Below are 44,989 nucleotides of genomic sequence, written 5' to 3'. Positions count from 1 at the left end.
AATACTTGCTAAAATAATTACTCAAAAGAGAAAAATAGACCAAGGGAAAGCCTGTGAATATCTACTTTAACAAAGAAGATGCCATTCAAATTAGCGTGGGTGCTTTTGCACTAGGTGTGCCTGTGGCCTTTTCTGAAGAGGCGTGGCAAAGCGCAATCACCCTACCAACGCTAAATCTTTTTTTGATTGTTGGGCTTTCTTTGGTGTTTTTAGGGCTTTATGCCTATCAGGGGATTTTCCAACACCGTGTACAAACACGGCTTATGGCATTTTTCCTGCGAATTTTCATTGCCTATGGGCTCACCTTGGTGATTGTGGCATTAATCTTGATAAGCCTAGATAAATTTCCACTTTTTGCAGAAACCGCGTTAGCCCTAAAGCGCATGCTCATTGTTGCTATGCCCGCCTCCATCGGCGCTATCGTGGTCGATGGGTTTGACAAGGAAGACTAAAGTGAAAGTAACAAACCTTGAAAAATATATACATGTAGCCACTTTTGAGCTCAAAACAAAAGAAGTTGTAACCATACTGGCAAAAAACTACCCCTTACATGTAAAGACACTGCAGAGCAAAAAAGATTGGGCTACAAAAACACCTACTGCTCTGGCATAAGTGAAACTTCTTTAGGGGAAAGCTTGGGACAAGGGGGTGAGAAATAATACCCCTGAAAAAGAGTGATACCAAGAGATTTTGATTTTTCAAAGACAGCTTGCGAGTGTACAAACTCCGCTATGACACAAATATTTAGCTCGCGTGCAAGGGTAATGATAGCCTTAACCAAAGCTTCGCATGAGGTATCTTTGTCGATGTTTTTAATGAGCGAGCCATCAATCTTGATAAAATTGGGTTTCAGCAGTGCAATATGACTGAAATTTGAAAACCCTGATCCAAAATCATCAATAGCAAATTTCACACCAAGAGGCCTAAAAGCCTCCATAAAATGTTTGATGGTAGTGTAATTTTTAATCTCTTCTGTCTCGGTGATTTCAAAGGTGACTCTAGGGCCAATACCCATCGTCTTTATAGCTGCAAGTAGCTCTTCTTCTAAGGCTGTGTTGATGATGTCTTGGTAGCATAAATTAATGCTCACGTCAGTCCCAAGATTTTTTGCAATTTCAAAACTTTTCAGAATGGTCATTTTTGAAAGGACATGGTAGGATTTTATTTTATGGGAAAGTTCAAGAAAATAAAAAGGTGGGACATACTCAACCAAGCCCTCATCAGTAAAGGTTTTTAAACGCATCAGTGCTTCGTATTTAACAGGATATCCACCTACATCCACAATGGGTTGAAACACGGGCTCAAAGGCATTGCTCTTGATGCCTTTTTGAATTTGACCTATCCAGTAGCGATTTTCCTCTAGTATCCTTGAACTATCTTTTTCTTCGTCGTAAACAGCATAGACTAGCTGGTCTGCCTTGGCGCGATGCATCGCCATGTCGGCTTTTCCCAGGGGGTTTTTCGTGTGCCCGCTAATACCACAACTCATTGAAAGTTTAAGGGATTCTCCAATACATTCGATTATAAAAGGGTGTTCTTTAATATCCTCCAAAAGTGGAACAATAGTAGCAGTAAAAGACTCAAGGGTAAACCCATTTTGGCAATGATAAAAAACAAACTCATCCCCGGAAGTGCGGTAAAGTTTGAGCTGGTGATCTTTGGCAAAATTGCGCAAATAATAGGAAAGTTGCAGCAATACTTCGTTGCCCGCCTCTGTGCCGTAAAGTTCGTTAATGGCTCTAAATCCATCCACATTCGTAATGGCAAACAGTGGCACGGCGCACTGACTGCTCTCTTCAAACAAGGCAAAACGGTTAGGTAGTTTGGTGAGTGGATCGATTTTAAGTTGATGTTCAAGGCGTTTAAAAAGCCCAATGAGTTGCCTAAGGATAAGCACAGTTAACACAATAAAAACAATGAAAGAGAGTGAAGCAATGACGATTTCAAGACGCAAGTACCGAGCCCTTGTTTCTTTGTTTTTAAGACCAAGAAGTATTTTTTCTTTTTTAGCCTCTTCAAGAAGTGTTTCCACTACCTCATAAAGTGTGTCAAACTTAAGGTAGATATCTCTATTGATCGAGTGGATCTGAGCAGCCACATCGGTGAGTTTGGCAATAGGGTTTTTCAGTAACGCATTGCGCTCGCCTACGGCCTCAGAAAGGGTCTTAAAAAGGTCTTCTGCTTCTAAAATCAAAGGGGGCAACTCATCTAAAAACTGCGTTGTTTGTGGGATATCTTCAAGGCATTTTGCCAAAGAAAGTGTCGTATGGAGGGTAAAAATAGCATCCGTAAGTGCTTCAATCTCTTCAAGTTTTTTTTGACGCAACTGAGCAGTTTGTCCCGTGTATACAATGGTATGAATCTTGATTTGAAAACGTTGAGCAAGAGAATACACAGCATTAATTTGCTCTATGCGCCGTTCAAACTCCACTTCAGTTTTGTTGATATCACTCTCCAAAGACCGCACATATCCTTGCAATGAAAAAATTGTCAAAAAAAATAAAACGAAAGTAGTGCACAGCAAAAGGAGGTAACGAACAACCAACTTGTTAGCCAAATACTGCATAGGCTCTCTTTGAAGGAAAAGGTTAAATATTCTACATAAATTTTACTTAATGGACCAACAGATGAACATCTGAGGCAAAAACAGCAAACGACTGGTGTGTTAAGCGCATTTATTTTGCAGAGGTATTCAAAATAGTCTTGAGGCGTTTTATCAAAAAATTCCTTACATGTAAAGAAAGATTTTCACACACTCTGTGCTACACTTTACTAAAAAATTTTGTCGCCCAATCACCAAACAGTAACGCAAGGAGGTCTCCCGTGTCCCAAACACTAACCCGAAAAATAGCCTTTTCTTGTGTAATTATCTTTCTATCTGCCTTTGCGTTTGCACCTCAGCTTGAGCGCATGAGCTACACGCACCACGACAAAGCGTTTGAGCGGGCATTGACCACGTTTGCTGTAGCCAGAGCACTCAACGGTGTCATTTCGATGCTCCAAGGAACCCAGATAGAAGGCTCCGTGGTCTTTGCAAGCGCCACCTTTTCAGTGGGAGAGATTTTAGACCCTATCAATGACCTCATAGAGCGTTTTTCATGGGTGATGCTAGTCGCCACCGTAGCCCTTGGCATAGAAAAAATACTTATTGAAATGGGCGGTGTCTTGGCCCTAAAAATCGCATTAGCCTGCATGGGGACCTTGGGCTTAGTGTTCCTGTGGATGCCGCGCCTAGAAACCCTGAGTGCATGGGTGTTGCGCGGGTTTACAATACTGGTGATTTTACGTTTTTTGATGCCTACACTAGAGTGGACAAACGCGACACTTTATGCCCATTTTACAGAGCCTGTGTACGTGCAAGCCACCCAAACCCTCCATCAAACTTCCCAGGAACTCGAAGCACTCAACCCCATAGAAAAAAAAGAGTTGTCGTTTTTTCAAAAACTTGGAGAGCGGGTTGAAAAAACAGCACAAGACGTGATTGCTATAATGGCTGTTTTTGTGCTCCATACCTTGCTTTTGCCACTGCTGTTTTTGTGGGGTGGTCTGCGTGGTGTTTTGGCATGCTTGGGAAGATGGGGTTAAAAACTACGCTTTTAAAAGAGCCTTTCCCAATAAAAACGCCATAGGAATACACCCAAGGGCAATGATGTTGCAGACGATGTACGTTACATGTAAACCCCAAATATCCCCCGCTAAACCAACGCCAAAGACAACAAAAGAGCTTACCCCAAAGTTGATAGACATGTACATGCTGTTGAGAAAAGTGGGCATGTTGGAGTTTGTGTCTTGCACGCTTGCCATGAGTACAGGGCCAGTTGAAAGCAAAAAAAGCCCCAACAGCGCCAAAAAAACCATATGCCCCGAAAAGATAAAAAGCGCCATGGCGACAACCGAACCACTGCTTGCAACGAGAAGGGTGTTTTGCCTGCCAATTTTGTCGGAAATATGCCCTGAAAACATCGCGCCCAAAACGCCAAAACCCTGTAAAACAGAAAGGGAAATCCCCGCATACCACAGGCTTTGCCCTTGGGCGATGAGGTACACGGGGAGGTAGAGTGTCAAAGCACGCTTCATGGCTGATTGAAACAAGATAAACCCCGCCAAAGCGCTTAAAAATGGTGTGAATGTTTTTAGCACTCGCTTGGTGTCGCCTTTTTCTTTTGGTTTTTGCACGGGCCTGTTGGTGTCAAAGTCTTTAAGCTTAATGTAGAGAATGATGGAGGCGATGAGGCCAAGGGGCATGAGTTTGTACATCCCTTCTAGCCCCCACAGGGAAATTCCCGCGGTCACAAGCAAGGGCCCAAGCGTCCTAGCAAGCTCACCACCGACCATGAAAAAGCTCATCCCTGTGCCCACTTTTTCGCCGCTTGATTCTTTGACCATCGTAGGCGAAGGCACATGAAAAAGTGCGGCCGAAATACCTGCCACAAACAAAAGGATAAAAACCACACTATACGAAGTTGCAAGGCCAATGAGGCTCATGCTCATAGCCGTAATAGCGGGGGTTAAAATTACAAAATATTTAATCCCCGTTTTCTCGGCAATGAGGCCAAAAAAAGGATTTAATAGCGCAGGAACACTTCGCGCGATGTCTAAAAAAGCGCTCATAAAAAGGCTAATCCCAAGCTTGTCTATCAAAAGAGGTAAAATGGGCGCCAAAAAGGCCGAGTAGGTATCGTGCGCCAAGTGGGCAAAAGAGAGGGTAAAGACCTTGTCTTTTTGAAACGTCTTGTGTTGCAAAATAGCTTTTCCTTGATTATCAAACCCTTGTGTTGCTTCCATTTCTAAAGGTAGCCCCACATGCAAATGGTATTTTTGCCTGATTCTTTGGCTTTGTACATGGCAGTATCGGCGTGTTTTAGAATATCGTCCTCGCTCTCCTTTGCCGCATCAAAAACAACAATCCCAATACTCGCTGTACAGTGGTGCTCTACTCGTTGGTCTTGTGCGTTTAATATATACGTGGTGCAAAGGCTTTTACTTATCTTTTGCGCCACATTTTCCGCATAACGCTCAGCAATCTCTTTTTCTTCGTGCAATCCACCCAAAAGCACAACAAACTCATCGCCGCCAAACCGTGCGACCGTGTCAACCTCTCGTACGCATTGTTTTAATCTCTCAGCCACTTGACATAGCAACAAATCCCCCACGCTATGGCCGTGGGTGTCGTTGAGGGATTTGAAATTGTCCAAATCAAGAAACATCACCGCACTGTAGCAAGATTCTCGCTTATTGTTTAGATGAACCTGATGCAGGCGCTCGGTAAGCAAAAGACGATTGGGTAGCTGTGTCAACGCATCGTAAAAGGCTAGATTTCTAATCTGTTCTTGCAAAAGCTTTTGCTCGGTCATTTCGCGAGTGATGCCGTGGTAGCCAATGATTTCCCCTTTTTCATTGCGCTCGGGCTTGGAGAGGATTTCACCCCAAATCAAACTCCCGTCTTTGCACACATGCTGGACTTGAAAACGGGCAAAATCTATCGGAGAACCTTTTGCCTCTGCCTCTGCTCTTTTTCGCATCTGCACTTTAAGGATTTCAACACCCTCAGGCGTAAACATCTCAAAAACATGCGTGCCCAATACCTCTTCGGCCTTAAACCCCCGTAGCCGTTCATCCGAAGGGCTAATGTACGTAACCCGCAACTCTCCGTCTGTTCGCCAAATGACATCCAACACGTCTTCTGCCAAATGACGGTAATGCTTTTCCATCGCTTTTCGGTGTTGTATCTCACGGCGTAACCTGTAGTACATCACCCCAAAAACCAATGCCAAAAGCCCCACAAAAGCGCCGTAAAGCATGAGGGTTTGCGCTTTAACTCCTTGCTGGATACGCATGCCAATCCAGCGATTGTAGATGGCATTGCGCTCTTCTTCGGTAATGGAAGCCATCCCTTTATTGATAATGGAAGCCACATGCGGACTATGTTTTGAAAAGGCAAAACGGTGCTCGCTTGCAAACTCGGTTTGCCCTGAAAAACGAAGTCCTTGTAATCCCTCCGCCCACATCGCATAATCAATGGCGCTCATATCGCCCACGTACGCATCGGCCTTACCTTCTAAAACATAACGCAGGGCTTGGGCGGTGCTACCCACCAACACAAGCTCGATTTGAGGGTAATGGGTCGTGAGCATTTCTTGCGTAAAGTACCCCTTTTCGATGGCTACTCTTTTGGACGCAAGGTGCTTTAAATCTCCAATAAAATGGCCTTGGCCGTTGTCGACTATCATTGTTCTGGTGTTGCGATAAGGAGGCGAAAAGGTAAAGTGCTTTAAACGTTCAGGGGTTTGTACGATACTGGTGAGAAGATCGATTTCGCCTCTTTTGGTCATCTCAATGGCTTCATCCCAAGATTTGCCTTTGATAATCTCAAAACGCACGCCTAGCTTTTGCTCCATTAAGTGCAGGTAATCCACCGCCATCCCCACAAAATGCCCGTCCGCACCAAGCCACTCATAAGGCGCATAATCCGAGTCCATCCCTACGCGAATGGTTGGATTTTCTGCAAGCCACGCTCGCTCGCTTTGGGTCAAAGAAGCTAGGGGCGCATTGGCCAAAAGTGTGGGCGCATGGAAGAAAAAAAGAGTTAAAAGAAAAAGGTGGATAACCTTCATGGTTCACTTTCCTACTGAGCGAAAAGAGTTTTTATAAAAATTGTTTGATTATACTTTGTGCTTAATTGAAGAGGACTTAAGTTGTCAGGGGCCAGAGTGCTAACTTACATGTAAAGCAACAATGGGGCTTACTGCTTGCCCAAAAACAAAAATGCCCCACCCTTTACTCTACCTCAAAGCCCTACTCCAACTCCGCTAGTTTCGCTTCAAACTCTGCCATCAGCGCGTCGAGTTTGGTTTGGGCGGTTTCGAGTTTGGCAAAGGCGCTTTCTACGGCGAGTTCTTCGTGGGAAACTTGTTTGGAGAGCTCCCTGATGCGCACGCTATCGCCCGTGCTTGAGGCGGTGGCGAGCTCTTGGGTGAGGGTTTTGAGCTTTTCTTCGCGCGTCATGATGTCTGCTTCTAGGGTTTCTACTTGGGTTCTTAACGGGTTAGCCTTAGCACTACGCTCTTTGATGATGGTAGTGCGCAGTTTTTTAAGTTGGTATTTGTCAAACTTGGGAACTTTTTTAGGCTTAGCTTCGCCCGCCTCTTCTTCCCAGCCGATTTTTTCTAAAAACGCATCGTAGCCATCTTCAAAATACTCCGCGCCTTTGGAGGTAAAGACGATGAGCCTGTCCGCCACGCGGCGCAACAGCTCTTCGGAGTGGGTGACAAGCACAATGGAACCTTCAAACCGCTCCATGGCTTCCGTGAGGGCTTCGATGGACTCCATGTCAAGGTGGTTGGTAGGCTCATCCAAAAAGAGTAGATTTACGTTGCGCGCCAAAATCTGCCCGAGCATGACGCGGCTTTTTTCACCACCGCTTAAGAGTGAGACTTTCTTTTTCGCGTCATCCCCGCTAAACATCATCCCGCCGCAAATGGCGCGCACTGAGGAAAACGCGAGCTTGGGGTTGCCCACGTAAATCTCATCGATGATGGTATTTTCAGCATTGAGGCGGTTGATATTTGTCTGTCCAAAGTGACCCATCACGGTCGCAGGATGCGAAGTAATCGCCCCTGTGTTTTGCTTCAATTCGCCTGCTAGAACGTTAAGAAGGGTGGATTTTCCCTTGCCGTTTTTGCCGATGATGCCGAGGCATTCGCCCTTGGCTAAGGAAAAGGAAATCTTTTCAAACAGCAGGTTGTCTGGCGTGTACCCAAAGCTTAAATCCTTGGCTTCTGTGATGATTTTGGCGGGGGTTTCTTGGTAGTTAAAATCAAACCGGAGCTTGCTTTCACTCTCAAGCTCTTCCATCACGTCCATTTTTTCAAGCAATTTTACCTTTGACTGAGCTAAGGCTGCGGTCGAAGCGCGCGCTTTGTTTCGGGCGATAAACTCCTCCAACTCTTTGCGTTTTTTCTCTTGTCCTTGGCGCTCTTTTTCGTAGAGTTCATCGTTGGAGGCTAGTTGGGCGTAAAACTTGTGAGAATTGCCTTGAATCTGAAACAGATTGCGCCGCACGATGCCCATAGTGTGCGTGGTCACACTGTCCATGAAGTCGCGGTCGTGGGTGATGAGCAACACTTCACCATCAAAGGTTTTGAGAAAGGTTTTAAGCCACCGAAGCGAGAGGATGTCCAGGTAGTTGGTAGGCTCATCCAGTAGTAGCAAATTGGGTTGGGCGATGAGCAGCTTGGCAAGGTTGAGGCGGATTTGGTAGCCGCCTGAAAAGGCACTGGGGGATTTTTCGAGGTCTTCCCCAGTAAATCCAAGACCAAAGAGCATCTTTTCCACACGGTAAATCTCGTATTTTTCATCTTCACTAAGCGCCAAGGCGACCTCATCGACGATGGTTTTTTCACTAAAATGCAAATGCTGGCGCAAGGCTCCGATTTTGTAGTTTTTGGGGATGCCAATCTCTCCGCCATCCAAGGCTTCTTCGCCTAAAATCATCTTAAAAAGAGTGGATTTACCGCTGCCATTGCGCCCGACCAAGCCCACACGTTGCTTGGGGCCGAGTTGAAAATTGACATTAGAAAATAGTTCGCGCGTGGCAAAACGCTTGGTAACATTGGTGAGTTGTATCATGAGACTTCTTTGAAAAATGGGGTTAAAAACGGGGATTATACCATGTTTGAAAAATCCTTACATGTAAAGGTCGCATCCAAGACAAAAAGGGAATCAAAAATACCCTAGAAGCAAGCTTACATGTAAACATAAAAGGCTTTACATGTAAGGGTTTTTTTATTTGGACAAGCAATCGCTAAAGATTCTCTAACGAAGAGGTTGGATTAGGGTTTTGCATCTAACTCTTCGGCGTCAATGATTCTGTTTTTGCCAGATGTTTTGGCTTTATAGAGTGCCTTGTCCGCACGGGTAAAGATTAAATCTAGTGTGTCGTTTTGTCTAAATTGCGCTATTCCATAGCTTAATGTTTGTGGCTTTAGCTCTTTAAAGCTACAAGAGTTTATGGCGTTTTGTATCTTTTTTGCTACTGTTGTGGCACCTTTTGAGTCGGTTTCCTTGCATAAGAGCAAAAATTCTTCACCGCCCCATCGTCCCAAAACATCGCTATCTCTTTTATTTTCACTGATGATTTTGGCTATTCTTTGCAAAACCTTATCTCCTGCTTTGTGGCCTAGCGTGTCGTTGGTTATTTTAAAATCATCAACATCCATTAGGATAATCGAATAATCTCGTCCGTATCTGTTAAAATAGTTCCATTCATACGAGAGAATCTCATCTAGCTTTAGGCGATTGTAAATGCCGGTAAGTGCATCAGTTGTTGATAAAATTTCAAGTTTTTTATTGTATTTTTTAAGCTCTCTTTGTCTAATAAGAAAGTAGATAAGCACCAAAGCCGCTACTCCTAAAACTTGAAAAAGCAGAGTATTGTCGGTCTCTTTTTCATGGTGGACTGCAATCCATTTATTTAAAATCTGTTGGTGGATTTCTGGGTCTATAGATGCTATAGCCTTTTCAAAAGCTGTAAAAAGATGCAGAGCATCATTTCTAACGCCAACTCCCAATTCCCAAAATTCATCAAATTTTCCGGTGATTTTGAGTTGTCCTGTAAAATCTTTTTGAATCGCATATCCGATTGTTGCAAGAGTGCCTATAAAACCAAAGAGCTGTTTTCTGTGAACCCTGTTTAATCCATCTTGAACATTTTCAACTTCAACAAATTGCATTTGGGGGTATTTTACTCGTAAGATTTCGCCGTAAGCGTAGCCTTTTACGATTCCAATCGGCAGGTCTCTGATCAGGGAAATATCAGAAAAGAAAAGTTCATCAGGACCAGTAGCAAGAACCAAAGGAACCCTTAAATAGGGTTGTGTAAACTCCATATACAGTCGTCTTTCTGGCGTTGGCATAGCCAAAGAGTATATATCACACTCTCTTGCTTTTGCTTTTTCGATTGACTCAAGCCATGTTTTTGTGGGCACCATTTCTATTGGAATACCAAGCTTTTCTTCTATGAGATTCATGTAGTCTTTAGACATTCCAATATGCTGCCCCTCTTTGTTTGCTTCAAGCGGCATCCAGTCAGGATCAATACACATCATAACTTTTTCTTTAGCGTTGAGGTATTGTCTCTCTTGGGGCGTTAATTCTACCGTAGCTGGAGGTGTGCTGAGAAGATACTGGGACCACTTTTGATGAAGAGCGTATTTTTCCTCTTCGGTAATTGAGGCGATAGCTTTATTAAAAATTTTAACCCATTCTTTAGCATGCTGTGCAAATTCTATTCTTAAGGTATCATCACTTGATCTGTCGCATTTTGATCGGTTAATTGTGTGTAAGTTTCCTAACATATGGCGACTTGTGATGTAATTGGCGACATAAAAATCTTCGATACTCGCATCCGCCAAACCAAATGCAACAGCTTCAAGCGCATCTTTTGAATTTTTATAGGTGTTGATGTTGATTTGAGGATAATATTTTTTTACAAATTCCATTCTTTGCCAATTATCAGTAACGGCTAAGATTTTTCCTTGCATGTCTTCTAATGTTTTAATCGAATTTTCTGTTTTTCTTGTTATAAAGGAGAAGTTGACGGGAATAACCGCATCGGTTAGGAATTCATAATTATCAACTTTTCCAGTAAGAACTGGCATCATGGCATCTAGGTGCCCATTTTCAAATTGTGATTTTAATGTAGCCTGTTCGGCAGTTATAAACTCTATTTGTATGCCAATTTTCGAGCCTAAAACTTTAACATAGTCCACCATGAAACCATGTGCTAGATCGTTTGAAAAAAAGCTATAGGGATGGTAGTTTATGTGGTTCGAAAATCTTAAAGGGGGAGATTTGCTTACAAATTCTCTTTCTTTAATAGTTAAAATATCGTTTTGCCCCAAGGCAAAAATTGGCGACAAAATAAAACAGGCAAAAACGATAATCAAACGCATTAAATGCCTTTGTAAAATTAATTTTACTTTTTAAAAATTATCTCATTTTTTCCTTAGTTTTATATTAAGTAAATTTGAAGAATGAGTCCAATGCCTATGCTTTTTGAGTGAATGGGGAATGATACGAGTTTCCACCTTTTTCTCTTTTACACTCTAACAACCTTTACATGTAAAGGGTTTGGCTGTTGACTTGTTTTAGATAGAATTACGCATGAAAAAAATTTTACTTGCCCTATTTTTACTTACCCTGCACTTTGCCAAGGCCGATACGATTCTTTTTTTAGGAGACTCGTTGACCGAGGGGCTTGGTGTCAGTAAAGAGGAAGCCTTTCCAAGTCTGGTTGCGTCTTTAATCCAAAGCGAACTTAATAAAAATGTTACCGTTATCAATGGCGGCGTCAGCGGCTCTACCACAAGCGATGGGCTTGCTAGGCTTCAGTGGTATTTGAAAAAGAACCCCTCGATAGTCTTCATCGCACTTGGCGCCAACGATGGGTTAAGGGGGCTAAACCTTGAACAAAGTCAAAAAAACCTTGAAGAAATCATCAATCACGCACAAGAAAAACAAGCAAAAGTTTTACTAGCAGGAATGTTAATGCCGCCCAATTATGGCCCCCAGTACACCGAGCGCTTTAAGGCAATGTACCAAGAACTCGCAGAAAAATACGCCCTAAAAAGCATGCCTTTTTTACTAGAAGGGGTTGCTGGCAAAAAAGAGTTTAACCAAGAAGATGGCATCCATCCTAACGCAAAAGGCCATGAATACATCGCAAAGAGCGTTTTTGAATTTATAAAGGAAGCGTTGTAGTGCTAGTATTAAAATCATTAAAAAAATCATACAATCAAGGTGCGCAGAAAATTGAGATATTTGAAAATCTAAATTTTCACGTCGAAAAAGGCGAAAGAGTCGCCATCATGGGCAAATCAGGCAGTGGCAAATCAACCTTGCTCTCGCTTATCTCTGGAATCATAAAGCCAGACAGCGGCGACATCACCCTCAATGCCGTCTCTTACAAAACCTTACAGGAGAGCCAACTGAATGATTTTAGAGCCACCCACATAGGCTTTGTCTTTCAAAATTTTCATTTGGTTTCGTACCTAAACGCCCTTGAAAACGTGATGCTTCCTGCAAAAGTCTGCGCCATCCCCAACCCCAAAGAAAAAGCCATAGCGCTTTTAGAAAGCGTAGGGTTAGCCCACAGACTAGCACACCTTCCCTCTGAGCTTAGCGGGGGCGAAAAGCAACGTGTTGCCATAGCGCGCGCCCTTATCCATAACCCCAAAATAATTTTAGCGGATGAACCCAGTGGCAACTTGGATGAAGAGACTGGCAATGCCGTTATGGACATGCTTTTTGAGCTTATAAAAACCAACGGTACTACTTTGATTCTTGTGACCCACTCAAAAGATATCGCCAAGCGTTGTGAAAAAACCTACGAATTGTCACAAGGAAACTTAACGTAATGTTGGTCTTAGAACTTGTTCTCAAAGCACTGTTGCGTTCAAAATTTTTTAGCTTAATCTTTATACTAAATTTCTGCTTGGCCATTGTGGCGCTTGTCTTTTTACAATTTTTTAAAGGAAGCATAGACGCATCCTTGGAATCAGAAGCAAAAAGACTGCTTGGGGCAGATATTGTGATCACCTCTCGGTTTCCCATAAGCGACCAGCAAAAAGAGTCTATTAAAAATCAACTGCCTGAAGTGAAGCGTTTTGATGAGGGTATTTCAACAGTGAGTATGGTAGCCTCAAAAACAAGGTCTAGGCTCATGGAACTTGTCAAGATAAACGAAGGATACCCCTACTATGGCGGGTTGGTTTTTAAAGACAAATCTACCTACCCCGATGCAAACCTCTTACCAAAACAAAACGAGATTTGGGTTTATCAAGAGGTTTTAGACCTACTGGGCTCGACCCTCGGGGAAACACTGCAAATCGGTAAAGAAAGTTTTGTAATAGCAAAAATCATAGAAAAAGATTCCCTAAAAAGCGTGAGCTTTAGCGGTTTCATACCTAAAATTTATATAAGCGAAACGGGATTAGAAAAAACAGAACTGCTGCAGTTTGGCTCGACAGCAAGGTATAAACTAAGCTACCTTTTCCATGAAGAATTCGACAACGACGCCTTGGAAAAAATTGAAAATACTTTAGAAGAGAACGTCGACCAAAACCTGAATGTTCTCTCGCCAAATGATGGAAAAGACCGTTTGCTGCGTGTTTTAAATGTTATTACAGACTTTTTGTCTTTGGTCTCGCTTGTTTCTTTTTTCTTGGGTCTTGTGGGGGTTATTTACCTCTATTCTGGGTATCTTCGGAACCATCAAAAAGACATTACCGTTTTAAGCGACTTGGGCCTTAGTAAACAAAAGTTGGTACTAACCACTTTGTTGCATCTGTTTGCACTGATTGCAATCTCAAGCATTCTTGTGTTTTTGCTTGTTGTGCTCTCTGCTCAGTTTATAGGGCCCTTGGTTGCAAAGATTGTTGATTTTGACTTTGATTTTTCACTGGAGTACGCCTTTTTCTTAAAAGCTTCATTGGCACTTTTGCTTTTAAGTTTAACCGTAGGGCTCCCTTTGATTTTGCCGCTCCTTCAAAGCCAAAAGCAGCACTTCTTTAGAACCGTTTTGAGTTTTACTCCTTTTCTTGGGCTCTTGTTGCTTTTGGCCCACGGGGTAACGCCTAGTAAAAATGTCGGGTTCTTTTTTGCTGTGGCTTTGCTCCTTGTCATCCTTGTGCTGTTTGGTGTTGGCTCTTTTATGTTGAAAAAAATGGATTTTTCTGGACACTTGAAAAACCTCTCTTTTTCTTTGGCTATTAAAAATATTATCAGGCAAAAGAAAACATCGCTGAGCCTGTTTGTCGCCATTTTTTTGTGCACAACACTCTTTAGCCTCATTCCTCAAGTTGGCGCATCCTTATCCACAGCACTCACACAAAGTGTTGATGAGCGGCCTAGGTTTTTTGTGCTTGATGCAAAAGAAGAGCAAATCAAAGACCTAGCCGCTCACGTGCGCGACATGGGAGGGCGCTTGGAGAATGTTTCGCCGATGATACGTGGACGCATCGTCAAAGTGAACGATGTGGATTTTGCGGAACACACACAAGCACACGGGGACAAAAAAAACAAAGCAGAAAAAAACGAGCTGAGAAATAGAGCAGTAAACCTCTCTTACAGATCAACATTAAAAGAGAGCGAAAAGATTGTCAAAGGACGCGCATTTAGTGGCATTTACACCTCAGAAGATTTTTCTAAACCCATCGAAGTTAGCGTTGAGCAAGGGTATGCAAACCAAAGAGGAATCGCCTTGGGCGACCGTCTGGTGTTTGATGTCTTGGGTCTTGAGCTGGAAGCCAATGTAGTAAATATTAGAAGCGTTGAGTGGGCTGAATTTGTACCAAATTTCTTTTTAATTTTACAAGAAGGCGCCCTTGAAGATGCCCCCAAAACAATACTAGCGACCATCTCAAGAGGAGATTATGACGCACAGCAAATGGTAATAAAACTGTCTGAACTTTTTCCCTCTTTGACTCTCATCGATGTAAAAAATTTATTTGAATCTTTTGCAAACCTTGTCAAAAATGCTACAACCATAACCGATAAAATGAGTCTCTACTCCATCATTGTCGGGCTTCTTATGAGTTTTATTATCATCCAGTATCAAATGAATTTACAAAAAAATAATATGCTAAGACTTAAAATGATTGGCGTTAAAAACAACACCATCAGAAATTCTTTTTTAATGGAGTTTGGGCTAATCTCCCTGAGTGCTAGTGTTTTGGGGATTATTTTAGGGAGTGTTAGCTCTTATTTTATCAGCATGTTTCTCTTTGAATCCCATTGGGATTTTAGGCCTGATGTGCTCTTGCTCTACTTTTTCTTCATCCCCGTCTTAACACTTTTGATTGTCAGCTTTTTTACCTCAAAAATGATTCACCAAAAAGAGAATGTTCTTTTTGGTGAATAACCTTGCAAGGCATTAAGAACCTTTTTATCTTTTTTGCTCTAACATATGAACGTTAATTCATATGTTCATCTATAAACCAAGGAAATTTTATGCCTGAGCTTACATGTAAATGCACCATCATCCACGAAGATGTCATCCAAACGGTCAAAGCCAAACTCCCTAAAGATGAGGATTTGTACGACTTAGCGGAGCTTTTTAAAGTCTTTGGCGACACCACTCGCATCAAAATCATCGGCGCATTACTGGAAAATGAAATGTGTGTGTGCGACATCGCCGAACTTTTTAGCATGACCCATTCGGCCATCTCCCACCAACTGCGCGTCTTGCGCAACGCCCGCCTTGTCAAACCCCGCAAAGAGGGCAAAGTGGTTTACTATTCCCTTGACGATGCGCACATCAAACTGCTTTTTGACACCGGGTTTGCCCACGTCACGGAAAAGGCTTAAGCCATGTCGCACACCCGAAAATACCGCATCGAAGGCCTAAGCTGCGCCCATTGCGCCGCCAAAGTTGAAACCAAACTCAATAGCCTCAGTGGCATCGAACATGCGCGCATCGACTTTGCCCAAGGCATCTTCACCCTCCAAACCCCAAGCCCGCTCACGCCCGCGTTTTGGGGAGAAGTCGAGCACCTCGTGCACACGCAAGAGCCCAGCGTCTCTTTCAAACCCCTTGACACGCCCGTGACCCCACTCCAAGAATCCCCGTGGAAAGAGCACGTAGTAACACCGCGTTTTTTGCTTTATGTGTTGGGCGTTTTCCTCTTTAGCGGGGCCTTTTTTACGCCCGCACCCTTTGATTTTTGGCTCTTTTTGGCCGCTTATGGACTCATCGGCGGGGAGATTGTCGCCAAGGCCGTGCGCAACCTCACCAAAGGCCACGTGTTTGATGAAAACTTCCTCATGAGTATCGCCACCATCGGTGCCTTTAGCATCGGCGAATACCCCGAAGGCGTAGCGGTCATGCTCTTTTACCGCGTGGGTGAGTTTTTCCAAGACCTCGCCGTGGGGCGTTCGCGCCGTTCTATCAGCACACTCATGGACATCCGCCCCGACACCGCTACGCTCCTTCTTGATGGGGTCACAAAAAGCGTGTCGCCCCAAGAGGTGTTGATAGGCTCCAAGATTCTCGTGCGCGTGGGTGAAAAAATCCCCCTTGATGGGGTTCTTTTAGAGGGAACTTCCACCCTAGACACTTCCGCACTCACGGGCGAATCCTTACCGCGCGACGTGGGCAAAGGCGACACAGTACTCTCAGGAAGCATCAACCAAACTGGCCTCCTCACCCTCCAAACCACCACGCTTTTTGCCGACTCCACCGTCGCTAAAATCCTCGACCTCGTGCAAAACGCGGGGGCGAAAAAAGCCAAAACTGAACAATTTATCACCTCTTTTGCCAAGATTTACACGCCTGTGGTTGTGGGCGCGGCCGTTTTGTTAGCCCTCTTGCCACCCCTACTGCTAGAAGGCGCGACCTTTAGCGAGTGGTTTGGGCGGGCGTTGGTTTTCCTTGTTGTTTCGTGTCCGTGCGCCCTTGTGGTTTCTATCCCTCTAAGCTTTTTTGGGGGCATCGGCGGGGCGTCCAAGCGGGGCATCTTGGTCAAAGGGGGCAACTTTCTCGAAGCCCTTAAAAACGTAGAAACCATTGTTTTTGACAAAACAGGCACTTTGACCGAGGGCGTTTTTCGCCTCCAAAGCCTCCACCCCGCCAACGGGTTTGACGAAGCTTCCTTGCTTGGTACCGCCGCCCAAGCCGAACGCCACTCGACCCATCCCATCGCCCGCTCCATCGTGCAGGCATTTGGCGCGGACGTGGGCCAAGAAAAAGGTGAGGTCGAAGAGTTGGCAGGGTTTGGGGTCAAAGCGCGGTTTGAGGGCAAAGAAGTACTGGTGGGCAACTACGCCCTTTTGGAAAAAGAGGGCATCACCGCTTCGCCCCAAGAGAGCGAACAAAGCGTGGTATACGTGGCGGTTAATGGCGTGTACGCGGGTGCGCTGTGCATCGCCGACACGCTCAAACGTGAGAGCATTGAAGCCATCCAAGCCTTGAAAGAGTTGGGCATCACGCGCCTTGTCATGCTCACAGGCGACCGCGAAGAAGTGGCGCGCGTCCAAGCCCAAAAGCTTGGCATCACGGAAGTCTACGCGGGACTCTTACCCCACCAAAAAGTAGAAAAACTCGAATCCCTCCTAGGCCAAGGCAAAGTGGCTTTTGTGGGGGATGGCATCAACGATGCGCCAGTTCTTGCGCGCGCGGATGTGGGCATCGCCATGGGCGGCGTGGGTTCGGACGCGGCCATCGAAGCCTCAGACGTGGTCATCATGGACGATAACCTCGGCAAAATCCCCATCGCCATCGCCCTAGCGCGCAAAACCCACCGCATCGTCTGGCAAAACATCGTCTTCGCCCTTGGGGTCAAAGGGGTCATCTTAGTGCTTGGCGCCTTTGGGATTGCTGGCATGTGGGAAGCAGTTTTTGGAGACGTGGGCGTCGCGCTCATCGCTATCTTGAACGCATCGAGGGTGTTGCGGTAAGTGGGCTTACATGTAAAGACTCAATTTACAAAAAAAAGGGGGCTTTTTGGTGGACAACACCCATACCTTTGAAATTGGCGGAAAAAACAAAGACTTTTCCCAGATAAAAGATGTGCAAAAAACTGCCTCTCTCTTGATGACATAGAGGCAAAACACGGCGCGAAAATACCTCTTTGGTTGTTTGGGTTTTTGTACTAGTAAAAAGTAAATACCATGCTTTACCCCTTCTCTATCGGAGACTTAGGGTAAACAAGGAAAATAGGAGCATACTTTTTCATCCTTACATGTAAGGGGTTTGGCGAAAAAATAACCTCACCGCTTTTTTTAACTTTCAAAAGGAAATAACGATGTATACGCCCATCTCATCTGAATTTTACGACCAGCTTATGGTTGCTATTCAAAGAAAGATACCCTCTACAATTGTCTACACAGAGGGCGAGCAGGAGAAGACTATCAAAGGCATCGTCACTACGCTAAGCATTATAGATGACAAAGAATTTTTGATTTTAAATGGCAAACAAAAGATACCTCTTCATTCGATTTTCTCTTTTAATGGTAAAAAACACAAAGAAATTTGATGCGCAATGTGTTTACATGTAAGCCAAAAAACCCACCTCCAAGCCTTCCTTTGAATTTCTTTAGCCTAAAAATAAGCCCATTTCCTTAACGCACTTTTTTATCTTCCTCCTCTACAATGGCTTTACATGTAACACCAAGGATAACACCATGCACATCGCTTTTTCCAACACGTACGCCACTTTGCCTGAGCGATTTTTTACCTTACAACATCCCCAAAAAGTGGCGGTGCCAAAGCTGTTTTGTTTCAACGACGACCTCGCGCACACCCTAGCAATTCCCCACGCAAGCACAGAAAAGCTGGCGGAGTATTTTAGTGGCAACACCCTTTTTGAAGGCTCTTTTTCCCTCGCCATGGCCTATGCAGGCCACCAGTTTGGGCACTTTACCATGCTTGGAGACGGACGAGCCGTGCTCTTGGGAGAAGTGCTAGACCTAGCAGGAAAACGCCACGACATCCAACTCAAAGCCTCAGGCGTAACGCCCTACTCCCGCGGGGGCGATGGCAGGGGCACCCTTGGCGCAATGCTTAGAGAATACCTCATCAGCGAAGCCATGCATTACCTAGGCATCCCAACAACCCGCTCCCTAGCAGTCGTCGAAACGGGCGAAGAGGTCGTGAGAGAGAAATCCCACAAAGGCGCCGTGCTCACGAGGGTCGCAAGCAGTCACCTTCGCGTCGGCACCTTTGAGTACGCAAGGCAGTATGGCGGACAAAAGAACTTAAAAGCACTCCTAGAATACACCATCGCCCGCCTCTACCCGCACCTCGAAGCCCATCCTAACAAAGCCTTAGCCTTTTTGCAAGCGGTCATGGAAGCCCAAGTAGCCCTCATCGTGGAGTGGATGCGCGTAGGGTTCATCCATGGGGTCATGAACACCGACAACATGAGCATCAGCGGCGAAACCATCGACTACGGGCCGTGTGCTTTCATGAACGCCTATAACCCCAAAACGGTCTTTAGTTCCATCGACCGAATGGGACGGTACCGCTTTGAAAACCAGCCCGTCATCGGAGGGTGGAACCTTTCGGTTTTAGCGGGTGCGCTCTTACCGCTCATCGACAGCGACGAGGACAAAGCGGTGGAAAAAGCTACTGCGGCGCTAGAAGAGTTCGTGCCTCTCTATGAACAAAAATATGATGCCATGCTCTGCAAAAAGTTAGGGCTTGAAAGGGTGGATAAAGAAGGCAAAGCCCTCGCTAACGCACTGCTTGGCATCATGCAACAAAAAGGGCTTGATTACACCAACACCTTTGCCTCCCTTGGTTTTGCGGACAAAGAGCACTTTGTTTCCTTGGACGACGCCTTGAAAGCATGGCACGCACAATGGGAACACACCGTAGGTGACACCGCCAGTGCCAAAGCATGCATGCGCTCTTGCAATCCCTTGGTCATCCCTAGAAACCACTTGGTCGAAGAAGCCTTAGTGGAAGCAGAGGCGGGAAATAAAAAGCCTTTTTTCACCCTCCTTCACGCACTCAAAACACCCTACGAAGGGTACGAAAATGCGCAATTGCAAACCATCCCTTACGGCGTGGATGTGGGGTACAAGACTTTTTGCGGCACGTGAGGGTTGCAAGGTCTTGTTTAAGTCTTTCCTTATGCCCTTTTAACCCATTTTACTAAAATGTGTTTTTCTATTTTGTGCTATAATCACTAAAAGCATTTAAGGAAATAGATGAAACTTGACTATTTTATACGAAAGCAAGAACTTCTTTTTGCTAAGACTGACACTTCTTACATAAGAACAAAGTACTTCAATGTCTTAAAAAACAGCGAGAGGCTTATTGGGCTAATAGGCCCCAGAGGGGTTGGAAAAACAACGCTTTTGCTTCAATATCTCAAAAGCCTTCCGCAAAAAGTTTTATACATGAGTGGGGACGATATAGAGTTCACCAATAGCCGTATCTATACTATAGTCGATGAATTTTATGCTCTAGGCGGGCGCTTCATAGCTATCGATGAAGTCCACCAATACAAAAATTGGGCAATGGAGATTAAAAATATCTATGACAGTTTTCCTGATCTTACCATCAGGCTTAGTGGCTCATCGATGCTCAATATTCTCTATGAAAAATATGACCTTAGCAGAAGACTCGTGCTGCACAAAATGGACATACTCTCCTTTAAAGAGTATTTGGAGCTTGAGAAGGGGACTCCTTTTTCTAGCTACAGCCTTGAAGAGATTTTAAGTAATGCATCTTCCATTAGCAAGGAGTTGGTCTTTGGCCATGAGGATTTATTTGCGCATTTTAAAGAATACTTGAAACATGGCGCATACCCGTTTTACCTAGAAGGCAAAGAGTATTTTGAACAAAAACTTTTTAATGCTATGGATAAAATTATTCATGAAGACATCCCTTCGTTGAACAAAATAGACTACACCCATGTGTCTGTATTTCAAAAACTTATCTTTTTAGTTGTGAGTGCAAAGAAACCTTTTAGCGTTAACATGGCTTCGTTGAGTAGGGATATGGGCATAAGTGAGCCGACTCTCTACACGTATATGGAAATACTGGATAAGACAGGGATTTTTAAATCCATGAAAAAAGAGGCTAAAAAAACCACCAAGAAGCCACAAAAACTCCTTTTTGCCAATACAAACATCCTTTATAGTTACAGCAATAAATTTGCAACCGAAGCAGAGATAGGAACCGTGCGAGAAACATTTTTTGTAAACTGCTTTGAAACTATTTTTTACAGTGATGTTGGAGATTTTGTAGTAGATGGCAATATTTTTGAAGTTGGGGGACGAAGCAAAGATTTTTCACAAATAAAAGATACGCCAAAGAGCTATTTGGCCCTTGATATTGATTTTACAACCAATGATAAAAAAATACCGCTGTGGTTGTTTGGGTTTTATGGACATTAGTCGGGACTGTTCAAAACCCTCTTACATGTAAACCCAAAACCCTGTATAATACCCCCACTTTAACACAAGGCTTTCCCATTCTTCCTTTTCATACGCCCCTAACAGAGCAATTTCGTCTATTTTGCCACCACAACGCTATCACCGACCCCGCTACAGCCCTTGAACTTTTTGCTATTTTTGGCGGACTCGACGATGTCATCGACCCAAATAAACCCCTTGAAACGCTCATCGAGGAGCATATCTTGGTGCCTTACAAACAACTCCATTCGCTCATCACCCACTTCACAGGAAGCAACCCTTTGTACCACAAAGTCCTCACGGGCGTCGCCCAAGGGGATGGACGCACCGCCTTTAAACGGGCTAATGTGAGTCTGGCTGAAGGCATTCGCGCCGTAGAAGCCATGAGTGAGGCGGGATTTTTACGTACTGAAGCATGTTTTAAAAACCCAGACCAAGAGCGTCTGAGCTTCACCTTGCCCTTTTTTCGGTTTTGGTTTGCCTTTGTGTCGCCCCTGTTTAAAGGCATTTCCCAAGGGGATTATGCAGAATTTTCCCAGCGTTTTGCCCAGCAAAAAAGCGAATTTTCCCAGCGCACCTTTGAGCAACTCGCCCAACTGTTCCTCCTTGAAAGCCTCCCCGAAGCCATGAGCGTGCGCGCCTTTTGGAATAGCTCCCTTTACGTCCCTCTTGTCATTACATGTAAAGACAAATCCACCCTTGTAGGCACCTTCAAGCACAGTGCGCAAAAAATGAAAAAAAGCGACCTTTCCGCGCTCCAAGCCCTTGCCAAAAACGCCAACATCACCGCTGATGGCTACGTCCTTGTGGCAAAAGGTGGCTTTTCCAGTGAACTCAAAAACCACCCCAACGTCCACCTCTTCACCCTAAAGCACCTCAAGCTTTTGATGGCGTAAGATAAGCCCACGCTGCTTCAAGCTGGTTTTCGCTAAACACGGCGATGCCAGCTTTTCTTAGGGCGCTCGCACATACGCCCTCTCCTGCGACTTTCACACCTCCAAAGGTGCCATCATAAATACGTGAACTTCCACATGAGGGACTGCCTTCTTTCAAGATAGCCATCCGCGCGCCGTGGCGTTTTGCTAAAGCTACGACTTCGTGTGCGCCTTTAACAAACGCTTCGCTCACCTCCTCGCCTCGCGCGTCCATCACCCGCGCTTTGCCCTCTAGCACCTGCGCACCACTTCCTCCACAGGTAATCTCCGCAGGCGGGCGCGGCGTGGGCAGTCCTCCAAGCCTCTCAGGACACACCGCCACCACACGCCCTTCTTTTACCCACTGCTGTAGATACGGATGCGCGCACCTGTTTTCACCCCCATCATACCGCACCTTTTCTCCCAAAAGACACGCGCTCACTAGAATCATTTAATCTTCCTTTTTTCAAGGCTAAGTGCTTTACATGTAAGGCGCGTTTGGTACACCAAAGCTTCCACGCCTGCTTCGCGGGCTTCTTCAAAGGCCTTGGCGTACGCAGGGTCGATTTCGTGCGCTAAACGAAAAGGCAGCGCCTCGCTCCGCCCGATGACATACACCATCACCGCCCGATGTCCCGCACGCTTCATGGCGGCAAGTTCGTGCAAATGCTTCGTCCCGCGCGCACTTATTGCATCAGGAAAGGCAAAGGTATCGCCAAGGTGCAAGGTCACGCTTTTGACTTCCACGTAGCACTTTTCCTCACCCCGTTGAAGCAAAATATCAATGCGCGAATGTTCCCCATAACGCTGTTCAGGCATGAGGCTCTCGTACCCTTGAAGCTCCTCAATCACGCCGTTTTGGATGCCTTCAATAGTAAGCTTATTGGCCCAGCCTGTGTTCACACAAATCAATCCACTGCCCATATCGCTGAGTTCCAAGGTGTAAGCCAGTTTGCGCTTGGGGTTTTCGTGGTAGCTCACCCACACGGGACATCCTTGGGCGATAGTCGAAGTCATCGCGCCAGAGTTTGGCACATGGGCGGTGATGGTCTGCCCATTTTCTAGCACCACATCGGCCAAAAACCGTTTGTAGCGTTTAATAAGTGTGCCTTGAAACAAAGGAGGAAGTTGCATGCCAACACCCTTTACATGTAAAGAATAAATAGCATTTTAGCGTATACGCGTCAAACCTTTGGGGCGCATTTCATACACCCCATCTACCACCGAGTCGATGAATTCTTGATGGTGAGAGACGATGATAATGCTCTTGTCGATTCCTCTCAAAATCTCCACCAAGCGTTGTTGCATGAGCGCGTCTAGTCCATTGGTCGGCTCATCCAACAAAAGCAACTTGGGTTCAGTAATCAAAACACCCGCTAACGCGACCAGTTTTTTCTCCCCGCCTGAGAGGTGGTACACGACCTTTTTAGCCAAGTGCGAAATGCCCAAGTCTTCGAGCATCATCCGTGTTTTTAGGCGCGCTTCTTCCACACTAACGCCATTGACTAACAAGCCAAACGCCACGTCATCTTCCACGATGGGCGAGAGAAATTGGTTGTCCGAATCTTGAAACAAATACCCCACCACAAACCGTAAAGGCTCGTAGTCTTTCTCGCAGGTCATGGGTTGATGAAACAGTTCCAACGTTCCCCCTTGAGGCAAACGAAGTCCTACAAGGGTTTCTAGCAAGGTGGTCTTACCACACCCGTTTGGCCCAATGATGGCGATTTTCTCTTTGTGGGAAACGTCCAAGTTTATTCCCTCGCACAAGCAAACCCCATCACGCCTCAGCGTCAGAGCACGAAGCGTCACCGAACAACTCATAACCACCCTCCTGCGTATAAGACCAAAGAAATACCACTTACCCCAAGCAATCCCCATTCACCCAGTCTTGGGCACGGGGTGGCTTCAAGGGTGTAGATGCGCCCTTGAAACTGGCGCACTTTCATGGTGTACTGTAACTGCCTTGCACGTTCAAAGGCTTTGATGATGAGCATCCCCACAAATCCCGCTACCGTACGGTACGTGAGCAGGGTTGTTTTGGGGACAAATCCCCGCACCTTGGCGGTGTTTTTAAACTGCACACATTCTCGCCGCAACAGTTCAATGAACTTGGCCGTGAAAAACACCATACTCACAAGCACATCTGGCAAACGCAACTGTTGCATCCCGCACGCCAGTGCATTGGCGTCTTTTTGGTCAAAACACAACAGCACAAAGGCCACCATGCAATTCGAACGCACCGCCACCAAAAGCGCCATGTCATGGGCGCCTTGGAGGACAAGAGCGATGACCAAAACCGCCACTAACACGTTCACTAACACCAAGGTTTTTAGCACACGTCCTAGGGCATGGCGTTGGTACACCCCAAGCCACATAAGGGGCAAGACCATCGCTAAAGAGAGGCTTTGCATGAGTGCTACACCACCACCATAAACCACCACCAACACCAAAGCAACAGCAGGATTCATTTGGGGCGCTTCATAAACCACAAGAGGGCAAAAAACACCCCAATGCCAAGCAAGGAAAGCAAGAACGGCAACACCGTGCCCTCCTCAGGCACAGGATTTTCTAGCACAAGCTCTTGTTGGTGCCCCATGCCGCCCTCCACCACCACCCGCGACGCTCCCGAGGGAAGGGTTAGCCACACTTTGCCCTCGTCGTTGGTTTGGGTTTGCAAAAGCATTTTATCTGAGGCGTTTTGCACAGACACTTGACACCCCTTGCAAGGGGCCGATTTACTAAAATACGCCCGCAGCTCCACCTTACCTGCCTCTTCCTTGGCAAACACAGAAAGTTTGTGGGCGCACAAAGGCAAGGCCAAACACCACAACACCACCACCAACCTTTTCACGAAGCGCGCTCCAAAAGGCGAGGGGAGACTTTTTGAACAAAAGCGAGGGCAAACAACGTGATGACACCCTCCACAACCATAAGGGGAAAATGGGCCGCAAAAATCACTTTAGCTACCCCCACAAACGCCTCACCATTAAGGGCAAGTGCGAGAGAGAGCAACGAGGCCGAAACACTCAAAGGCACAAACCCGACTAAAAACCACCACAGGGATTTGAACTTTTCCCTCTTTTTTGAAGCCTCAAAAAGCCCATAACCCAGCAAAGCGGGTGTGGCGATGTTAAAGACATTCACCCCAAGGGTGCTCACACCCCCATAACCAAACAGCAACCCTTGGAGCAACAAGCCCACAAAGACCGCCACAAACACGCGCATCCCCAAAAACGCCCCCACGATTCCCCCAAGCACCAAGTGCATGGAAGCGGGACCAACGGGAACGTGAATAAACGAAGCGATAAAAAACAACGCACACAACACAGCCGTTTTGGGAATCTCTTCGTGGCGCAAGGTTTTAAAGGCCCAGCCTACTAATACCGTCGAAACTGCCGCGCCTGCTAGCAAGATTTCGGGGCGCAACACTCCTTCGCTGATGTGCATCTAGCGCATCTCTTCCGTTTTGAGCCACAACACCGCGCCAAGTTCTATAGGGTACTCTACCCCTTGATACGCAAGGGTTTCATCATCTTCCAAAAGGGCGGCAAAGCCCCACCATCCTGCTTTTGGCAAGGCCACATGAAAGATACCATTGGCGTCTGCTTTGGTGACTTGGGTCACATACATACCATTGGGTGCTTTGAGGCCTTTAGTATTGTAAAACTCGATTTCGATTTCCGCAAAAGGCACAGGTTCACCTTGGTAGAACACTTGGCCGCTAAAGAGATTGCCCGCGTACAACGAATAAGGGCGCGAGAGGGGGATGATTTCTGCTTTAAACCCTACAGGTTCATCCCAGCCTTCACCTGCGCCAAACGCGTCCACGATGGTTTTAGTTTGATGGCGGATGAATTTTTCCTCCGCGGGCTCAAAATAGGGCACAGGGTCTACATAAAACTGGTACACCGCGGGTTCTTCGATGGTGTAACTCGCCTCCCAGTACTGCATCCCTTCTTTTTTCTTCGCTACCATTTTTTCCGCCAAAGAGTGGCGCGCACCCTCCACAAAAACACCCACGTCTTGGGGTTTTTCCATCTGCATAAGGCTTTGCTCAAAAGGGTGTGTAAACTCGTATTTAAGAGCTACTTTTGGGCTATCGCCTTGTTCTAAAACGCTTTTGTCCACGAGGACGGTTTGAAAATGCGCCAACAATGATGACACACAGGCTAGGACTAACACTGCGAATTTCATACGAACTCCTTGTATAAATATTATTCTTATTGATTCAGTGTTATTGTGACCACATGGAAGTAAAAAGGGGCTTAAAAATCGTCATTTTTAAAAGCAACTCTTTTACATGTAACGCTCTTGGATAAAATTCAAAGGGCATAAGAGGTATAATGCCTTTTAAATCCCCCAAAGGAATACCATGCCATTTCAATCGCTGGGAATTGACCCACGTTTGTGCACAACTCTTGCCACGCTTGGCTACAATGTGCCCACGCCCGTCCAAGAAAAAGTCATCCCACTTATCCTCCAAGGGCGCGACCTTATGGCCACAGCCCAAACAGGCACAGGCAAAACTGCCGCATACGTGTTGCCCCTGCTTCACAACCTCATCAACAGCCCCGCCTCCCCTGCCCTTCGCGGACTCATCCTTGTGCCTACCCGCGAACTGGCCACGCAAGTGGAGCGCAGTGTGCGAACTTACGCGCAACACACAGGATTGACAAGTTGTGCTGTGTACGGGGGTGCAAAACTTTCCACTCAAACCAAAAAACTCGAAAGCGGTGTGCAGATTCTAATCGCCACGCCTGGGCGTTTGTTAGAGCATTTGAAGCTAGGCAATGTGAGTCTAGAGAGCTTGCGTTTAGTGGTGTTTGATGAGGCAGACCGCATCTTAGACATGGGCTTTTGGGCAGATGTGCAAACCCTTGTCGCGCTCTTTCCGAAAAAACGCCAAACCTTGCTTTTTTCCGTCAACCTCAACAAATCTATCAAGCGGTTTTCAGAGATTTGCCTCAAAAAACCCCTCACCATCGCCCTCACACCCACGGTGCCAGACACCTCGCACATTGCTCAAATCTTTTACGGGTGTGACAAAGAGCAAAAAAACGAGCTCCTTTCTTACCTCATTGGGTCGCGTAATTTTTCCCAAGCGTTGGTCTTTACTAGAACCAAAGGCAGTGCTGACGTTCTAGGCGCGCACTTGAAAGAAAGCGGCCTAAAAACGGCTATTTTTCACGGCGACATCCCCTACGCCCACCGCGCCAAAGCGCTCAATGCTTTTAAAGCAGGGGTGATTCAAGTGCTCGTCGCCACTGACATCGCTTCGCGCGGGCTGGACATTGAAAAATTGCCTGTGATTATCAACTTTGACCTGCCCCCTGATGCAGAAGATTACATCCACCGCATCGGACGTACAGGCCGCGCAGGAGAGAGCGGTGAAGCCTTTACGCTCGTCACACCTGAGGATAAAAGCAAACTCAAAGAGATTGAAGCCCTTGCTAAACGCACCTTTAAAATCGACTTTTTAGAAGGCTTTGAAGCCAAACGTTGGCATATTCCTAAGCCCAAAAAACAAGGCAAAAGGCCTACCCAAAAAGGTAAAAAACCTGACACTAAACTAGGTAAAAAAACAAACGCAAAAACCGCCACCAAACCCACTCAAAAACACCCCACCAAAAAGGCCAAACGATGAGCATCCCTTTAGAAAAACTCGACCACTTTAAGCGCTTCATTCAAGAAGAAACCAGCCCCCTTGGCACAAGCCCTTATGTACTGATTTTGGTCGTTGAAGCGTATTATGAATTTGTCGCCGAAGCCCTTGTACCCAACTCCTCGCGCAGTGTCACTCAGTTTAAACTCCTCGAAGAGCTTTTGTCCCTAGGACTCATCGACAAGCAAGCTTACACCATCATGAACGAAACCCGAAAACTCAAAAATGAACTGACCCATCGGTTGGATTATCGCGCTGGTGTGGCGTATTTGCATGATTTTTACAACAATTGCGCCCTGCCTAACAAAAATGTCCCCAAAGACAAAAACGACCAAGAAGCCATCGATGCGGCGCTAAGCGAAGCATTGCGCAAAGGGTACAGTGTCGTAGAAGCACTCCTAGACGAAGCGGCGGTAAAAGAGTTAAGCGCACCCGCTGTGTAAAAACCTAGAGCAGTGTGTGAGCGGGTTTTCGAGGCTGTTAAACGCTCAGGATAAGCGTTGGCTGAGAACCCCCGGAGGTTTGTCAGGACGACAAACCGAGAATGAGCGAGAACATTGCTCTAGTGTTTTAAAATCCCCTGTGCGGCGCGGATGCCGCACGCCCATGCCGCGGTAATCCCACGACTCGTCCCTGCGGCGTCACCGATGATGTACACATGGGGGCGCACCGCAAAGTCTCTATTGATGAACGTGGGCTTGTTAGAGTAAGTTTTAATCTCAGGATAATATAAAATAGTCGAAGGGTGCAACACGCCTGGGATGATGGTATCTAGCATCTTTAAGGACTTCCAAATATCCCGCAAGATTTTTGCAGGCATACTCAAAGACAAATCCGCCGCCACCGCGTTTTTGAGCGTAGGTTCAAAGTCATACAAGTCGCTGTTAAAGGTCTCTTTTTTACTGCGCGAACCCAAGCGAAAATCTCCCACCCGTTGCATGATGACCGAACCGCCGCTGAGTTGCATGACCATTTCCCCCAAAATCTTTCCAAACTGCTGTCCGCTCACCACAGGTTCGGTGAGGCGAATGGTTTTAAGCATGGCAAAATTTACCAAGCCATTGGACGCATGGTCGCGCGAAAGGGAGTGGCCGTTAACAGAATAATACCCTTTGTAGCTTTCCCGCACGATGTGAGCGCATCCTGAGTTAGTACAAAAAGTGCGCACTTTGCCTGGAAACAAAATCTTTGGGTCATAATAATCCCGCACAATGGGGTAGTTTTCTTCCTTGGTCTCCACGCGAATCCCAATGTCCACGATGTTGTCACTGTAAGGCACATTCATGGCTTCCATTTGCCGTTGCAACCAGTCGTAATCCCCCCGCCCAGGGGCTAACACCACATCCCCAAACCCGACCCGCTCGCCAGAGCCAAGCTCCACCTCTTTAGTTTCTGCATGTACATGTACCGCTTCGGTCTCCAAAGCCACGTCCACGCCTAGGGCTTTGAGCTTTGCGATGAGCCCTTTAATGAGCGCGGCAGATTTGTCCGTGCCCACATGGGCTTGGTCAATGCTCAAAATCTCCACACCGATTTTTCGAGCACGGGCTTGGTATTTTTCAATGTGTTGCTTGGTTTCAAGAGCAGGATTTAGGTGGGTTTTAACCTCTTCAAGTAAGTCGTGTGCCTCTTCTTTGCTCCAATGCTCCAAGGGAAACCCCACAGGAAAAGTGTAGTTTTGCTTGCAGTCATTACGCAAGCCCCCTGAACTGATTTTTTTCTTTTCCAAGAGCAACACCGAATGGGTTGACTTTTCCGCTAGCTTAAAGGCCGCGCCCAATCCCGCAGGGCCAGACCCCACGATGATGACATCATAATAGGATTTCATGCACGCTCTTTAAGTTTTCCTGAAACCAAAGCTTTCATGCTTTCTAAATCCTTACATGCATTAAGTTCTTCTGCACTAATCCAAGGTTTTACGCCCTGCTCCTCTTTAAATAAAATAGCGGGCAAAGCAAGGTCTTTGATTCCATATGTCGCTTCAAGCTCGTCTGCGTGTAAAAACTCTTTCTCTACATGTAAGCTTTCCAAGTACTCTTTCCACTCTTTGCGCATGCCTAAGGGCGTGTGGGTAACGCCACACAAATTACACGCGTAGGTACTCGGAGAAAAGACCTTATGGGCAATGTCACCCAAGGTGTTAAACAACCCACTGTTAGCATTGTAAACAAAAACGATTGCCATAAAAACTCCTTACATGTAAAGACGGCGCATAAGCGCTTTTTCGGCCTCCACTATACCAAAAATTACCATACCAATTCCCAATGAAATAAACCAATGCTTCCACGCAAGGGCGCTTGAGGCAAACAAAAACTGCATAAATGGCATGTACACAAATACCAATTGCAAAACCAACAATATCCCCACACACACCCATGCAACGGGATTGGAAAACAGTTTTTCTTTCCTGAGGCTTGAAGTGCGCAAAAACCGCGCATTAAAGAGGTAAAAAATCTCCCCAAACACAAGGGTATTGACCGCGATGGTTCGCGCCACTTCCAAGCCCACCCCTTCGTGTATTTCATAAAAAAAGACGCCCATGGTCGCCCCGCCAATCAACACAGAGACAAACCCGATGCGCCACACCAACACCCCATCCAAGATGCGCTCCCCACTCTTGCGCGGAGGACGGCGCATGATGTCGGGTTCCGAGGGTTCAAAAGAAAGGGCAAGGGCCAAGGTTACAGCCGTAACCATATTGACCCACAAAATTTGCAAAGGGGTCAACGGAAGAGCCAAACCAAAAAGCACCGCTGTAAGGATTACCAACCCCTCCGCGCCGTTGGTGGGCAAAATAAACACGATGGCTTTTTTGAGGTTATCGTAAATGGTACGCCCCTCTTTGACTGCCGCGGCAATGGAGCTAAAATTATCATCCGCAAGCACAATCTTCGCCGCCTCTTTGGTCGCTTCCGTGCCTTTGATGCCCATGGCTATGCCCACATCTGCCCGCTTAAGCGCAGGGGCGTCATTGACCCCATCGCCCGTCATGGCCACGACTGCGCCACCCGCTTGAAAGGCTTTGACAAGACGGAGTTTGTGTTCGGGACTGGTTCTGGCAAAAACGTTACATGTAAGGACTTTTTCGCGCAAAGATACCTCATCTGCCTTCTCAATCTCTTCGCCCGTGATGACCCTTTCACTTGTAATGCCCATCTCTCTAGCAATGGCCATAGCCGTACCGCCGTGGTCTCCGGTAATCATCACCACCCTGATACCCGCGCTATGGCACGCTTTGATGGCTTCTATAGCTTCGGGTCGCGGTGGGTCTACAATGCCCGCCAATCCTAAAAACACCATCCCTTCTTGCACGTCTTCCATGCCCAATATCTCTTGGTCTGCCGCCGCCTCTTTTGCGCACGCTGCTAACACCCGCAACCCTTGGAAGCTTAAGGCCTCAATCTGCCCTTCCCAAAAAGCCTTATCCAAAGGCTCTAACCCCGAAGCACCCCATTGAAATGCGGCGCGTTCTAAAAGCCTATCGGGTGCACCTTTAAGGAAAATCTCCCGTTTTTCACCCTCCACCAGCGTCGCCATAAACTTATTTTCTGATTCAAAGGGAATGACCCCTAGGCGTTTGGCCTTTGGCGTCACGCCCAGTTTCATCCCAAATGCCCGTAGCGCCCCTTCGGTGGGTTCACCCACTAGCTCCCATTTCTCCTCTTTTTGCACAATGTCCGCATCATTACACAGGGCCATAGCACGGGCAAAATGCCCTAGCACGGGGTGGTCTTCAAGAACCACCGCCTCCCCTTCAAACTGCACTTCTCCCACGGGGGCATACCCTGTGCCGCTCACCCCGTACATTCCCTTTGGCGTTACCACGTGGCGCACGGTCATTTCGTTACATGTAAGGGTGCCTGTTTTGTCTGAACAAATCACACTCACCGAACCCAATGTCTCCACGGCGGTCAGCTTTCGGGTGATAGCATTGCGTCTGGCCATGCGCTCCACCCCAAGAGCCAAGGTGATGGTCATGATGGCGGGTAACCCTTCTGGAATCGTTGCCACCGCAAATCCAATGGCCGCTAAAAAAATCTCCTCAAGTCCATAACCGTGCAACCACCACCCCAACAATCCAAAACAAACCGCAATGCCTATAATGGCAAGCGAGAGTATCTTTCCAAAAGCTTCCATCTGAAGCGTTAAAGGCGTTTGCAGTGTTTCCACTTCTAGCATCATCGTTCCAATGCGCCCAATCTCACTGCGGGGGCCCGTGGCGGTAATAACCCCCACACCACGCCCTGCCACCACAAGTGTGCTCGAATGGGCCATGCAGGAGCGATCCCCCACGCCCGCTTCTTCGCGCACAGGCTTGGTCTCTTTAAACACAGGCACAGACTCTCCTGTGAGCGCTGCTTCTTCGATGCGCAAACCCGTCACTTCCAAAAGACGCATGTCCGCACTCACGCGGTCTCCTGAGCGCAACCGCACCACGTCTCCTTCTACCAAAAGTGCCGCGTCTATTTCGCTCCATGCGCCATCGCGCAATACCGTTGCTTTAGAAGCGAGCATTTGGCGCAACCCTTCCAAAGCTTTTTCCGCTTTGCCTTCTTGCACAAACCCGATGATGGCATTGACGAGCACCACCCCAATAATCACCCCTGTATCAATCCAGTGCTCCAACACCGCCGTAAGCAGTGCCGCGCCCAAAAGCACGTAAATGAGCACGTTGTGAAACTGGTAAACAAAACGCTTCAACGCGCTCTCTTTGGGAGGTTCGCTTAGGCGGTTTGGGCCATCACGCTCAAGGCGCAAAGTGGCTTCTTGGGAACTTAATCCTTCGGGAGAACTCTTTACATGTAAAAGCGCCGCGTCTGCCTCAAGGGCATAAATCGGTGTGTCAATTTTTTTCATGGTGTACCGCCAGTGTGTTGGCATGGATGAGTGCTTGGTCAATGTGGTCAAAGATGTTTTCTTCCCCCACACGTCCGACAAATCCAAAGCGTTTTAAATCTTTCAACAAGGGCGGTTGGACGCCTGAGAGCACCAAAACGGTTCCTTTGGCTACGCATTTTTCTTGAAATTCTTTGAGTGCATACATCCCTGTGGCGTCGATAAAAGGCACATGGCGCATCCGCAACACAAACACGCGGGGTGTCACCCCGATAGCGTCTAAGACAAACTTTAAGCGATCGGCAATCCCGAAGAAAAAAGGCCCATTAATCTCATACACCTCCACCCCTTCCTTAATCGCCTTATATTCAATCCCATCGGGGTCATTGAACGCTTCAGGTAAGGGTTCGTACGTGGCAATTTTGTTGTCCAAAATGGCGCTGACGGAGATAATACGCTTGATGAACAAAATAGCCGCCAGCACCACACCCACTTGCACCGCGACGGTAAGGTCGATGAGCACCGTGAGCAAAAAGGTCGTCGCCAACACAGCCACGTCACTGGTGGGGGCCTTAAACAAGTGTTTGACATTCTCAATCTCCGACATATTCCACGCCACGACCATCAAAATCGCCGCCAATGCCGAAAGAGGAATCATGACAATATAAGGCGCCAAATAGACCATGAACAAGATTAGCACTACCGCATGAATGATGCCAGAAAGGGGTGTTTTACCCCCTGCTTTGATGTTGGTTGCCGTGCGGGCGATGGCCGCGGTTGCTGGGATGCCGCCAAAGGCGATGGAGCCTATGTTGGCAATCCCTTGGCCCAAGAGTTCGCTGTTGGAATTGTGGCGCGAGCCTATCATTCCATCGGCCACCACGGCGCACAACAGCGACTCAATAGCCGCCAAAAGGGCAATGGTCATGGCGGAGGGAAAAAGAAGTTTGATGTTTTCAAGGGAAATATCCATGGCAAAACTCGGAGTTGGAAGTGTCGGTGAAATCTCCCCAAAACGGCTGTAAATGGTCTCCACCGGCAGGTTAAACACCTGTACCGCTACGGCCCCAAAAATGACCGCCACAATGGGTCCAGGCACTTTGGGAAACACGCGTTTTGCCCCTACAATCAGCCCAACACACACCAACCCCAACACCAAAGCAATCCCATTGGTTTGAAAAAGATGGGAAAAGATAACCTGCCATTTGGAGAGAAAATCTCCTGGCATTTGGTCAATCTTTAAGCCCAACATGTCGGCCACTTGGGAAGAAAAAATAAGCAAGGCAATCCCCGCGGTAAAGCCCGTGATGACAGGGTAAGGGATGAACTTAATAACTGCGCCCAAACGAAACAAACCCATCACCATCAGCATCACGCCTGCCATCAGGGTCGCTAGGGCAAGCCCTTCGTACCCGTGCCGCAGCACAATGTCATAAATCACTACCACAAAAGCACCCGTCGGGCCGCTGATTTGCACCCGACTACCCCCAAACAAGGAGGCCAGTATGCCCGCAACAATGGCGGTGATAATCCCTTTTTCTGGCCCCACACCACTGGCAATGGCAAAGGCCATCGCCAAAGGAAGCGCGACGATTGCAACCGTAATCCCGCCAAACAGATCCCCGCCAAGGTACTCTTTTTTATAGCCCGATCGGAGTATTAAAAACAGTTCTGGCATGAATGCTTTTGGAGAAAACTTCACCTTGATTCCTTTTTTCTTAAGGCGTAGCCAACACCTTGATTCCTAATGCTCCAAGAGCAACACCGGCCACGCGGTCTATGCTTGTTTTGAGTCTTAAATATGTTTGTTGTGCTTTTGGGCGCGAAAAAAGCAATACTACAGTTGCGTACCATCCCACGTCTGTTACAAGCCCCATAAGTGCCAAAAGCCACGGGGTAAAAGGCGGGATTTCTTTGGGTAAAAATGCCACGACAACACTCCCGATGACAATAGCCGTTTTGGGATTACTTAGTTGCACTGCCAGCCCGTACCCCACGTAACCTAGCCAGTGTTTCTCCTTAACACGCTTGATGGTGCTCAAAGGCGTCTTGGCGTGTTTAAAAATCATCACCGCCAAATAACACAAGTAAAGGCCGCCCGCTATTTTTAGCACCATGTACAGCATGGGAACGGTTTCCAAGATAGCGTACAATCCAAAGGCTGCCAAAAGGAAAAAGCATGCCGCGCCCAATCCCATGCCAAGGGCAACGGCCAACCCTGCTTCTTTAGATTCTCCCAGTGCGGTCTTAGCCACGATGACAAAACTGGGCCCTGGACTCATGGCGCCTAAGAGATTAACTGCCGCTAAGGGCAATAAAAACGCGTATTCACTCACGGGTGTTCTCTCAACACAACATCGTACGCCACGCGCCCCACCACTTCGCCGCGGTGATTGGTGCGTTTGGGCGAATGAAAGCCCTCAAGGGCATCAAACCCTTCTTGAGACAAGACCCCAAGCTGGTGCAACACGTGGATAATCAGCCCTTCGCAAATGGCGACATTGCCATCTTCCACTTTACATGTAATGCCCCAACCCTTGCTAGGCACCCCTGCCATATAGTACCCATCTGCGCCGAGTTTCACAAAGGCTTCACCCTTGGCTTCTTCCATAAGGCGGGTACACACCCGACCCGAACCTGCCACCATAAATGGATGCGCCATCATCGCCCCAGCAATCCGCCTAAGGTACGCTGCCCGCTTGGGCTCCAAAGCACTGGGGTCTGCCATGTGCGCGGTCGCCAATGCAAAAGAGCGTAACGGAAGGGAGTGTACTGGCACTCCACACCCATCTGTCGCTAAACCGATGGCCTCTTTTGGCGTGTCACTAAGCTCTGAAAGAACCTCCAAGATGCGCTCTTGGTGGGGGTGAGAAGGCTCCAAATAGGTCGTAACATCTTCGCCCAACCACTGCGTGGTAATGAGCATACCCGTGTGTTTTCCTGAGCAATTAGAATAGGCGTTAGTAAGCACAGAAGGTTGGGTTTTGGCAACAGCAGGAGCCAAAGAAGGATGGGTACCACACTGCAACGCCGCTTCCCCTAAGCCCGCTTTTTCCAAAATCTCCACCACATTCTTTACATGTAAAGCTTCTCCATTGTGAGAAGCGCACAACAAGGCCAGTGCTTCATCATTTAACCCATACCCCTCAACCGCGCCACTCTCGCACGCCACAAGAGCCTGAAAGGGTTTTGCCGAGGAGCGCACAAAGGTAAAACGCTCAGGATCACCTAAGCTGTAGAGCAACTTGCCGTTTTTATCCACCACGGCCACATGGGCTTGGTGGGTTAAATCCACCCATTTTCCCCGGTACACACGCGCGACGGTGTTGCTCATGCTTGTAGCTTTGCCAAGGTTTCGCGCACCGCTTTGGCGTGGTCTTTGACTTTGACGTTTTCCCACACGTGGGCAATCTTGCCTTTAGGGTCGATGATAAACGTCGTGCGTACGATGCCCATGTACTCTTTGCCGCACATTTTTTTCAACTGCCACACGCCGTATTCTTGGGCCATTTGCGTGCTCTCATCGGACAACAGCGTAATGCCTAACTCTTTTTTCTCAATAAAATTGCGGTGTTTTTTGGGACTATCAGGACTCACGCCTAACACCACTGCATCAAGGGCGTCAAACTCAGGAAGAGCGGCGGTAAAATCGCAGGCTTCCGTGGTGCATCCAGGCGTGTTGTCTTTGGGGTAAAAGTAAAGCACAATCCATCTTCCTTTAATGTCGCGCAAACATACTTCAGCTTCGTCTTGGTTAGGCAAGCAAAATTCTGGGGCTAAATCTCCACATTTTGGCATAAGGTCTCCTTAAAATTTTTGTGTATTATAGCACTTCCCTCTTTTTACATGTAAGGGCCTAAAAAGGAGATTAAACCTCCTTTTAAAGAATTCTTAGTTAGACTATGTGTCCTTTATATCCCTTTATTTTCAAGCAAAGGCAAAACGATGAATAAAGCAGAATTTATCTGGATGGATGGCACATTTGTTCCTTGGGATGAGGCCAATGTTCACATCTTAACCCACACCCTTCACTATGGAAATGGTGTTTTTGAGGGCACACGTGCCTACCAAACCCAAAAAGGCTTGGCTATCTTTAAATTGCGTGAACACACCACACGGTTACTCAACTCCGCCAAGATTACCATGATTACCCCTAATTTTGACCTTGAAACCCTAGAGCAAGCGCAGATCGAACTCTTGCGCAAAAATCACTTTAAAAGCAATGTCTACTTGCGCCCCCTTATCTTTCTAGGATATGGCGTGATGGGTTTGTACCACGTTAGCGCGCCTGTGCGCACGGCGATTGCCGCGTGGGAATGGGGCACGTATCTTGGCGAAGAAGGCCTAGAAAAAGGCATTCGTGTCAAAATCTCTTCGTTTGTACGCAACCCTGTGAAATCCACTATGGGCAAAGCCAAAGCAGTAGCCAACTACCTCAACTCTCAAATGGCCAAATTTGAAGCCAAAGACGCAGGGTATGACGAGGCGCTTTTACTGGACGATGATGGTTTTATCGCCGAGGGAAGCGGGGAGTGCTTTTTTATTATCCGCGATGGCGTGCTCATCTCTCCACCCAATGACAACTCACTAGAAAGCATCACCCAAGGCATGGTCCTTGAACTTGCTCGCGCCAAAGGCATCCCTGTTGAGCGCCGTCGGGTCACGCGCGATGAAGTCTATATGGCCGATGAAGCCTTTTTTACAGGCACAGCCGCTGAAGTTACGCCCATTCGCAACGTGGACGGCCGTGTCATTGGTAATGGGACAAGAGGGACCATGACCAAGGAGCTCCAAGAAGCCTATTTTGATGTGGTATACGGGCGAAACCCCGCATACGAGCATCTTTTAACCTATATCTAATACCCAAAGGAAATATATTATGCCAGCAGATTTGAACGACTATTTTAAAAAGCGCAACGGTGGCGGAAACAGCGGTGGCGGAAACAACAACGGTGGCGGAGGCCCGAGCTTTAATTTTGAACCACCTAATTTTTTCAAAGATTTTGGAAAAAAAGCGGGAATTTTTTATGTGCTTTTAGCCCTCATCGTCATTACCGTCATTGCCAAACCTTTTGTGATTATCAACTCTGGTGAAGTGGGCATCAAAGCTACCGCCGGTAAGTTTGATCCCATCCCAATGCAACCAGGATTTCACCTTTTTATTCCTTTTATTCAGCAAGTCATTGTCGTGGACACTAAAGCGCGCATCATTAACTACGCCTCTCAAGAGGATGTAGGAGAAATCATTCAACGCGGTTCTGGTATCACACGAAAAGCCTCCATTGCTGTTTTAGACGCAAGGGGCCTTCCTGTTTCTATCGACATCACTGTTCAGTACCGACTCAACGCGGCTAACGCGCCCCAAACCATTGCCGCATGGGGTTTAGCATGGGAAGATAAAATCATCAACCCTGTTGCCCGTGAAGTGGTGCGCTCGGTTGCCGGCAAATACGCCGCAGAAGAGTTGCCTATGAACCGTAATGAAATCGCTACCTTGATTGAAGAGGGGATTCGTGTGCGCATGGAAAACCAGCCTAACATGCCTGCAGACTTACTCTCCGTGCAATTGCGCGAGATTATCCTTCCCATTAAAATCAAAGAGCAAATTGAGCGGGTCCAAGTAGCGCGTCAAGAGGTGGAACGCACCCGTTATGAAGTAGAACGCGCCAACCAAGAAGCCCTTAAGCGGGCAGCCCTAGCCGAAGGTACTGCACAAGCACGTATCATCGAATCACGGGGTGAAGCCGATGCTATTAAAATCGAAGCGGATGCTAACGCGTACGCTAACTTAGAGATCGGCAAGAGCTTAACACCGCGTCTTTTAGAACTCCGTCAAATCGAAGTGCAAAATAAATTCAACGAAGCTTTGCGTGAAAACAAAGATGCCAAGCTTTTCCTTACTCCTGGAGGCGCAGTGCCAAACATTTGGGTAGATAGTAAAGATGCTCAAAAAACCACAAGTGTTTCTCAGTAACCCATGGAAGCGTCTTTCGTAGTAGACTGGAAGAAGGTTGATGGCCTTCTTCCAGTAGTGGTTCAAGACACCCACTCCAGAGAAGTGCTAATGCTCGCCTACATGAACGAAGAAGCCTATACCCTTACATGTAAAGAGGGGTATGCGCACTATTTTTCACGCACCAAACAACGGTTGTGGAAAAAGGGTGAAAGTAGCGGCCATGTGCAAAAAATAGACGCTATTTTTTTAGATTGCGACAACGATACCCTGCTTTTACATGTAACCCAAACAGGTCTTGCGTGTCACACTGGACGGCCTTCGTGCTTTTTTAATCGGGTAGACACAGGTGAAGTCCTCGGGCATGTCGACGCAGACACGGTGGCTATGTACGGTGTTGTTGACCATCTCTACCACGTCATCAACGAACGTAAACTTGCCAATCCTGAAACCTCTTACGTAGCCAAACTCTACACCAAGGGCGAAAATACACTCCTTAAAAAAGTGGCTGAAGAAGCAGCAGAGTTTTGCTTTGCTATCAAAGACAATAACATTCAAGAAGCTATTTATGAAGCGGCCGATTTGCTGTTTCACACCCTTGTAGCCCTAGGCTACCGCGACATTCATCCTGATAGGGTTAAGCAAGAACTTGCGCGCCGTTTTGGACTAAGCGGCATCGAAGAGAAAAATGCGCGGGACCATGGAAACAGCTAAACACCCCTTGCTTGTTTATATTAGCCATTTTCAAATGGGCGATTACATCGCCTTTGCTTGGCTGATTCTTCTCTTTTTTTTATTTATTTTTTTAGCTATTTTACTTGCCAAAAAACGCCCTGGGCTTGCTATCATCATCGTTTTGTTGGACTTGGCACTGCTTTTTGGAGCTCCTTTTTTCATAAAATACTACCTTGACCGCTCCTTGCGAAGCCATCAACTTACCCTAAATCATGTGCAACAACTTCTTTTTTCACAAACCCTTATTCTTCAAGGCTCCCTTGCCAACACTTCTCCAAAACCTTTTGCATGGTGCCGCGTTTCTTTCATGGTAGTGCCAAAAAAAGAGGGGGAATTATCCCGTTTTCTTGCCACATTAAAACCTTTACACCAAACGTCGATATCCATTCAAACCCCTCTAAGTAGTACAGAGGTGGTACCTTTTGAAACAGTAATTGAACCTTTTAGGTTGGATGAGGAAACAATGGAAGTAGTTACTAAAGCGGAGTGTTATTAATGGGATACTTTACCATTTTACATATCATTGCCTTGCTTTTTTTATTAGGTGTTTTTGTGCTTTTGGTACTTTTAACGCGCCGTGAAAAACGCCCAAAAGTCTTTTGGGCAATGATTTTTTCAAATACGCTTGTTACTTTAATGTTAATGGTATTTTCTATGTTGGTTTTAGACAAGTACACTAAAAGCGCGGTTATTGAGAACTTGACACAAAAAAGAGTGCTCATCTCTGAACAAATCACCTTTTCAGGCCAAATACGCAACATTGGAAACTTTACCATTGGAAAGTGTTTTTTTGAAGTTAAACTTGTCAATAATCCTATCAGTGCTGGCGGGCTAAGCGGTTCTCAGGTCTTTAAACCTACCACTGGACTTTCTTTTGGGACAAAAAAGGACGAGAAGGCATCCACTGTTACACAAACCTTTACCATTGCAACAAACTTACGCCCTGAAGAACTGCGGAACTTTAGCGTATCAATGCCCTATCCAAGCCATTTTCAGCGCACTACCACTTTTCAAAAACTCCACTGTCGCTAATAGTACAGTCCCGCCTCCTCCAACGCCAAGCGAATATGTTTACGCTGTTGCTTGAGGTTTCCACACCATGCAGGCGCAATCAATGTGTCATCATCCACTCCTGCTGTGATCCGCTGCACCACCACATCAGAAGGAAGCAAGTGTAGTGTTTTTACTAGCGTATCAAGATAGAGTGCTTCTTCCATGGGTACAAACCTGCCTTTGGCATACTCATTAGCAAGAGCTGTACGCTTAGTAACATACAAGGGGTGTATTTTGATGGCATTAATGCCCAAGGCGGCTGTTTTTTGCACAGACTCAAGCATCATAGCTTGGTTTTCCCCAGGGAGCCCAAAGATAACATGGGCACAAACCTTAAGCCCTTTTGCCTTACATTTTTCAATCCACAAGCTAGCATTTTCAAAATCATGCCCACGGTTAATGCGCTTTAGGGTTTCATCGTGACACGACTGCACACCAAACTCTACCCATATTTCCCATTTTTTCGCCAATCCACCCAAGTATTCAAGCACTTCTTCGGTCATAGCGTCCGAGCGAGTGCCTATACTAATCCCCACAACACCCTCAAAACGTAACGCTCTTTCATACAGGGCTTTAAGGGTGTCAAGAGGGGCATAGGTGTTGGTAAAAGATTGAAAATAAACAAGAAATTGCTTTGCTTTAAATTTATGCACCAACTTAGACTTAGTGTCTGCTACTTGTGCCTCTAATTGTGCTAACTGCTCCTCCAAAAAAGGGTTAGGGCTTGTATGGCTAAGGCGAAATTTTGGGGAGGAATTTCCTTGCGAAAGGTTTGGGCTAAAAGATTCATTTTCGCAATAAATACACCCGCCCTTAGCCACTGTTCCATCGATATTAGGGCATGTAAATCCCATAATAGAAACAGGCACTTTGTACACACTCGTGCCAAATGTTTGCCGAAAATAGCGTCCCATAGTCAGCACCTCTTTCAAGGAGGTGCTTGATTTACTGGATAAAGTAGTTACCGTCAAAACTTACCAACGAATAGCGTTGTTTGTCACCAATGCTTTCTATAAGGGCCTCAATAGAGAGAAACGAGAGTGAATCCGCACCTACATACTCACACACTTCTTCTTCGGTATGATTAGCACTAATAAGCTCTTCGTAACTTGGCGTATCAATACCATAGCGGCAAGGATGTTTAATGGGCGGTGCAGCGATTTTTAAGTGCACTTCTTTCACACCAACACTCTTTAAAAGACGCACAATCTGCTTGCTTGTGGTGCCGCGTACAATGCTATCATCAATCACTACAACACTTTTTCCTTCCAATACAGAACGCATTGGAGAAAGTTTGAGCTTGACTTTTAAATCCCGCATTTTTTGTGTTGGCTCAATGAATGTGCGTCCCACATAGTGATTGCGCACAATTGCCATCTCAAAAGGAATGCCACTTTCTTTAGCATAACCCAAAGCAGCAGCCACACCGCTGTCTGGCACAGGAATCACCAAATCTGCTTTTGAAGCGGACTCTTTTGCCAGTGCCCTTCCCATTCGTTGACGCACTTGGTAGACATTTTTACCTTCAATGATACTGTCTGGCCTTGCAAAATAGATATACTCAAAAGCACAAATACGAGGGTCTGGCTCAAACAGTTGTACACTTCTTGGGGCCTTTTTGCCCTCTTCAAAAATGACCATTTCTCCAGGACGAATGTCGCGCACAAACTCTGCCCCCACCAAATCAAACGCACAAGTTTCACTGGCAACAATATACCCGCCATCAGGTAGTTTTCCTAGAGAAAGAGGGCGCACCCCATAGCGGTCACGTATGGCAAACATTTTGTGGCGCGATAAAATTAAAAGTGAATACGCACCCTTGATGGCTTCAAGGGCCTCTACAATGCGGTCTTGCAAACGCTCTTGCTGGCTACGGGCAATCAAATGAATGATGTTTTCGGTGTCCATTGAAGATTGAAAAATAGCGCCCTCTTCAATTAATCTACTGCGTACTTCGTTTTTATTGACTAAATTACCGTTGTGCACAATGGAAATTTCACCCAACTGGTAGCTTGCTGTAACAGGTTGCGCATCCAAAACAGAAGCGCTTCCTGCTGTGGAATAGCGATTATGACCCACTGCCATGGCTCCTTGAAGAAGTTTAAATGCCTCTTCATCAAACACATCCGTTACTAATCCGCGTCGCTTTACTGTCTTGATAGAACTGCCGTTACTTGTGCTAATGCCTGTAGCCTCTTGGCCACGATGCTGCATGGCAAACAACGCATAATAAGCAACCTTAGCCGCTTCTTTTGAATCAAATATTCCTACAACTGCGCACATTTATACCGATCCTTTAATTTAGCCCAAGGCAATCACTGATGTGATAAAGACCATTTTCTTGGTTGACAATCCATTTTGCCGCGCGAATAGCGCCTTTGGCAAAGGTATTGCGGCTCGTGGCGGTATGGTTCATCTCAATAAACTCGCCATCGTTATAAAATCCAACCGTATGGCGTCCAACAATATCACCACCACGTAAGGCCATAATGGCAATTTCATCTTTAGTACGCTCTCCAATCATGCCATTGCGACCACTAACACGCACTTCGTTTAACTCAAGTCCGCGACCGCGTGCTGCATGTTCACCCAAGGTCATGGCTGTTCCGCTAGGGGCGTCTTTTTTGTAGCGATGATGTTGTTCCACAATCTCAATATCAAATTCACGCAAACTTTTAGAAGCCAGCTCTACCAAGCGGTTCAACACCGCCACCCCTAAAGACATGTTGGTCGAATACAAAATAGGCATTTGTGTTGCTGCTTCTTTGAGCAAGTTTTGTTGATGCTCACTTAATCCTGTTGTTCCAACAACAAGTGGGCGGGGCGATTTTATCGCTGCTTCAAGCAGAGCTTCGGTGCCAACGGGGAGAGTAAAATCAATAATCACATCACTGTGTTCACACAATGCAGTAACCGTATCTGTAATTATGGCCTCTTTGGGTGGCGCAAAAGAAAAGGTTTCGATGGCGTGCAACACAGCTGCATTTGCCTCCAAGTCTTCTTCTAAGTTTTCAATAATCATACGGCCCATACGGCCCGTAGAACCATGGATTCCAATTTTTAGCATTTATTTACTCTCCCAATGTTCAAGGTATCCCATAGCACTAAGCGCTGCTGTTGCTCCATCGCCCGCGGCACATACCACCTGTTTGGGCGCTTCGATACGAATGTCTCCCGCGGCAAATAGTCCTGGTGTACTTGTTTTCATCGATAAATCGACAATCACTTCACCTGCTTTGCTAAGTTCGCACAGCACGTCTCCATTTTCTTGGCGTAAAATACCATTGTTGACATTCATGCCCACAAAGGTAAAAATACCAGGCACCTTAAGGTCACGTTCATTGCCTGCTTTATCCGCCACAATCACCCCATCAACACCCATGGGGCCACCGTACACTTTTTTAATTTGAGCATTCAAGACCAACTCAATGTTGGGCGTATTTTTTACTTTTTCAACAGTTGCGGGTGAGGCACGAAAAGCATCTCTGCGGTGAATCAGGTAAATTTTACTGGATGTTTTTGCCAAATGCAAGGCCTCTTCCAAGGCTGTATCGCCTCCACCAAGCACGGCCACTTCTTTGCCTTTGTAAAAAAACCCATCGCATGTCGCACACGTACTGACACCTTTACCAAAAAATGTGTCTTCCCCTTCAAAGCCCGCGCGCTTTGGATTGCTTCCTGTGCACACAATCACACTTTTAGCATGAACGGTTTTTCCACCCGCCAAAGTAAGCTCAAAAACATTATTAGGCTGTTTGCTTACGCGCAACACTTCTTCCATCTCATGTTTTAATCCAAACCGCATGGCTTGTTCTGGCCACGACTCCATAAACTCCAACCCTGTGAGTACCTTGGGTGCGCCTGGGTAGTTTTCAATTTCACTGCTTTGTGTGATTTGTCCGCCAGGCATTCCTTTTTCAAACATCACAACGTCTTTTAATCCACCGCGTGTGGCGTATAAGCCAGCGGTTAATCCTGCGGGGCCACCCCCAATAATCGCTAAATCTAACACAACGTCTCCTTAACGAATCGTCCGCAATGGACTGTTTTGTTTATAAAGCAAATCACGCTCTATTGTAATTTCAAACACTGAGGGAATTTCATAAATTCCAAACCGATGCACAAAAGGCAAAAGGGTATTCATGCCTGCACTCACATACTGCACCTGCGAAGAAGATGCTTCTCTTTTTTGGTACAAATCCACTACCAACACGGGATGCTCTGTTGTAATCTTAGGGAGCAATGCTTTTATATCATCTTTGTTTGAGCTCAATACAAGCACGGTATACTGGTCGGAAGTGGGTTGAAATAGTTCCGATTTTTGGTAAAAAATCCACTCGCTAAAATCGATGAATTTGTACTCAGAAAACCGGTAGTTGTAGTATGCAAACGCACTTGCAATCATCAATGCGCCGAAAAAAGAAGCAAAAAGGTAATTAAGGGAGAAGGGACTTCTCCCTCTAACATTTCTCATTAGAGCAATGAATTAAGCTTATCCGCCAAAACTTGTTTTGAAGAAGCACCGACCATTTGGTCTACCATTTCACCGTCTTTAAAAAAGAGGATAGTAGGGATAGAGCGAATGCCAAACTGAATGGCAATGTCTTGCTCTTCATCTGTGTTTACTTTACAAATTTTTGCCTTACCTTCAAACTCCTCTGCCAACTCTTCAATCACAGGAGCGATCATACGACACGGTCCACACCAAGGGGCCCAAAAGTCAACCAACGCAACACCTTCTTTAGAAATATCAAAATTTGATGCGTTTAAATCAATGTATTTTCCCATTTTTTCTCCTTAGGTATTCAATAGGAGGCATTATACCGCCTATAAGTTTAAAGAAACCATAGCGATGGGCATTACTCCTTTTGCCCTTTAGTAGCTTATGTTTTGAAGCCATTCAAGACCATT

At 46.5% G+C, this 44,989-nt stretch carries 45 protein-coding genes (1 of these 45 running past the window's edge); 19 read left to right on the top strand and 26 right to left on the bottom strand.

The window, feature by feature from the left end:
* The first annotated feature begins 53 nt into the window (after positions 1-53).
* Positions 54-452 carry a DUF2391 family protein gene (locus JWV37_RS04460; RefSeq protein WP_205458572.1) on the top strand — a complete coding sequence of 133 codons (399 nt, stop codon included), beginning with the start codon at positions 54-56 and terminating at the stop codon, positions 450-452.
* A 1-nt stretch (position 453) separates the two neighbouring features.
* A complete protein-coding gene (locus JWV37_RS04455) occupies positions 454-612 on the top strand; it encodes a hypothetical protein (protein WP_205458571.1) in 159 nt (52 codons plus the stop codon).
* On the opposite strand, the gene JWV37_RS04450 is transcribed toward JWV37_RS04455, so the two are convergent.
* On the bottom strand, positions 596-2,479 hold the full coding sequence (locus tag JWV37_RS04450) for a bifunctional diguanylate cyclase/phosphodiesterase (protein ID WP_205458570.1): 1,884 nt from the start codon (positions 2,477-2,479) through the stop codon (positions 596-598). The two genes, JWV37_RS04455 and JWV37_RS04450, sit on opposite strands and share 17 nt — an antisense overlap.
* Before the next feature lie 344 nt (positions 2,480-2,823).
* Here JWV37_RS04450 and JWV37_RS04445 point away from each other — a divergent pair, with 344 nt between their 5' ends.
* The gene (locus tag JWV37_RS04445) at positions 2,824-3,585 is read left to right on the top strand and encodes a hypothetical protein (RefSeq protein ID WP_205458569.1); all 762 of its coding nucleotides are present in this window, start codon (positions 2,824-2,826) and stop codon (positions 3,583-3,585) included.
* Between the two features lie 3 nt (positions 3,586-3,588).
* Here the strand turns inward: JWV37_RS04445 and JWV37_RS04440 are convergent, their stop codons facing one another.
* From JWV37_RS04440 to JWV37_RS04425, 4 genes are all read right to left on the bottom strand, one after another.
* Positions 3,589-4,785 carry an MFS transporter gene (locus tag JWV37_RS04440; protein WP_205458568.1) on the bottom strand — a complete coding sequence of 399 codons (1,197 nt, stop codon included), beginning with the start codon at positions 4,783-4,785 and terminating at the stop codon, positions 3,589-3,591.
* A 2-nt stretch (positions 4,786-4,787) separates the two neighbouring features.
* A complete protein-coding gene (locus JWV37_RS04435; RefSeq protein WP_205458567.1) occupies positions 4,788-6,614 on the bottom strand; it encodes a diguanylate cyclase domain-containing protein in 1,827 nt (608 codons plus the stop codon).
* Between the two features lie 181 nt (positions 6,615-6,795).
* The gene (locus JWV37_RS04430) at positions 6,796-8,628 is read right to left on the bottom strand and encodes an ABC-F family ATP-binding cassette domain-containing protein (RefSeq protein ID WP_205458566.1); all 1,833 of its coding nucleotides are present in this window, start codon (positions 8,626-8,628) and stop codon (positions 6,796-6,798) included.
* A 203-nt stretch (positions 8,629-8,831) separates the two neighbouring features.
* Complete coding sequence (locus JWV37_RS04425) at positions 8,832-10,952, bottom strand: transporter substrate-binding domain-containing diguanylate cyclase (RefSeq protein WP_205458565.1); 2,121 nt, start codon at positions 10,950-10,952, stop codon at positions 8,832-8,834.
* 211 nt (positions 10,953-11,163) lie between these two features.
* On the opposite strand from JWV37_RS04425, the gene JWV37_RS04420 reads away from it, so the two are divergent.
* From JWV37_RS04420 to JWV37_RS12905, 9 genes are all read left to right on the top strand, one after another.
* Entirely contained in the window at positions 11,164-11,760 is a 597-nt protein-coding gene (locus JWV37_RS04420; protein WP_205458564.1) for an arylesterase, read from the top strand.
* Positions 11,760-12,416, top strand: a complete 657-nt coding sequence (locus JWV37_RS04415; RefSeq protein WP_369407651.1) for an ABC transporter ATP-binding protein — start codon at positions 11,760-11,762, stop codon at positions 12,414-12,416. Before JWV37_RS04420 ends, JWV37_RS04415 begins: the two co-directional genes overlap by 1 nt.
* Positions 12,416-14,920, top strand: coding sequence for an ABC transporter permease (locus JWV37_RS04410; protein ID WP_205458563.1), 2,505 nt, complete (start codon positions 12,416-12,418; stop codon positions 14,918-14,920). The genes JWV37_RS04415 and JWV37_RS04410 overlap by 1 nt, the downstream gene beginning before the upstream one ends.
* 89 nt (positions 14,921-15,009) lie before the next feature.
* A complete protein-coding gene (locus tag JWV37_RS04405) occupies positions 15,010-15,366 on the top strand; it encodes an ArsR/SmtB family transcription factor (RefSeq protein ID WP_205458562.1) in 357 nt (118 codons plus the stop codon).
* Between the two features lie 3 nt (positions 15,367-15,369).
* Positions 15,370-17,454: a heavy metal translocating P-type ATPase gene (locus JWV37_RS04400; RefSeq protein ID WP_205458561.1), complete on the top strand. Its 2,085-nt coding sequence runs from the start codon at positions 15,370-15,372 to the stop codon at positions 17,452-17,454.
* A gap of 347 nt (positions 17,455-17,801) precedes the next feature.
* On the top strand, positions 17,802-18,032 hold the full coding sequence (locus JWV37_RS04395; RefSeq protein ID WP_205458560.1) for a transcriptional antiterminator Rof: 231 nt from the start codon (positions 17,802-17,804) through the stop codon (positions 18,030-18,032).
* A gap of 148 nt (positions 18,033-18,180) precedes the next feature.
* Positions 18,181-19,602, top strand: coding sequence for a protein adenylyltransferase SelO (locus JWV37_RS04390; protein WP_205458559.1), 1,422 nt, complete (start codon positions 18,181-18,183; stop codon positions 19,600-19,602).
* Between the two features lie 108 nt (positions 19,603-19,710).
* Positions 19,711-20,904, top strand: coding sequence for an AAA family ATPase (locus JWV37_RS04385; protein WP_205458558.1), 1,194 nt, complete (start codon positions 19,711-19,713; stop codon positions 20,902-20,904).
* The gene (locus JWV37_RS12905) at positions 20,877-21,818 is read left to right on the top strand and encodes a DUF234 domain-containing protein (protein WP_205458557.1); all 942 of its coding nucleotides are present in this window, start codon (positions 20,877-20,879) and stop codon (positions 21,816-21,818) included. Before JWV37_RS04385 ends, JWV37_RS12905 begins: the two co-directional genes overlap by 28 nt.
* Here JWV37_RS12905 and JWV37_RS04375 read toward each other — a convergent pair.
* Genes JWV37_RS04375 through JWV37_RS04345 form a run of 7 tightly spaced genes read right to left on the bottom strand, consistent with a single transcriptional unit; the run spans position 21,799 to position 26,033 of the window.
* On the bottom strand, positions 21,799-22,287 hold the full coding sequence (locus JWV37_RS04375; protein WP_205458556.1) for a 2-thiouracil desulfurase family protein: 489 nt from the start codon (positions 22,285-22,287) through the stop codon (positions 21,799-21,801). The genes JWV37_RS12905 and JWV37_RS04375 overlap by 20 nt on opposite strands.
* Positions 22,284-22,970, bottom strand: coding sequence for a DNA/RNA nuclease SfsA (gene sfsA, locus JWV37_RS04370; protein ID WP_205458555.1), 687 nt, complete (start codon positions 22,968-22,970; stop codon positions 22,284-22,286). Before sfsA ends, JWV37_RS04375 begins: the two co-directional genes overlap by 4 nt.
* A gap of 36 nt (positions 22,971-23,006) precedes the next feature.
* On the bottom strand, positions 23,007-23,660 hold the full coding sequence (locus JWV37_RS04365; protein ID WP_205458554.1) for an energy-coupling factor ABC transporter ATP-binding protein: 654 nt from the start codon (positions 23,658-23,660) through the stop codon (positions 23,007-23,009).
* Positions 23,657-24,328 carry an energy-coupling factor transporter transmembrane component T family protein gene (locus tag JWV37_RS04360; RefSeq protein WP_205458578.1) on the bottom strand — a complete coding sequence of 224 codons (672 nt, stop codon included), beginning with the start codon at positions 24,326-24,328 and terminating at the stop codon, positions 23,657-23,659. The genes JWV37_RS04365 and JWV37_RS04360 overlap by 4 nt, the downstream gene beginning before the upstream one ends.
* Positions 24,304-24,690 (bottom strand): hypothetical protein, encoded by a 387-nt coding sequence (locus JWV37_RS04355; protein WP_205458553.1) that lies wholly within the window; start codon positions 24,688-24,690, stop codon positions 24,304-24,306. The genes JWV37_RS04360 and JWV37_RS04355 overlap by 25 nt, the downstream gene beginning before the upstream one ends.
* Positions 24,687-25,286: a cobalt transporter CbiM gene (gene cbiM / locus JWV37_RS04350; protein WP_205458552.1), complete on the bottom strand. Its 600-nt coding sequence runs from the start codon at positions 25,284-25,286 to the stop codon at positions 24,687-24,689. Before cbiM ends, JWV37_RS04355 begins: the two co-directional genes overlap by 4 nt.
* Positions 25,287-26,033 carry a DUF4198 domain-containing protein gene (locus JWV37_RS04345; RefSeq protein WP_205458551.1) on the bottom strand — a complete coding sequence of 249 codons (747 nt, stop codon included), beginning with the start codon at positions 26,031-26,033 and terminating at the stop codon, positions 25,287-25,289.
* A 178-nt stretch (positions 26,034-26,211) separates the two neighbouring features.
* Between JWV37_RS04345 and JWV37_RS04340 the strand changes: the two genes are divergently transcribed.
* A complete protein-coding gene (locus JWV37_RS04340; protein WP_205458550.1) occupies positions 26,212-27,483 on the top strand; it encodes a DEAD/DEAH box helicase in 1,272 nt (423 codons plus the stop codon).
* Entirely contained in the window at positions 27,480-27,944 is a 465-nt protein-coding gene (locus tag JWV37_RS04335; RefSeq protein ID WP_205458549.1) for a hypothetical protein, read from the top strand. The genes JWV37_RS04340 and JWV37_RS04335 overlap by 4 nt, the downstream gene beginning before the upstream one ends.
* Positions 27,945-28,063: 119 nt before the next feature.
* Here JWV37_RS04335 and JWV37_RS04330 read toward each other — a convergent pair whose 3' ends face one another.
* From JWV37_RS04330 to bcp, 7 genes are read right to left on the bottom strand one after another with little or no spacing between them, the layout of a single operon-like run.
* A complete protein-coding gene (locus JWV37_RS04330) occupies positions 28,064-29,329 on the bottom strand; it encodes an NAD(P)/FAD-dependent oxidoreductase (RefSeq protein WP_205458548.1) in 1,266 nt (421 codons plus the stop codon).
* Complete coding sequence (locus JWV37_RS04325; protein ID WP_205458547.1) at positions 29,326-29,685, bottom strand: hypothetical protein; 360 nt, start codon at positions 29,683-29,685, stop codon at positions 29,326-29,328. The genes JWV37_RS04330 and JWV37_RS04325 overlap by 4 nt, the downstream gene beginning before the upstream one ends.
* Before the next feature lie 9 nt (positions 29,686-29,694).
* Positions 29,695-32,382 carry a cation-transporting P-type ATPase gene (locus JWV37_RS04320; RefSeq protein WP_205458546.1) on the bottom strand — a complete coding sequence of 896 codons (2,688 nt, stop codon included), beginning with the start codon at positions 32,380-32,382 and terminating at the stop codon, positions 29,695-29,697.
* Positions 32,345-34,039, bottom strand: coding sequence for a SulP family inorganic anion transporter (locus JWV37_RS04315; RefSeq protein WP_369407650.1), 1,695 nt, complete (start codon positions 34,037-34,039; stop codon positions 32,345-32,347). Before JWV37_RS04315 ends, JWV37_RS04320 begins: the two co-directional genes overlap by 38 nt.
* A gap of 16 nt (positions 34,040-34,055) precedes the next feature.
* Positions 34,056-34,673 (bottom strand): LysE family translocator, encoded by a 618-nt coding sequence (locus tag JWV37_RS04310; RefSeq protein ID WP_205458545.1) that lies wholly within the window; start codon positions 34,671-34,673, stop codon positions 34,056-34,058.
* Positions 34,670-35,737, bottom strand: a complete 1,068-nt coding sequence (locus JWV37_RS04305) for an asparaginase (RefSeq protein WP_205458544.1) — start codon at positions 35,735-35,737, stop codon at positions 34,670-34,672. Before JWV37_RS04305 ends, JWV37_RS04310 begins: the two co-directional genes overlap by 4 nt.
* Positions 35,668-36,135: a thioredoxin-dependent thiol peroxidase gene (bcp, locus tag JWV37_RS04300; protein WP_205458543.1), complete on the bottom strand. Its 468-nt coding sequence runs from the start codon at positions 36,133-36,135 to the stop codon at positions 35,668-35,670. Before bcp ends, JWV37_RS04305 begins: the two co-directional genes overlap by 70 nt.
* Positions 36,136-36,282: 147 nt before the next feature.
* Between bcp and JWV37_RS04295 the strand changes: the two genes are divergently transcribed.
* From JWV37_RS04295 to JWV37_RS04275, 5 genes are read left to right on the top strand one after another with little or no spacing between them, the layout of a single operon-like run.
* A complete protein-coding gene (locus tag JWV37_RS04295; RefSeq protein ID WP_205458542.1) occupies positions 36,283-37,197 on the top strand; it encodes a branched-chain amino acid transaminase in 915 nt (304 codons plus the stop codon).
* A 19-nt stretch (positions 37,198-37,216) separates the two neighbouring features.
* Positions 37,217-38,311, top strand: a complete 1,095-nt coding sequence (locus JWV37_RS04290) for a prohibitin family protein (protein WP_205458541.1) — start codon at positions 37,217-37,219, stop codon at positions 38,309-38,311.
* A 3-nt stretch (positions 38,312-38,314) separates the two neighbouring features.
* Entirely contained in the window at positions 38,315-39,004 is a 690-nt protein-coding gene (gene hisIE / locus JWV37_RS04285) for a bifunctional phosphoribosyl-AMP cyclohydrolase/phosphoribosyl-ATP diphosphatase HisIE (RefSeq protein ID WP_205458540.1), read from the top strand.
* Positions 38,979-39,521 carry a DUF2393 family protein gene (locus JWV37_RS04280; protein ID WP_205458539.1) on the top strand — a complete coding sequence of 181 codons (543 nt, stop codon included), beginning with the start codon at positions 38,979-38,981 and terminating at the stop codon, positions 39,519-39,521. The genes hisIE and JWV37_RS04280 overlap by 26 nt, the downstream gene beginning before the upstream one ends.
* Entirely contained in the window at positions 39,521-40,057 is a 537-nt protein-coding gene (locus JWV37_RS04275; protein WP_205458538.1) for a DUF2393 family protein, read from the top strand. Before JWV37_RS04280 ends, JWV37_RS04275 begins: the two co-directional genes overlap by 1 nt.
* Here the strand turns inward: JWV37_RS04275 and mnmL are convergent.
* The 7 genes from mnmL to JWV37_RS04240 all read right to left on the bottom strand — a co-directional run.
* Positions 40,054-40,992 (bottom strand): tRNA modification radical SAM protein MnmL/YtqA, encoded by a 939-nt coding sequence (mnmL, locus tag JWV37_RS04270; RefSeq protein WP_205458537.1) that lies wholly within the window; start codon positions 40,990-40,992, stop codon positions 40,054-40,056. The genes JWV37_RS04275 and mnmL overlap by 4 nt on opposite strands.
* A gap of 31 nt (positions 40,993-41,023) precedes the next feature.
* Positions 41,024-42,361, bottom strand: coding sequence for an amidophosphoribosyltransferase (gene purF, locus JWV37_RS04265; protein WP_205458536.1), 1,338 nt, complete (start codon positions 42,359-42,361; stop codon positions 41,024-41,026).
* A gap of 13 nt (positions 42,362-42,374) precedes the next feature.
* A complete protein-coding gene (gene dapB / locus JWV37_RS04260; RefSeq protein WP_205458535.1) occupies positions 42,375-43,145 on the bottom strand; it encodes a 4-hydroxy-tetrahydrodipicolinate reductase in 771 nt (256 codons plus the stop codon).
* The gene (trxB, locus tag JWV37_RS04255) at positions 43,146-44,090 is read right to left on the bottom strand and encodes a thioredoxin-disulfide reductase (protein WP_205458534.1); all 945 of its coding nucleotides are present in this window, start codon (positions 44,088-44,090) and stop codon (positions 43,146-43,148) included. It abuts the gene before it with no gap.
* 9 nt (positions 44,091-44,099) lie between these two features.
* Positions 44,100-44,483, bottom strand: a complete 384-nt coding sequence (locus tag JWV37_RS04250; RefSeq protein WP_205458533.1) for a hypothetical protein — start codon at positions 44,481-44,483, stop codon at positions 44,100-44,102.
* Positions 44,484-44,551: 68 nt separating this feature from the next.
* Positions 44,552-44,866: a thioredoxin gene (gene trxA, locus JWV37_RS04245; RefSeq protein ID WP_205458532.1), complete on the bottom strand. Its 315-nt coding sequence runs from the start codon at positions 44,864-44,866 to the stop codon at positions 44,552-44,554.
* Between the two features lie 87 nt (positions 44,867-44,953).
* On the bottom strand, positions 44,954-44,989 hold the 3' end of the coding sequence (locus tag JWV37_RS04240) for a YraN family protein (RefSeq protein WP_205458531.1). Its footprint extends 285 nt past the window's final position; 36 of the gene's 321 nt are visible here — the last part of the coding sequence; its start codon lies beyond the right edge, outside the window — the gene reads right to left on this strand; the stop codon is at positions 44,954-44,956.

This window comes from Sulfurospirillum tamanense (genome assembly GCF_016937535.1).
Classification (GTDB): Bacteria; Campylobacterota; Campylobacteria; order Campylobacterales; family Campylobacteraceae; genus Sulfurospirillum_B; species Sulfurospirillum_B tamanense.
This window is presented reverse-complemented; position numbering and strand designations above follow the sequence as displayed.

Excerpts from the sequence above, each read along its gene's own strand:
- dapB (WP_205458535.1), bottom strand. The coding sequence starts at position 43,145 with ATGCTAAAAATTGGAATCCATGGTTCTACGGGCCGTATGGGCCGTATG.
- JWV37_RS04365 (WP_205458554.1), bottom strand. The coding sequence starts at position 23,660 with ATGAGTTGTTCGGTGACGCTTCGTGCTCTGACGCTGAGGCGTGATGGG.
- JWV37_RS04425 (WP_205458565.1), bottom strand. The coding sequence starts at position 10,952 with ATGCGTTTGATTATCGTTTTTGCCTGTTTTATTTTGTCGCCAATTTTT.
- JWV37_RS04430 (WP_205458566.1), bottom strand. The coding sequence starts at position 8,628 with ATGATACAACTCACCAATGTTACCAAGCGTTTTGCCACGCGCGAACTA.
- bcp (WP_205458543.1), bottom strand. The coding sequence starts at position 36,135 with ATGCCAAAATGTGGAGATTTAGCCCCAGAATTTTGCTTGCCTAACCAA.
- JWV37_RS04290 (WP_205458541.1), top strand. The coding sequence starts at position 37,217 with ATGCCAGCAGATTTGAACGACTATTTTAAAAAGCGCAACGGTGGCGGA.
- JWV37_RS04395 (WP_205458560.1), top strand. The coding sequence starts at position 17,802 with ATGTATACGCCCATCTCATCTGAATTTTACGACCAGCTTATGGTTGCT.
- trxA (WP_205458532.1), bottom strand. The coding sequence starts at position 44,866 with ATGGGAAAATACATTGATTTAAACGCATCAAATTTTGATATTTCTAAA.
- mnmL (WP_205458537.1), bottom strand. The coding sequence starts at position 40,992 with ATGGGACGCTATTTTCGGCAAACATTTGGCACGAGTGTGTACAAAGTG.
- JWV37_RS04335 (WP_205458549.1), top strand. The coding sequence starts at position 27,480 with ATGAGCATCCCTTTAGAAAAACTCGACCACTTTAAGCGCTTCATTCAA.
- JWV37_RS04280 (WP_205458539.1), top strand. The coding sequence starts at position 38,979 with ATGCGCGGGACCATGGAAACAGCTAAACACCCCTTGCTTGTTTATATT.
- JWV37_RS04325 (WP_205458547.1), bottom strand. The coding sequence starts at position 29,685 with ATGGCAATCGTTTTTGTTTACAATGCTAACAGTGGGTTGTTTAACACC.
- JWV37_RS04440 (WP_205458568.1), bottom strand. The coding sequence starts at position 4,785 with ATGGAAGCAACACAAGGGTTTGATAATCAAGGAAAAGCTATTTTGCAA.
- cbiM (WP_205458552.1), bottom strand. The coding sequence starts at position 25,286 with ATGCACATCAGCGAAGGAGTGTTGCGCCCCGAAATCTTGCTAGCAGGC.
- JWV37_RS04330 (WP_205458548.1), bottom strand. The coding sequence starts at position 29,329 with ATGAAATCCTATTATGATGTCATCATCGTGGGGTCTGGCCCTGCGGGA.
- sfsA (WP_205458555.1), bottom strand. The coding sequence starts at position 22,970 with ATGCAACTTCCTCCTTTGTTTCAAGGCACACTTATTAAACGCTACAAA.
- JWV37_RS04410 (WP_205458563.1), top strand. The coding sequence starts at position 12,416 with ATGTTGGTCTTAGAACTTGTTCTCAAAGCACTGTTGCGTTCAAAATTT.
- JWV37_RS04295 (WP_205458542.1), top strand. The coding sequence starts at position 36,283 with ATGAATAAAGCAGAATTTATCTGGATGGATGGCACATTTGTTCCTTGG.
- JWV37_RS04390 (WP_205458559.1), top strand. The coding sequence starts at position 18,181 with ATGCACATCGCTTTTTCCAACACGTACGCCACTTTGCCTGAGCGATTT.
- hisIE (WP_205458540.1), top strand. The coding sequence starts at position 38,315 with ATGGAAGCGTCTTTCGTAGTAGACTGGAAGAAGGTTGATGGCCTTCTT.
- JWV37_RS04420 (WP_205458564.1), top strand. The coding sequence starts at position 11,164 with ATGAAAAAAATTTTACTTGCCCTATTTTTACTTACCCTGCACTTTGCC.
- JWV37_RS04400 (WP_205458561.1), top strand. The coding sequence starts at position 15,370 with ATGTCGCACACCCGAAAATACCGCATCGAAGGCCTAAGCTGCGCCCAT.
- JWV37_RS04340 (WP_205458550.1), top strand. The coding sequence starts at position 26,212 with ATGCCATTTCAATCGCTGGGAATTGACCCACGTTTGTGCACAACTCTT.
- JWV37_RS04320 (WP_205458546.1), bottom strand. The coding sequence starts at position 32,382 with ATGCCAACACACTGGCGGTACACCATGAAAAAAATTGACACACCGATT.
- JWV37_RS04345 (WP_205458551.1), bottom strand. The coding sequence starts at position 26,033 with ATGAAATTCGCAGTGTTAGTCCTAGCCTGTGTGTCATCATTGTTGGCG.
- JWV37_RS04405 (WP_205458562.1), top strand. The coding sequence starts at position 15,010 with ATGCCTGAGCTTACATGTAAATGCACCATCATCCACGAAGATGTCATC.
- JWV37_RS04250 (WP_205458533.1), bottom strand. The coding sequence starts at position 44,483 with ATGATTGCAAGTGCGTTTGCATACTACAACTACCGGTTTTCTGAGTAC.
- JWV37_RS04385 (WP_205458558.1), top strand. The coding sequence starts at position 19,711 with ATGAAACTTGACTATTTTATACGAAAGCAAGAACTTCTTTTTGCTAAG.
- JWV37_RS04375 (WP_205458556.1), bottom strand. The coding sequence starts at position 22,287 with ATGATTCTAGTGAGCGCGTGTCTTTTGGGAGAAAAGGTGCGGTATGAT.
- purF (WP_205458536.1), bottom strand. The coding sequence starts at position 42,361 with ATGTGCGCAGTTGTAGGAATATTTGATTCAAAAGAAGCGGCTAAGGTT.
- JWV37_RS04275 (WP_205458538.1), top strand. The coding sequence starts at position 39,521 with ATGGGATACTTTACCATTTTACATATCATTGCCTTGCTTTTTTTATTA.
- JWV37_RS04435 (WP_205458567.1), bottom strand. The coding sequence starts at position 6,614 with ATGAAGGTTATCCACCTTTTTCTTTTAACTCTTTTTTTCTTCCATGCG.